55 protein-coding genes (1 of these 55 only partly in view) are annotated in these 57027 nt (G+C 42.4%); 29 read left to right on the top strand and 26 right to left on the bottom strand.

The genetic code is table 11. The features are described 5' to 3' along the window. Both ZOBGAL_RS00275 and ZOBGAL_RS00270 read left to right on the top strand, forming a co-directional pair. Window positions 1-1534: the 3' portion of a TonB-dependent receptor plug domain-containing protein gene (locus tag ZOBGAL_RS00275; RefSeq protein WP_013991442.1), read on the top strand. Its footprint begins 341 nt before the window's first position; the window shows 1534 of its 1875 coding nt (coding positions 342-1875); its start codon lies off the left edge, out of view; its stop codon occupies window positions 1532-1534. 11 nt (window positions 1535-1545) lie between these two features. Then, a complete protein-coding gene (locus tag ZOBGAL_RS00270) occupies window positions 1546-2472 on the top strand; it encodes an ABC transporter substrate-binding protein (protein ID WP_231854783.1) in 927 nt (308 codons plus the stop codon). 75 nt (window positions 2473-2547) lie between these two features. On the opposite strand, the gene ZOBGAL_RS00265 is transcribed toward ZOBGAL_RS00270, so the two are convergent. Together ZOBGAL_RS00265 and ZOBGAL_RS00260 are read right to left on the bottom strand one after the other, a co-directional pair. Further along, window positions 2548-4038, bottom strand: a complete 1491-nt coding sequence (locus tag ZOBGAL_RS00265; protein ID WP_013991440.1) for a S41 family peptidase — start codon at window positions 4036-4038, stop codon at window positions 2548-2550. A gap of 84 nt (window positions 4039-4122) precedes the next feature. Beyond that, a complete protein-coding gene (locus ZOBGAL_RS00260) occupies window positions 4123-5613 on the bottom strand; it encodes a S41 family peptidase (protein ID WP_013991439.1) in 1491 nt (496 codons plus the stop codon). A 239-nt stretch (window positions 5614-5852) separates the two neighbouring features. Between ZOBGAL_RS00260 and ZOBGAL_RS00255 the strand changes: the two genes are divergently transcribed. The 6 genes from ZOBGAL_RS00255 (at window position 5853) to ZOBGAL_RS00230 (ending at window position 9520) form a co-directional block, all read left to right on the top strand. Next, complete coding sequence (locus ZOBGAL_RS00255) at window positions 5853-6362, top strand: RNA polymerase sigma factor (protein ID WP_013991438.1); 510 nt, start codon at window positions 5853-5855, stop codon at window positions 6360-6362. Continuing rightward, window positions 6349-6798: a hypothetical protein gene (locus ZOBGAL_RS00250; protein WP_013991437.1), complete on the top strand. Its 450-nt coding sequence runs from the start codon at window positions 6349-6351 to the stop codon at window positions 6796-6798. The genes ZOBGAL_RS00255 and ZOBGAL_RS00250 overlap by 14 nt, the downstream gene beginning before the upstream one ends. 16 nt (window positions 6799-6814) lie before the next feature. Further along, window positions 6815-7357: a DUF4252 domain-containing protein gene (locus ZOBGAL_RS00245; RefSeq protein ID WP_013991436.1), complete on the top strand. Its 543-nt coding sequence runs from the start codon at window positions 6815-6817 to the stop codon at window positions 7355-7357. A 59-nt stretch (window positions 7358-7416) separates the two neighbouring features. After that, window positions 7417-7962, top strand: a complete 546-nt coding sequence (locus tag ZOBGAL_RS00240; RefSeq protein WP_013991435.1) for a DUF4252 domain-containing protein — start codon at window positions 7417-7419, stop codon at window positions 7960-7962. 60 nt (window positions 7963-8022) lie between these two features. Then, the gene (locus ZOBGAL_RS00235) at window positions 8023-8559 is read left to right on the top strand and encodes a DUF4252 domain-containing protein (protein WP_046287253.1); all 537 of its coding nucleotides are present in this window, start codon (window positions 8023-8025) and stop codon (window positions 8557-8559) included. A gap of 145 nt (window positions 8560-8704) precedes the next feature. Beyond that, window positions 8705-9520 (top strand): mechanosensitive ion channel family protein, encoded by an 816-nt coding sequence (locus tag ZOBGAL_RS00230; RefSeq protein ID WP_013991433.1) that lies wholly within the window; start codon window positions 8705-8707, stop codon window positions 9518-9520. Window positions 9521-9601: 81 nt separating this feature from the next. Here the strand turns inward: ZOBGAL_RS00230 and purB are convergent, their stop codons facing one another. The 3 genes from purB to ZOBGAL_RS00215 all read right to left on the bottom strand — a co-directional run bounded on the left by purB (window position 9602) and on the right by ZOBGAL_RS00215 (window position 12354). Continuing rightward, window positions 9602-10945, bottom strand: coding sequence for an adenylosuccinate lyase (gene purB / locus ZOBGAL_RS00225; RefSeq protein ID WP_013991432.1), 1344 nt, complete (start codon window positions 10943-10945; stop codon window positions 9602-9604). 104 nt (window positions 10946-11049) lie between these two features. After that, window positions 11050-11637 carry a hypothetical protein gene (locus tag ZOBGAL_RS00220; protein WP_013991431.1) on the bottom strand — a complete coding sequence of 196 codons (588 nt, stop codon included), beginning with the start codon at window positions 11635-11637 and terminating at the stop codon, window positions 11050-11052. Between the two features lie 24 nt (window positions 11638-11661). Continuing rightward, window positions 11662-12354, bottom strand: a complete 693-nt coding sequence (locus tag ZOBGAL_RS00215) for an SIR2 family NAD-dependent protein deacylase (protein ID WP_013991430.1) — start codon at window positions 12352-12354, stop codon at window positions 11662-11664. A gap of 35 nt (window positions 12355-12389) precedes the next feature. On the opposite strand from ZOBGAL_RS00215, the gene ZOBGAL_RS00210 reads away from it, so the two are divergent. Further along, on the top strand, window positions 12390-13046 hold the full coding sequence (locus ZOBGAL_RS00210) for a TrmH family RNA methyltransferase (RefSeq protein WP_013991429.1): 657 nt from the start codon (window positions 12390-12392) through the stop codon (window positions 13044-13046). 98 nt (window positions 13047-13144) lie between these two features. Here the strand turns inward: ZOBGAL_RS00210 and ZOBGAL_RS00205 are convergent, their stop codons facing one another. The 4 genes from ZOBGAL_RS00205 to ZOBGAL_RS00190 form a co-directional block, all read right to left on the bottom strand. After that, window positions 13145-14860, bottom strand: coding sequence for an alpha-amylase family glycosyl hydrolase (locus tag ZOBGAL_RS00205; RefSeq protein WP_013991428.1), 1716 nt, complete (start codon window positions 14858-14860; stop codon window positions 13145-13147). Window positions 14861-14910: 50 nt separating this feature from the next. Next, entirely contained in the window at window positions 14911-15687 is a 777-nt protein-coding gene (locus ZOBGAL_RS00200; RefSeq protein ID WP_046287661.1) for a carboxypeptidase-like regulatory domain-containing protein, read from the bottom strand. A 99-nt stretch (window positions 15688-15786) separates the two neighbouring features. After that, entirely contained in the window at window positions 15787-17577 is a 1791-nt protein-coding gene (locus tag ZOBGAL_RS00195; RefSeq protein WP_013991426.1) for a DEAD/DEAH box helicase, read from the bottom strand. A 141-nt stretch (window positions 17578-17718) separates the two neighbouring features. Next, complete coding sequence (locus ZOBGAL_RS00190; protein ID WP_013991425.1) at window positions 17719-18288, bottom strand: non-canonical purine NTP diphosphatase; 570 nt, start codon at window positions 18286-18288, stop codon at window positions 17719-17721. 87 nt (window positions 18289-18375) lie between these two features. Between ZOBGAL_RS00190 and ZOBGAL_RS00185 the strand changes: the two genes are divergently transcribed. From ZOBGAL_RS00185 to serA, 5 genes are all read left to right on the top strand, one after another. Beyond that, window positions 18376-18828, top strand: a complete 453-nt coding sequence (locus ZOBGAL_RS00185; RefSeq protein ID WP_046287660.1) for a methyltransferase family protein — start codon at window positions 18376-18378, stop codon at window positions 18826-18828. Between the two features lie 83 nt (window positions 18829-18911). Next, window positions 18912-19520 (top strand): SatD family protein, encoded by a 609-nt coding sequence (locus ZOBGAL_RS00180; protein ID WP_013991423.1) that lies wholly within the window; start codon window positions 18912-18914, stop codon window positions 19518-19520. Next, entirely contained in the window at window positions 19521-20219 is a 699-nt protein-coding gene (locus tag ZOBGAL_RS00175) for a DUF3307 domain-containing protein (RefSeq protein ID WP_013991422.1), read from the top strand. It abuts the gene before it with no gap. A gap of 43 nt (window positions 20220-20262) precedes the next feature. Then, window positions 20263-21006, top strand: coding sequence for an alpha/beta fold hydrolase (locus tag ZOBGAL_RS00170; protein WP_046287252.1), 744 nt, complete (start codon window positions 20263-20265; stop codon window positions 21004-21006). Window positions 21007-21169: 163 nt separating this feature from the next. Then, window positions 21170-23062: a phosphoglycerate dehydrogenase gene (gene serA / locus ZOBGAL_RS00165; RefSeq protein WP_013991420.1), complete on the top strand. Its 1893-nt coding sequence runs from the start codon at window positions 21170-21172 to the stop codon at window positions 23060-23062. Between the two features lie 65 nt (window positions 23063-23127). Here the strand turns inward: serA and rlmH are convergent, their stop codons facing one another. Then, entirely contained in the window at window positions 23128-23601 is a 474-nt protein-coding gene (gene rlmH, locus ZOBGAL_RS00160) for a 23S rRNA (pseudouridine(1915)-N(3))-methyltransferase RlmH (protein WP_013991419.1), read from the bottom strand. A 129-nt stretch (window positions 23602-23730) separates the two neighbouring features. Here rlmH and nadC point away from each other — a divergent pair, with 129 nt between their 5' ends. From nadC to priA, 4 genes are read left to right on the top strand one after another with little or no spacing between them, the layout of a single operon-like run. Next, window positions 23731-24588, top strand: a complete 858-nt coding sequence (gene nadC / locus ZOBGAL_RS00155; RefSeq protein ID WP_013991418.1) for a carboxylating nicotinate-nucleotide diphosphorylase — start codon at window positions 23731-23733, stop codon at window positions 24586-24588. Beyond that, complete coding sequence (locus tag ZOBGAL_RS00150; RefSeq protein WP_013991417.1) at window positions 24589-25557, top strand: YihY/virulence factor BrkB family protein; 969 nt, start codon at window positions 24589-24591, stop codon at window positions 25555-25557. After that, on the top strand, window positions 25554-25994 hold the full coding sequence (locus ZOBGAL_RS00145) for a DUF2147 domain-containing protein (RefSeq protein ID WP_013991416.1): 441 nt from the start codon (window positions 25554-25556) through the stop codon (window positions 25992-25994). Before ZOBGAL_RS00150 ends, ZOBGAL_RS00145 begins: the two co-directional genes overlap by 4 nt. A gap of 15 nt (window positions 25995-26009) precedes the next feature. Continuing rightward, window positions 26010-28463 (top strand): replication restart helicase PriA, encoded by a 2454-nt coding sequence (priA, locus tag ZOBGAL_RS00140; RefSeq protein ID WP_013991415.1) that lies wholly within the window; start codon window positions 26010-26012, stop codon window positions 28461-28463. A gap of 67 nt (window positions 28464-28530) precedes the next feature. Here the strand turns inward: priA and ZOBGAL_RS00135 are convergent, their stop codons facing one another. After that, on the bottom strand, window positions 28531-29223 hold the full coding sequence (locus tag ZOBGAL_RS00135) for a LytR/AlgR family response regulator transcription factor (RefSeq protein ID WP_013991414.1): 693 nt from the start codon (window positions 29221-29223) through the stop codon (window positions 28531-28533). Between the two features lie 229 nt (window positions 29224-29452). On the opposite strand from ZOBGAL_RS00135, the gene rpsF reads away from it, so the two are divergent. The 6 genes from rpsF to hisS all read left to right on the top strand — a co-directional run bounded on the left by rpsF (window position 29453) and on the right by hisS (window position 35858). Continuing rightward, window positions 29453-29791 (top strand): 30S ribosomal protein S6, encoded by a 339-nt coding sequence (gene rpsF, locus ZOBGAL_RS00130; RefSeq protein ID WP_013991413.1) that lies wholly within the window; start codon window positions 29453-29455, stop codon window positions 29789-29791. A gap of 6 nt (window positions 29792-29797) precedes the next feature. Next, on the top strand, window positions 29798-30094 hold the full coding sequence (rpsR, locus tag ZOBGAL_RS00125) for a 30S ribosomal protein S18 (RefSeq protein ID WP_013991412.1): 297 nt from the start codon (window positions 29798-29800) through the stop codon (window positions 30092-30094). A gap of 12 nt (window positions 30095-30106) precedes the next feature. Next, window positions 30107-30559, top strand: coding sequence for a 50S ribosomal protein L9 (rplI, locus tag ZOBGAL_RS00120; protein ID WP_013991411.1), 453 nt, complete (start codon window positions 30107-30109; stop codon window positions 30557-30559). A gap of 93 nt (window positions 30560-30652) precedes the next feature. After that, complete coding sequence (locus ZOBGAL_RS00115; protein ID WP_046287251.1) at window positions 30653-33832, top strand: TonB-dependent receptor; 3180 nt, start codon at window positions 30653-30655, stop codon at window positions 33830-33832. 62 nt (window positions 33833-33894) lie between these two features. Further along, complete coding sequence (locus ZOBGAL_RS00110; protein WP_013991409.1) at window positions 33895-34368, top strand: DUF6495 family protein; 474 nt, start codon at window positions 33895-33897, stop codon at window positions 34366-34368. 113 nt (window positions 34369-34481) lie between these two features. Further along, window positions 34482-35858: a histidine--tRNA ligase gene (gene hisS / locus ZOBGAL_RS00105; RefSeq protein ID WP_013991408.1), complete on the top strand. Its 1377-nt coding sequence runs from the start codon at window positions 34482-34484 to the stop codon at window positions 35856-35858. Here the strand turns inward: hisS and ZOBGAL_RS00100 are convergent. Together ZOBGAL_RS00100 and ZOBGAL_RS00095 are read right to left on the bottom strand one after the other, a co-directional pair. Next, window positions 35853-36401: an NUDIX hydrolase gene (locus tag ZOBGAL_RS00100; RefSeq protein WP_013991407.1), complete on the bottom strand. Its 549-nt coding sequence runs from the start codon at window positions 36399-36401 to the stop codon at window positions 35853-35855. The genes hisS and ZOBGAL_RS00100 overlap by 6 nt on opposite strands. A gap of 46 nt (window positions 36402-36447) precedes the next feature. After that, entirely contained in the window at window positions 36448-37536 is a 1089-nt protein-coding gene (locus tag ZOBGAL_RS00095) for a M42 family metallopeptidase (protein WP_013991406.1), read from the bottom strand. A 102-nt stretch (window positions 37537-37638) separates the two neighbouring features. On the opposite strand from ZOBGAL_RS00095, the gene ZOBGAL_RS00090 reads away from it, so the two are divergent. Beyond that, window positions 37639-38322, top strand: coding sequence for a DUF4294 domain-containing protein (locus ZOBGAL_RS00090; protein ID WP_013991405.1), 684 nt, complete (start codon window positions 37639-37641; stop codon window positions 38320-38322). Window positions 38323-38326: 4 nt separating this feature from the next. Here the strand turns inward: ZOBGAL_RS00090 and ZOBGAL_RS00085 are convergent, their stop codons facing one another. The 9 genes from ZOBGAL_RS00085 to ZOBGAL_RS00045 all read right to left on the bottom strand — a co-directional run bounded on the left by ZOBGAL_RS00085 (window position 38327) and on the right by ZOBGAL_RS00045 (window position 50087). After that, on the bottom strand, window positions 38327-38569 hold the full coding sequence (locus ZOBGAL_RS00085; protein ID WP_013991404.1) for a DUF6095 family protein: 243 nt from the start codon (window positions 38567-38569) through the stop codon (window positions 38327-38329). Window positions 38570-38604: 35 nt separating this feature from the next. Next, the gene (locus tag ZOBGAL_RS00080) at window positions 38605-39462 is read right to left on the bottom strand and encodes a DUF4249 family protein (RefSeq protein WP_013991403.1); all 858 of its coding nucleotides are present in this window, start codon (window positions 39460-39462) and stop codon (window positions 38605-38607) included. A 3-nt stretch (window positions 39463-39465) separates the two neighbouring features. Then, window positions 39466-41865, bottom strand: coding sequence for a TonB-dependent receptor (locus tag ZOBGAL_RS00075; protein WP_013991402.1), 2400 nt, complete (start codon window positions 41863-41865; stop codon window positions 39466-39468). 123 nt (window positions 41866-41988) lie between these two features. Then, window positions 41989-44208, bottom strand: coding sequence for an NADP-dependent isocitrate dehydrogenase (locus tag ZOBGAL_RS00070; RefSeq protein ID WP_013991401.1), 2220 nt, complete (start codon window positions 44206-44208; stop codon window positions 41989-41991). Between the two features lie 714 nt (window positions 44209-44922). Then, the gene (rplS, locus tag ZOBGAL_RS00065; protein ID WP_013991399.1) at window positions 44923-45273 is read right to left on the bottom strand and encodes a 50S ribosomal protein L19; all 351 of its coding nucleotides are present in this window, start codon (window positions 45271-45273) and stop codon (window positions 44923-44925) included. A 139-nt stretch (window positions 45274-45412) separates the two neighbouring features. After that, window positions 45413-46087 (bottom strand): tRNA (guanosine(37)-N1)-methyltransferase TrmD, encoded by a 675-nt coding sequence (trmD, locus tag ZOBGAL_RS00060; protein ID WP_013991398.1) that lies wholly within the window; start codon window positions 46085-46087, stop codon window positions 45413-45415. A 267-nt stretch (window positions 46088-46354) separates the two neighbouring features. Then, on the bottom strand, window positions 46355-46981 hold the full coding sequence (locus tag ZOBGAL_RS00055; protein WP_013991397.1) for a hypothetical protein: 627 nt from the start codon (window positions 46979-46981) through the stop codon (window positions 46355-46357). A 149-nt stretch (window positions 46982-47130) separates the two neighbouring features. Next, entirely contained in the window at window positions 47131-48579 is a 1449-nt protein-coding gene (locus tag ZOBGAL_RS00050) for a glyceraldehyde-3-phosphate dehydrogenase (RefSeq protein ID WP_013991395.1), read from the bottom strand. Between the two features lie 116 nt (window positions 48580-48695). Further along, window positions 48696-50087 carry a S1C family serine protease gene (locus tag ZOBGAL_RS00045; protein ID WP_013991394.1) on the bottom strand — a complete coding sequence of 464 codons (1392 nt, stop codon included), beginning with the start codon at window positions 50085-50087 and terminating at the stop codon, window positions 48696-48698. 185 nt (window positions 50088-50272) lie between these two features. Between ZOBGAL_RS00045 and dapF the strand changes: the two genes are divergently transcribed. From dapF to ZOBGAL_RS00025, 4 genes are all read left to right on the top strand, one after another. Further along, complete coding sequence (gene dapF, locus ZOBGAL_RS00040) at window positions 50273-51049, top strand: diaminopimelate epimerase (protein ID WP_046287250.1); 777 nt, start codon at window positions 50273-50275, stop codon at window positions 51047-51049. Next, the gene (locus ZOBGAL_RS00035) at window positions 51043-51567 is read left to right on the top strand and encodes a GNAT family N-acetyltransferase (protein ID WP_013991392.1); all 525 of its coding nucleotides are present in this window, start codon (window positions 51043-51045) and stop codon (window positions 51565-51567) included. The genes dapF and ZOBGAL_RS00035 overlap by 7 nt, the downstream gene beginning before the upstream one ends. Beyond that, entirely contained in the window at window positions 51567-52610 is a 1044-nt protein-coding gene (gene mltG / locus ZOBGAL_RS00030; protein ID WP_013991391.1) for an endolytic transglycosylase MltG, read from the top strand. The genes ZOBGAL_RS00035 and mltG overlap by 1 nt, the downstream gene beginning before the upstream one ends. A 146-nt stretch (window positions 52611-52756) precedes the next feature. Then, window positions 52757-53386, top strand: coding sequence for a hypothetical protein (locus tag ZOBGAL_RS00025; protein WP_013991390.1), 630 nt, complete (start codon window positions 52757-52759; stop codon window positions 53384-53386). 179 nt (window positions 53387-53565) lie between these two features. On the opposite strand, the gene ZOBGAL_RS00020 is transcribed toward ZOBGAL_RS00025, so the two are convergent. The 4 genes from ZOBGAL_RS00020 to dnaA all read right to left on the bottom strand — a co-directional run bounded on the left by ZOBGAL_RS00020 (window position 53566) and on the right by dnaA (window position 56889). Continuing rightward, complete coding sequence (locus tag ZOBGAL_RS00020) at window positions 53566-54111, bottom strand: DUF4269 domain-containing protein (RefSeq protein WP_013991389.1); 546 nt, start codon at window positions 54109-54111, stop codon at window positions 53566-53568. A gap of 161 nt (window positions 54112-54272) precedes the next feature. Continuing rightward, entirely contained in the window at window positions 54273-54998 is a 726-nt protein-coding gene (locus tag ZOBGAL_RS00015) for an SAM-dependent methyltransferase (protein ID WP_013991388.1), read from the bottom strand. A gap of 13 nt (window positions 54999-55011) precedes the next feature. Continuing rightward, window positions 55012-55458, bottom strand: a complete 447-nt coding sequence (locus tag ZOBGAL_RS00010; protein ID WP_013991387.1) for a low molecular weight protein-tyrosine-phosphatase — start codon at window positions 55456-55458, stop codon at window positions 55012-55014. A 6-nt stretch (window positions 55459-55464) separates the two neighbouring features. Beyond that, window positions 55465-56889, bottom strand: coding sequence for a chromosomal replication initiator protein DnaA (dnaA, locus tag ZOBGAL_RS00005; protein ID WP_013991386.1), 1425 nt, complete (start codon window positions 56887-56889; stop codon window positions 55465-55467). Between the last annotated feature and the right edge of the window lie 138 nt (window positions 56890-57027).

Genomic DNA, 57027 nt, shown 5'->3' with positions numbered 1-57027 from the left:
TCTAGATCCGTCGTCTTTTTCTGAGGTATACGATTTGCGTTTACTCTCTGCCGCTAGTGTAGAATCTATAGAGATCATTAAAGGTGCCGCTAGTACGCTTTATGGTACCAATGCGGCCACTGCAGTTATAAATATTACTACTAAAAAAGCTTCGGTAAAACCTATTTCCCTGAGTGTACAGTCAAGTGTAGGTACGAATCAAACCCAAGATGACCAAAATTACAATGTATCAAGGTCGTCTAACAGTGCTCAAATAAGCGGTACGTTGAATAAATTCAATTATTCGGGTAGTTTTTCGAACCGATATGCGGAAGGTATTTCGGCAAATATAACGCCTGCGAATGAAGAAGATCCGTTTTCAAACATTTCGACGAATTTGCGTTTGGGCTATGATTTTTCGGATAAACTGAAGGTTTCGGTTTATGGAAACCAAACAAAGGTAAATACAAATTTTGATAACTCTTACGGTCCAACGGATGCGCCCAATCAGTTTATAAGTAAGCAAGAAAGAGCAGGGGTTGCGGCCACCTATGATTATGGTAGGGGTTCTTTACGGGCAAATGCAGGATACAGTAGTTATGATTCTGAAAATATCACGGATTTTCCGTCTACGTTTAAGGGTAACAACTATGTGGTAGATGTATATCATAAATACAATTTTAATGATCAATTTCACAGTGTTGTCGGTTTGAATTATTTAGCCGATGAAACCGATTTTTTAGCCAAGGAAAAATTTGAGATTACCGATCCATATGCGAACGTAGTCTATGTATCTGATTTTGGATTGAACTTGAATGCCGGTGCACGCTTAAACAACCATACGGAGTACGGAACCAACTTTGTTTACAATATAAACCCATCTTTTACTCTTAAAATGGATGGCAGTTATCTTAAGTTCTTGACATCGTATGCAACGTCTTATATAACACCGTCATTAACTCAGTTGTTCGGGAATTATGGGGCTAACCCAGATTTAGAACCAGAAGATGACCGAACTATTGAGGGAGGTTTAGAATTTGCCGGTAAAGGTAACTTTAGAGCTAGTGCCCTTTATTTTAATAGAAAAGAAGAAAACTTTGTGTTTTATGATAATGCAACGAGTAGTTATAAAAATGCACTGAATACAATTGATGCACAAGGAGTGGAGGTAGAGCTTAGTTGGAAAGCTGCCGACAAATTAAATTTCGATGCCAATTATACATTTACGGAGAGAAAGGGAGACGATGCCGTTCGTATTCCCAAACATAAGATAAATGCGAATTTGGGCTATGCGTTTTCAGATAGAGCTTTTGCCTCGTTAAACTATAGCCTTACAGGAAGTAGAACAGATTCTGATTTTAGTACTTTCCCATCTACTATTGTACCTTTGGACAGTTTTTCCTTGGTAGATTTGTACCTCTCGCACGAATGTATAGAAAACCGGTTAAAGGTATTTTTAAATGTCAATAATATTTTAAACCAAGAATATACCGAAGCCCTTGGTTTTACGACCAAAGGAAGGAATGTTATGATCGGTTTTAGTCTCAATCTCTAAAAAACAAAAACGTGCTCAAAGTTTGCTCTTTTATGCCTGCCGTTACCCAAATGCTCTATGATATGGGGTTGCAAGAACACTTGCATGGTATTACGTTTGAATGCCCCCCTATGGCATTGCAAGAGAAAAAACCGATAGTGCGTTGCATTTTGGAAGGGAAGAACTATACAAGCCAAGAAATCGACACCTTTTTCTCGGAAAGCAAAAAGGAAGGGGAGAAGCTTTACTATGTAGACGAAAAGGCCCTTGCCGAAATCGCTCCAGACATCATCTTTACACAAGATATGTGTGATGTTTGTCAAATCGATACGGAATGTACGGCCGCTGCTGTTGCAAACCTTGAGAAACAACCGGAACTTATTTCAATTAGTCCTTCTAGTTTTAATGATGTCTTTGAAAATGCCATTACTATTGCCAAGGCATTGGGTAGGGAAGAGGTGGCTTATGAGTATTTGGGAAAACTGAATGAAAGAATAGATTATGTAGTGGACCAACTAAGAGCAGCTAGAGTTCTTACAAAGAGAGTGCTGTTGTTGGAATGGATAGAGCCTATTTATAATTGCGGACATTGGATTCCCCATCAAATCGGTTTTGCCGGTGGGGTAGACATGCTTTCTAATCCTTCGGGGAATAGTGGTGTGCTTTCATGGGATAAAATAAAGCAGTACGATCCGGAGGTAATTATAGTAGCGCCTTGTGGGTTCAGTATTAAAAGAACCTTAAAGGAGATGCATCTATTGCTTTTAAAAGAGGGCTGGCCCAACTTAAAGGCGGTCAAGGACCAAAAAGTATATGTAGCCGATTTTGATTTGTTTACGCAATCATCCGCTGCCACCTTGGTCGATGGCATAGAGTTGTTGGCCGGGTTGTTTCATCCGGAAGCAATTTCTGTTCCTTCGCGATTAAAACGTAAGTATCAAAGGTTCTACGAGTTCTGAGAAATTATAAATTCAAAAAAAAGCGGTCTGTTTTTAAAACGGGCCGCTTTTTTGTTCGTATTGAATGTTTTTAGACTACCAAACTATAGGCGGGTCGCTAACGTACATGTTATCTTTTAAAGGCGAGAACATTTTTGAATTGGTCATGGTCTCTATAGGAAGTTCGACGGTATGGCTGCCTTTGGCCGGGGATCCCGTTATTTGTTCTATGGCCTTGGCAAGCAGTGGTTCGTTAAGGTCGCCTAATACACCCAAATTTGCTAAATCTTCGGGTAAGACTATGTCGGGTACCAAGCCACTGGTGTAAGCTGAAAACCCTTTCGAGTTTTCATTTCTGCCTAATAAGGGTTGTATGGCCCACTTGTTTTTGGGGTTTATTTTGTTCGTTCGTTCTTGGTTATAGACGTAGTTGTTTCCTCTGTCGTCTACCATAGTTACCGAGAACTCGTTTTTTCCTCGGGTTTTGTCCCCTATTTGAACCACGTCGATATAAGGAGTCAGGCCGTTGATCACTAATTCGCTCGCCGAGGCTGTGCTCGTGGTGGTCAATATATAGACTTTGTTGAGGTTTAGGGAGTTTATGGCAGTGCCCTTACTGGTCTTTTCCGCAAAAAAGCGTCTTAGCTCGGTATCATTGTCGTCAAGTATTTTTTGATACTTCTCGTTATATCGCGCCTTGAGAAAGACTTCCTCGGTGTTGGTGCCATATATCATACTTGACAAGAGAACGGCGGTGTTGACAGAGCCTCCTGGGTTATATCGAAGGTCAAGTATCAGTTCGTTTACCCCATTCGATTTAAACCGACCGAAGACTTGGTTCAATTCTTCGTCATATTCGTTGGTAAACCCGGTATAGACCAAGTAGCCAATTTTTTTGTCCTGTATTTCAATGATTTCGTCTAGGAGTATGGGGTTTTCGCGAAGGCCTACCTCTTTGGTCAATTGTATTTGCGTTCCGTTCGGTTCCGCATTTTCACCTTCAATATCGGCCATGTCCAAAGAATAGGTGTCACTATCCCCAAAGAGAAGGGTTTTGTAGTTTTGGTCGGTCAAGGTGGTGCCGTTTACTCCCGTAAAGATATCTCCGCGTTTGATGTTTTTGGTTGACGCGTTTGAATTAGGAATAATATACTGCACATAGCCATAGATTTCACTGCTGTTCTCCTTTTGTCTTACCAGTCCGAATATGACTCCGTTACTTTTAGAAATACCGGCCAATGATTGTACAAGTTCTACGTAATTATCTGAAAAAAAGCTAAAACGGTCTTCCGAAAACAATAGCTTATCGTCGAAAAATTTTCCGGGGTCCGGTTCAGATGCCAGAAATTGGGTATAGGCTAGGGATCCCTCCTCTGTATTTGGAAATTTCGTATCGGATAGGTTTTCCACATCCGATTGCCAGAAATACCAAAAGTTCATGGCTTTCCACATAAAGTCTTGTACATGTACCCCTGCATCGGGATCGGGATCCACGGTATCGGGTATAGTGAAGTCGTCATCGGTTTTAGAACAGGAAACGATAAGAAATACAGATAGGAGCAGTCCTAAATTCAATTTTTTCATCATAATAAGACAACAAATAGTGTTTTACGGGTGAACGACCGCATCCACCCTTATATCACAACGTAAAATTAGTGAGCTTTATTTGTATTATTTTGATTTTAACGGTTTTATCAAGCCATCCATCAGCATTTTGTTCGCGCCGGGCTTGAACATTTTTGAACTAGAAACGAAATCGACCGATATAAGAGGTTCGAAACTTCGTTTTGCGGTTTCTCCTGAAATCACCGATAGGGCAAGGGCAAGTAGGGGTTCATCGGCATCGCCTAAAACGCCTAGATTGCCAGCGTCCTCATCTAGTTCATAGTCTGGAACCAGGCCACTGGTGTAATCTAAAAAACCATCGGCATTTTCATTGCGGCCCAATAATGGTTGTATGCCCCATTGATTGTCAGGGTTTATTCTATCTTCGTAATCTTCATTGTAGAAATAGTTGTTTTCGGGATCATCGACGAAGGTATTCGAGAATTCGTTTTTTCCAACGGTATTCTCACCAATGTGGACCACGTCAACATAGGGTGCAAGTCCGTTCATTACCAATTCACTGGCCGAAGCCGTGGCTCCTGTTGCTATGACAAATACACGCTTTAGGTTTAAGGTGTTGAGTGGGGTCTTGCTGTCAAAGGTCGTGTCCACAAAATTTTCTTCTCCATCGCCAGGGTCGAATGTTTCCATGATCTTTTCGTTGTAACGGGCCTTAAGAAAAAGTTCATCGGTGTTGGTACCGTACACGGCACTGGCAATTTGTATTGCCGATGTAACTCGTCCACCGGGATTATACCTGAAATCGAGCACAAGTTCATCTATATTCTCGGCTTTAAGGTTTCCGAAGACCTCGTTCAGTTCATCGTCATAACTGGCTATAAAGGAATTGTACATAATGTAGCCGACTTTTACGCCATTATGTTCGATAACGGTAGATAAATAAATAGGGTTCTCCGTTAGGCCCTCTTCTTTGGTCAAGGTGACTTTTTTATTGTTAGGCGTAATGGTCTTGTCGATAATATCGGCCATTCCCAAGGTGTAACTATCTTCGTTGAACAAGTGGAAGTTGTTGTCCGTTGCAGAGTTGTAAAAAAGTTGCTCTCCATCTACGGTAAGAAAAATATCGCCTCTTTTCATGCCTTTTTTATCCGCATCGGAATCTTTTACAACGTATTGTACATATCCGAAAACATCTCTATTGTCACCAAATAAAGAAAGACCGAATTCAAGGCCATTACTTTTTGATATCCCTTGAAAGCTATTTACCAGATCGTGATAGTCTTCCCTTAAGAAACTAAAACGATCATCTTCAAATAATAAGCTATTGAAAAAGGCTTCGGGATCAGATTCGGAAGCCAAAAAAGAAATATAATCCGGGTCATCAAGACTTTTAAATTTGCTATCGGCCAGATTGGGAACATCTTCTTGCCAGAAGTAAAATGAATTCATTACTTGGTACATGAAATTTTGTACGGGGTAATCGTTTGCCGTTTTTTGGGTTTCATCTCCATTGTCATCGGGGAAAATATCGTCATCGTTTTTGCAACTGGTAAAGAATAGCCCTGCGGACAACAATAATAAGAGGTACTTTTTCATAGCTTTTTTGTTGTGAAGTAAAACTACCGAATCAATTACCGTTCCAAAAAAGGCATGATAATATAATGGGGGAGTTTATTTTAAATCGTTTAAGTTAGTATACGTAAACAGTTAGTAAAAAGTTGTAGTAATAGCTTACAAAGCGAAAATTAAAAAATATTTGTAACATAACCAGAAGTGTCTCGTCTTGATTATGAAGACCTCATTATAAAGTGTTCAATAGTAACCCGACCAAAACAATGCAACAGGCAGATTTTTTAAAGATTGTCGGTCCTTTTCAAGACAAGCTCTATCGTTTGGCAAAACGTTTGCTGGTTTCTAGGGAAGAGGCTGAGGATGCCACCCAAGAGATTCTGTTGAAGCTATGGGCGAAGAAAAAGAATATGGGGCAGTACAAGAACGTTGAGGCTTTTGCGATGACCATGACAAAGAATTTCTGTTTAGATCGTCTAAAATCGAAACAGGCCGGAAACTTGAAACTGGTTCATACCAATTATAAGGAGGGCGGTAGTTCGCTACAGAAAAAAGTAGAGGCCAAAGATAGTGTCTCTTGGGTACAGAAAATTATGGAAGATTTACCGGAGCAACAAAAAATGGTCTTGCAGTTGCGCGATGTTGAAGAATATGATTACGATGAAATTGCCGATATGTTAGAGATGAAGCCAACGGCAGTACGGGTGGCCCTATCTCGGGCGAGAAAGACCGTTAGGGAAAAATTAATGCAAAAACACAGTTATGGAATTGGATAACGTAAAAAAATTGCTCGAAAGATACTTTGAAGCCGATACAACGGTGGCCGAAGAAGAGGTGTTGAGAGACTATTTCTCTAAAGAGAACATACCTGACGACCTAAAGCCATACGCTCCTTTGTTCGGTTTTGTCGCCAAGGCCAAAAAAGAAAGGTTTGCAAAACCCCTTGATTTGGGCCCTGAAAAGAAACTAGGAGGAAGTAGCCTGTATAAATGGTTGTCGATAGCGGCGGCGGCAGTGCTGATGCTCGGTGTTTATTTTGGAAAAACCTATTATGATGAAAAGGAACTGGAACAGCAACAGGCCCAATATGCCTATAACGAAACCAAAAAAGCCTTAGACCTATTGGCCCAAAATATGGAGAGGGGCACGGAGAAGATGGCCTATTTAAACGAATTTGTTGAGGCGAAAGATAAAATTTACAATAAGAATTAAAATAAAAATCCGAAAGATGAAAAAAATATTAATAGTACTAATAGTAGCAGTGTTTCCGGTTATGGGCTTTTCACAGTCCCTGTTCGATAAGTATGAAGACCTGGACAAAGTCAGTGCCGTGGTCGTGAACCGCAGTATGTTCAACCTCTTGAGTAAAATAGACGTTGAGGTTGATGATCCCGAGGCAAAAGACTTTATGGATATCGCCAAAAGCCTTAACAACCTAAAAGTGTTCATTACCGAAGACAAGGCGATTTCTGCAGATATGAAACTATCGGTAGAGAAATACCTTAAATCGGCCAAGTTGGAAGAACTTATGCGGGTAAAGGATAAAGATGCCAACGTAAAGTTTTACATCCGTAGCGGTAAAGATGACGACCACGTGAGCGAGCTCTTGATGTTCGTGACCGGTATGAAGAACGATATAGATGTAAACGGAAGAAAATTCGAAACGGTACTGTTATCCCTTACTGGCGATATCGACTTGAACAAGATAGGTTCTTTGACGAAAAAAATGAACCTGCCCGAAGAATTGAACGAAGCGGGCAAAAACAGATAATAAATCAATCATCATCAATCAATAATCAAAAACGATCATTAATCTTAAAACGAACAATCATGAAAAAACTAAGTGTATTTCTAGTACTGGCAGTATTACCGTTTCTCGGCAGCTCTCAATCTATTTTCGATAAGTACGATAATATGAAAGATGTAGGCTCTGTCACCATAAACAAGGGTATGATTCGATTGGCTGGCAATATTGCCGCCTTTGACGAAAGCGACCAAGATGCCCAAGATTTTGCCGATATCGCCCAAGGCTTAGAGGGGATTAAGATATTTATTACGGAAGATGCCCGGATCTCCGAGGATATGGGCAAAACCGTAAAAAAATACTTGAACTCATCTTCATTGGAGGAGTTGATGAAGGTGAGGGACAAAGATGCCACGGTCAAATTTTATATTAAACAAGGTAGGGACGAAGACCATGTAAGTGAGCTTTTGTTGTTCGTATCCGACATCAATAGCGATGAGCTAGGTGTCGATAATAGAAAATTTGAAAGTGTACTGGTATCTATGACAGGCGATATCGACCTGAACAAAATCGGGGCCCTGACCAAAAAGATGGATCTTCCGAAAGAACTAAACGAGGTAGGGGAGAGGTAGTAAGGTAGCACCTGCTAAGGGAATACCTAAATACAATTCAATATTCTAAAAAATATGTACATGAGAAAAATAACATGGGTTATAGCGGTACTGCTCCTAGGTATTACAAGTGCTTGCACTTCCACACCTAGCCTGCAACAGTATTATGTTGCAAATTCGGAAAATCCCAATTTTTTGACCTTGGATCTGCCTGTAGGCTTGTTGAACATTGAGAAAGCCCAATTGACCGAAGAACAAAAGGAGGGATTAGGTTCCTTAAAAAAGTTGAACGTACTGGCCTTTAAAAAAACCGATGCCAATGCGGTCGATTTTCAGAAAGAGAAGGCGGTGATAAAGTCCATTTTGAAAAATGAAGACTTTACCGAGCTTATGAAAATGAACACTGAATTTGGTAAGGCTACCATAAAATACCTCGGTGATGACGATGCCATTGATGAGGTGGTTATTTATGGAGACAATGAAGACAAAGGTTTTGTGGTCGTTCGCGTTTTGGGTAAAAATATGAATCCCGCTAGAATGGTCCAGTTCGTAAAGGTCTTGGAAAAGTCTGATTACCAAGGGGGAGAACTCTCAAAGATAGCCGACTTTATGAAGTAAAAAAAGCAAACAGATTCATCAAAAAAACAAGCCAAAACCCATGGTTTGTTTTTTTTTTGGTCAAAATTTAAAATTTTAAGTGACTTTTAGAAAAATGGAGTGTCTTACAGAATATAGCACTAACCTAAGATAAAGAGAAACTATTATGGAACAAGCGGAAGTATGGATGAACAAAGGCATTGATTTTGCCGTCGAATACGGGCCAAAGGTATTGGGCGCAATATTAATTTACCTTATCGGCTCATGGGTCATTAAGAAGATTATGGGAGTACTGAGAAAAGGTATGGCCCGTAAAAGTTATGACGAGTCGTTGCAACAGTTTTTGTTGAGCTTGGTCAAATGGACCATGACTATTTTCTTGATCATCATGGTAATTTCCAAATTGGGGGTTGAAACAACCAGTTTTGCAGCCATTATAGCCGCTGCCGGTTTGGCCATAGGTCTTGCCTTGCAAGGGTCATTATCGAATTTTGCAGGAGGGGTTTTGCTTATCATATTCAAACCCTATCGTATAGGGGATTTGATCGAGGCGCAAGGTTTATTGGGCGTAGTGAAAGAAATAGAAATTTTCACGACCAAAATTATAACGCCAGACAATAAATTGGCCATTATACCCAACGGGGCAATGGCTAACGGAAATATCATCAACTACACCGCAGAAGGTAAAATGAGGGTTGATACGACCATAGGAGTAGGTTATGGGGAAGATATAAAAACGGCAAAAGAGGTTTTACTCAATGTACTTACCTCAGACCCCAAGGTTCTAAAAGATCCGGCACCATCGGTGAACGTTTCGGAACTGGCCGACAGTTCTGTAAACTTTGCAGTGCGTCCGTTCTGTAAGCCAGAAGATTACTGGGATGTATATTTCGGAACTTTGGAAAACTGTAAGCTTGCTCTTGATAAGGCTGGAATTGAAATTCCTTACCCACATCAGGTTGAAATACAAAGAAAAGGATAATCGCTACTTAAACACTAACCATTATCCCCCCAAAAAGGCCGCAATTTGCGGCCTTTTTTTGTTAAGGGATTTATTGAATTTTTAAATTCCGGTATAGTTGCTCGGGGTAATTACCTTAAGCTCTTGTTTGATTTCTTCAGAAACCTCAAGTGTATCGATAAAATCGGCAATGGAATTCTGGTCTATTTTGGCATTGGTACGGGTGAGTCCCTTTAATGCTTCGTAAGGGTTGGGGTAGCCTTCCCTTCGTAAGATCGTCTGAATGGCTTCGGCTACTACGGCCCAGTTGTTTTCAAGGTCTTGCTCAAATTTCTCTTTGTTCAACAAGAGTTTGTTCAATCCTTTTAATGTTGACTGAAATGCGATTACCGTATGGGCAAAGGGCATTCCGGCGTTTCTAAGAACCGTACTGTCGGTAAGGTCGCGTTGCAAACGGGAAACCGGTAATTTGGCCGATAGGTGCTCAAAGAGGGCATTTGCTATACCTAGGTTACCTTCGGAATTTTCAAAATCTATGGGGTTTACCTTGTGCGGCATGGCCGATGATCCAACTTCACCTTTTTTGATGCGTTGTTTAAAATAATCCATTGAAACATAGGTCCAAAAATCCCGGTCTAAATCAAGAATTATGGTATTGATCCTTTTTAAGGTATCGAACAAGGCGGCCATATGGTCGTAGTGTTCAATTTGTGTCGTAGGGAAGGAGTGATGCAGCCCTAGTTTTTCTTGTACAAATCGGGTTCCAAAAGCTTTCCAGTCAATAGAAGGATAGGCGACCTTGTGTGCGTTATAGTTTCCTGTAGCCCCTCCAAACTTGGCGGCACTGGGGATATCGTTCAAGAGGTTGAACTGCTCTTTTAAACGTACGGCAAAAACTTCTATTTCCTTACCGAGACGGGTTGGCGATGCCGGTTGTCCGTGTGTTCGTGCCAACATGGGGATGTCGGCCCATTCTTTGGCCAACTCCTCGATTTTGTTCAATAAGGCCGTGTATTCGGGTACGTATACTTCATTGGTAGCCTCTTTGATAGAGAGCGGAATGGCCGTGTTATTGATGTCTTGGGAGGTTAGTCCGAAGTGAATGAACTCTTTATGGGCCGATAGGCCTAATTTATCAAAAGCACTCTTGATAAAATATTCCACCGCTTTTACGTCGTGATTGGTGGTTTTCTCTATTTCTTTGATTTCTTGTGCGTCGGCCGTATCAAAATTGATATAGATTTCGCGTAGCGCCTCAAATTTGCCGTGGTCGAACCCTGAAAGTTGGGGTAATGGAATTTCGCACAAGGCTATAAAATATTCGATTTCAACCCGTACTCTGTACTTGATAAGGGCTTCCTCCGAAAAAAATGGTGCCAATGGTTCAGTTTTACTTCTGTAGCGCCCATCTATAGGCGAAATAGCGTTCAAAGCGTTTAGCGACATAATGTTGTATAAGGTTGATTTTCGAAAAAAAGCAAAGATACCTTATGATGGCTAGTTTTAAAAGGTTTTTAGGTGTCTTGTACTAAAAAGTTGTAGTTAAAAAGTTAATAACTCGTTTTTTGGGCCGACAACTTCTTTAACTTGGCCAAAATTTCCCTCGCCCTAGCTTGATAAGCGGCACTTCCCTCTGGATAATTTTGTTCTAAGATCATTTTTAGTTCGGGGTGGACCCATGGATACCTCTGGCCGAGTAGCCATAATGAGGTCATGGAATAGGCTTTGGCCGCTACTTTGTGCTCTCCTATCAACCAATCGAAACATGCCGCGGTTAGGCGTTCAAGTTGCGTTTCGGTCATAATCGCCTGTAGTTCGTTTTTTTGTTTTGAGAAATAGGTCTTGGTCAAAAACTCGCAAATTTTGGCAAGGGGCCGTACGGCGGAGTCAAAATGTACCCTGCCGAGATTGGCGGTAAAAACATCTAAATGGGGGTAAAGAAAGGGAAGGTTTTCCTTAGCCGTAAATTCCAAGACCCAACAGGCCTTATTGGATATGGGGTTGTCTACCTCAAAGGCAATTTTGAGCAAAGGCCTTACCAATTGAGGATTTGTAGTGACCAGGAGTGCCATTTCAGCCCGTTTCTCGCGTGAGTGGTTTACGTAGTCTAACGATTGGTACAGTTCCTTTTCAGTCATTTTCGATGGTAGGCGTTAGTGTAGTTAAATCGATTCGATAAGGTCACGCACCAAATCGGGAACCCCTTCTACCGCGGTTTTGGCTATAACGGTGAGATGGTTGTAGTGGTTTTCGGAAACACTGGGTCTTGGGTCGACAAAATAAATAGGTACATGCCCCTGCGCATAGTCGATAAGGCTTGCTGCGGGATATACTTGCATTGATGTACCGATAATGATAAGGATGTCGGCATTTTGGGTGGCAATGGCCGCTTGTTCCAAAAGGGGAACGGCTTCACCGAACCAAACGATATGCGGACGCAATTGATGGCCTTGTTCACAGCGGTCCCCTAAATTGAGGTCCTTGGTCCAGTCGAGGACGCGATTTTCATTTCCGGTACTTCGTACTTTGAGTAATTCCCCGTGAAGGTGAATTATGTTTGAGCTGCCTGCCCTTTCATGAAGATCATCTACGTTTTGGGTAACGATGGTGACATCGAATAGTTTTTCAAGTTCGATCAAGGCCTTATGGGCCAGGTTGGGCTTTACCTGTTGAAGTTGTCGTCGCCTTTGGTTGTAGAAATTGAGAACGAGTTCCGGATTCTTGGCAAAACCCTCGGGTGAAGCGACTTCCATAACGTCATGCCCTTCCCATAGTCCTCCTGCATCCCTAAAGGTATTTATGCCGCTTTCCGCACTCATTCCGGCACCGGTCAAAATCGTAATTTTTTTCTTCATCGTTATAAAAATAGAGTTTTTATTATATTCGATATATGGTTAAGGAAGAACTTCTCGAATATCTGGAAAATTTTATTTCAGAAGAACGAAAACAACGGTTTTTGGAAATATTGGAAGACCGAACAAAATTACTAACGGTAGCTATTGAAGATGTGTACCAATTACACAATACCAGTGCCGTCATCCGCAGTTGTGAGGTGTTCGGCATTCAAGAGGCGCACGTAATAGAATCTAGGTATGGTAAGCGATTAGATGATAAAATCGCTATGGGGGCCCAGCAGTGGGTAGATGTACATAGATATAAAAGTACGAACGAGTGTATCCAAAGGCTGAAATCGGACGGGTACAAGGTCATTGCGACTACCCCCCACAACGATTCCCGTTTTTTGGAAGATTTTGAAATAGAGGGAAAGACGGCATTTTTGTTCGGTACGGAGCGCACAGGCTTGAGTCAAGAGGCTATGGAGCAGAGTGACGGTTTTTTAAAGATACCGATGTTGGGCTTTACCGAAAGTTTGAATATATCGGTTTCCGCGGCCATTATTTTACAGCATTTGGCCGTAAAACTTAGGGCTACCGACCTGCAATGGCAGCTGAGCGATGCCGAAAAACTGGAAAAACGTCTTGACTGGACGAAAAAATCGATTAAAAGTATTGACGATATTTTAAAGCGGTACGAAGTGGAGGGCTAATAAAATATATAAGCTAAGGGGAGGCTTCTTCCTTTTTCTCGGTAGAAGCGACCTTTTTTATTGTATATAATTTACAACCGATATATTATATGTAAGGCTTATTCTTTGTGTTCTAAAAGTGCGATGTTGTAGTCGTTTTCAAGAATCACTTTTCCGTTTTGTACCACGACTTCGGTATCGGAATAGGTATCGTATAGTTTGGTCCCATCTCCGAAAAAGCCTTTGACCCAAAGTGATTTTTTGCCTTTGGGGAGGTCGAGTCCGATAACCACTTTATCCTTTATATCGCCTTCGGAGTAACTGCGGCTAAAGACATAAGGGCTTTTTCCCAGTCTTTTGTGAATGCCCGCCCCGACGGCCAAATGCTTCCTTCTGAACGTACCCAATTTCTTCCAATGTTCAAAGATTTCTTTGGTTTTGGGCAGACTGTCGAGCTCTTCCCAATTCATGAACGAACGCAATGAGGCATCGCCTTGTACGGGGGTGTCCTCAGTGCCCGTTACGGTGAGGCTACGGGCGGTTTCGTCTCCGTAATAAATTTGGGAAGCCCCAGGTGTAAGCATTAAGATATTCGCGGCCCTGATAGGGTCTTTACGTTCAATGTCGTATGGATGTCCGTCATCATGGGAGGTCAGGTAGTTGACCACACTTTTTCCGTTTAGTTGTGAGCGTAGTATTTTGTCATACTTACGGAAAATCGATTCATAATCTTTCTTGGCATCTTCCTTTAGTTCAAAGTTGATAAGGCTTTTGAAGCCATGGGCAAAGTAATCTACTTTTTTGTCTTTGAAGTCGAATTCCCTTCCGTTGGAAATCCCGTAGTTATACACTTCGCCTACCATATAGAAGGGCTGGTCGTCCAGCACTTTATCGGGGTGCATTTTTTTCCAATTCTCAAAGGCAAAGGAAGCTTCTTTATAGAGCTCCGACCAAGCGTTTTCGTTTACGTGTTTTACGGTGTCTACCCTAAAACCGTCTATACCGAGGTGGTTTACGTAATCGGTGAGCCATTTGATGATGTAGTAACGGGGCGCCCTTGGGTATCCCGTACGTTCAAAGAAAAGTTGAAGTTCGTCTAGTTCTTGGCTAAGTCGGCCTTCTTCCTTCCATTTGGCCAAAAGGGCATCGGGGAGTTCGACCGCTTCGTTCGATTCGGTTCGAACGTCGGGTAGATTTTCTACCAGTGTACACTCGACCGTGGTTTCGTAAGAGGTAAAGTCACATGTGGGCGAGGTTCGTATCCATTCTTCGGGCCACGCCTCATCTTTGTCGGTAACCGGGCCGGTATGGTTGAGCACAACGTCCATCAATACACGAATACCGTGCTTATGGGCCGCTTTTACCATTTTTTCCAGGTCTTTTCGCGTGCCAAAATTGGGGTCAAGGGCTGTCCAATCCTTGGTCCAGTAGCCGTGATAGGCATAGGTGTTGCCGGTGCCTTCATCGGTACTTCCGTGAACTTGTTCTACTACGGGCGTAAACCAAATGGCATTGATGCCGAGGTCGGAAAAATAACCTTCCTCTATTTTTTGGGTGATGCCCTGTATGTCACCTCCCATAAACCCTCTTAAGGGGCCCGTAGGTTCCGTTCTGTCGTAGTTTAGGTCGTTTTCGGTAGTCCCGTTATTGAACCTGTCCGTCAATAAAAAATAGATATTGGCCGCTTCCCAGGAGAATGGAAGGTTTTTTACCGGTTCAACATGGGTGGCTATCGAATCGGTCTTAACGGGTACCTCTTCTATAATTTCTTTTCGCTCTTCCTTACAAGCGATAAAAATCGAAAAAACAACAACCGCGTAGAGCAGTCTTTTCATATGAAATCTATTTTCCCTAAAGCTATAAAATGCTATGGGAAATAGAAAATTTATTTTTTACGATTTAAGACCTTGAATTCTTCGTAGCAGCTGCTTATTGCGTCAAGGATCTGTAGGTCGTTGGCCGTGGTGATAAACGATTTTGAATAGTTGCAGTTGTTGAGGATGTCTTGTATGTCAACCTTCTCTATTTGAAGGAGTTCGGTAAGGATTTCTCGGTCGAATTTCGATGCCAAAAGATCGCGGATTTGGTCATCTTCCTTCATTTTTCTCAGCTTTCGCATTTGATTGGGCTGTTTCCCAAAGAGGTTGCGCAGTAAATCGGCGGGGTTTAAAATGGCGCCCAATACCTTGGTTACGGCACTCGGATTCTTATTTCCGCCCTCGTAACCTACCGAAAGTCCTGAAATACTATACTGGTATGCGTTGTTTATAGGGGCGTTCTTGACATCGATTTCAAGGTAGCCGGTAAGCTGATAGGGCTTGACGATTACTTCTTCAAGGGCGTATGCCAGCTCGGTAAGGGCAATTTTTGTATTCTTGAACTTGTACATGTCATTGGTAACCCTGATTTTTTGCGACTTAAATCCGAGAAATGAAAAATAAAGGGTGTCGTTGACGGAGGCGGTAATGGTAAACTGACCTTCACCATTGGTAATGGTACCCACCACCTTGTTGAGGTTTACAATGTGGACACTCTCCATGGGGGCGTCGGTTTGTGCGTTAACAACGATGGCTGTTATATCTCTTACTTCGGTTTCTTCGTCGTCTTGCGCAAAAATGGAAAGGGTTGAAAACAAGAAGAAAAAGAATACAATTGGTTTCATTACTTTAAGCATAGTTTAAATGTACTAAACAAAACAAAAAAATACGCCGAAGCGTATTTTTTAATATACAATTAACTTTAAATATAAGTTGTTAGGGGCTTAAAAGAAGTCGCTTCTGCTTTTTGAACTTCTTCTTTTTCCCGAATGGCTGGGTTTTCCTTTAGAGGAACTTCTGTCCCTACCTCTAGACCTGCCACCTCGATCGTTATCGCGATCTCTTTTTCTGCCTCGGTCATTTCTTCCTCTGCCGCCGCCGCTTCCGCCGGGGTTTTTAGATACTTCAACGTTTATGAACCTGCCTTCTAATTTGAAGTCGGTAAAAAACTGAAGGATCTGTTCGGTGTGTTCCGCTTCGGTATTGAAGAAAGAAAACGAGTCTTTCGTATCAACTTTGTAAACGTCTTCTTTACCTAGATTCAAGGTGTCTCGAAGGAAGTCTTTTAATGACATCCAGTCGTAACCGTCTTTTTCCCCTACATTGATAAAGTAACGTACCGAACCATTAGATGGGGCGTGCGTATTTCTTTCACCTCTTTCGCCTCTTTCCCTTCCGCGGTCGTCAGAACCGGATGAATTGAGGTCTTTGGTTTTGTTGTAATAGTTAGAGAAACGCGTAAACTCAACCGATACGATTTTTTTGATAAGCTCGTCACGGTCTATTCCTTCAAGAACATCGTTAATGGCGGGAAGGTAATTCTCTACGTCTTTGTTTATCTTGGTTTCCTTTATTTTGTTGGCCAAGTGGTAAAGTTGTATTTCGCAAATCTCTATACCCGTTGGAATTTTCTTAGAGATAAAATCTTGTTGGATCTTTTTCTCTATGGCGTGGATCTTCCGCATTTCACTTCGGGTTACGATAACCATTGAAATACCGGATTTACCGGCTCTACCTGTACGGCCACTACGGTGGGTATAGGTCTCGATTTCATCGGGAAGCTGGTAGTTGATAACATGGGTAATGTCATCGACATCAATACCACGAGCCGCTACATCGGTAGCGACCAACATTTGTATTTGTTTTTTACGGAAGGAGTTCATTACCAAATCTCGTTGGTTCTGGCTTAAATCGCCATGTAATGCTCCTGCGTTGTATCCGTCTTCGATTAACTTTTCGGCAACGCGTTGTGTGTCTCTTTTCGTTCTACAGAAAACTACCGAGAAAATATCGGGGTTGGCATCTGCAAGTCGCTTAAGGGCGGGGTATCTATCTCTTCCGCCAACTACGTAATATTCGTGCTGTACGTTAGAGGTTCCTGCATTTTTTGCTCCTACCGTAATTTCAATAGGGCTATGCATGAATTTTTTGGCGATTGTAGCTACTTCCCTGGGCATAGTAGCTGAAAACAACCAAGTAGATTTGTCTTTAGGGGTATTCGAAAGAATATCCTTTATGTCTTCAAAAAAGCCCATGTTGAGCATTTCATCGGCCTCATCGAGAACACAGTAGTCGATTTTTGTAATATCGACTAGGCCACGGCTGATCATGTCCTTCATTCTACCGGGCGTTGCCACAACGATCTGTGCGCCACGTTTGATTTGTCGGGCCTGATCGGTGATGCTGGCCCCACCATAAATTGCAACGGTGTTCAAACCTTTTACAAACTTGGAGTAAGCCTGAATCTCGTTGGTAATCTGCAAACAAAGTTCGCGGGTAGGGGAGAGTATCAACCCTTGGGTAGTTCTGCTGTTGCTGTCGAGTTTCTGAATTAACGGAAAACCAAAGGCGGCCGTTTTACCGGTTCCTGTTTGTGCAAGCGCCACGAGGTCCGTTTCGCTTTCCAATAAAATTGGGATTGCTTTTTCCTGTACTTCGGAAGGGCTTTCAAAACCCATGTCCTTCACAGCGTCCAATAGGGGCTGACTTAGCCCTAATGCTTCAAATTTTGTCATAAAAAAGGTATACTTAAATCGCTAATAGGTGTGTTGCATAGAGCGATTATCGTATATAACCTTAGTACTCGGAGCAACACCTGCCATACCGGCGGCGTTAAAATTAAGGTGCAAAGGTACGTTTAATTATCGAGATAGCGATTATCGAAGGAAATCTAATAATTTTTGAATGGCTAGGCCCCTGTGGCTGATACGGTTTTTGGTTTCCAAGGGAATTTCGGCAAAGGTCTTTTTGTATCCCTTGGGTTGAAAAATAGGATCATAGCCAAAACCGCCACCCCCTGTTTTTTGCGAGGTTATATGGCCTTCCACTATGCCCTCGAACATGTATTTTTTTTCGTTTAGGTTTAGGGCTATTGCTGTTTTAAAGTGTGCAGAACGATTAGGGTGGTCTTTTAACTTGGTCAAAAGTTTGTTCATGTTGTCGTCGGCATTTTTGCCTTCACCGGCATATCTTGCGGAGAAGACCCCGGGTTCACCGTTTAATGCGTCTACTAAAAGGCCGGTGTCGTCTGCAAAGCACGGTAAGCCGTAATTTTCGGTAACGTAATCGGCTTTTAGTTGGGCGTTTTCCTCTAAGGTGCTTCCAGTTTCGGGTATTTCGTCAAAACAGCCGATATCGGTCAATGAAACCAGTTCGATATGTGAGGGTACGAGTGCCTTTACCTCGTCGAGTTTGTTCTTGTTGTGCGTTGCGAAAACCAGTTTCATATAAGGTTGAAATTTGAGATTGTTTTTAGTAGGATGCTTTTAGTGGTGGCAAAAATAGTAATTTTGAAAAGCTATAAATATGTTATTATGGAGTTGAAGATACCTCCCGCGGTTGTTTTTTTGGTTTTTGCCGGTTTGATGTATTTACTGGCTTCATTTTTGCCTTTCGGGTATTTTGATTTTTTCGGCCGATATTACCTGATGGGGGTATTGTTGTTCTTTGCGGCTATAGTCGCGGCTTGGGCCCTTTTTCAATTCTTCAGGCTGCGCACTACTATTGATCCTACGGCGCCTTCAAAGGCAAGTCGGTTGGTTCGGGGGGGTATTTTTGCCTATTCTAGAAATCCGATGTACTTGGCTTTGTTGATGGTGTTACTGGTTTGGGGTATTTGGTTGGGGAATGCATTCAATACTTTGTTGGCGGCGGGTTTTGTGGCCTATATGAACCGATTTCAGATCATTCCTGAAGAAACGGCGCTTTTAGAGCTTTTTGGTAAGGAGTACAGACAGTATTGTCTCAATGTTCGGAGGTGGTTCTGATGTATAAGCGATATGACTTATAATTAAAAATATTAGCTTTTTGACTTATATTTTAATATATTAGCGTTTTAGCTTATATAGTTATGGTAGCAATAATTACGGGAGACATCATTAATTCAGAAAACCACAACTCGTCGGAGTGGTTGGGCATTCTCAAGGCTTACCTGTCTAGGCTTGGTAGTTCGCCCATCGATTGGGAGGTCTATAGGGGTGATGAGTTTCAGTTGAAAATAGCCAAGGAAGATGCCTTGCGTGCGGCCATACATATAAAGGCCTTGATAAAAACGGTAAAGGGCTTGGATGTTCGTATGGGCATTGGTTTGGGCAGTGAAACCTTTAAGGGGGTCGGAGTGAGTGAGTCCAACGGTCCGGCTTATCATCGGTCGGGTAGAACTTTTGAGTCCCTTAAGGAAGAGAAGCTTAATTTGACCATTGCTACCGGAAACGGTTTTATTGATGAGACCTTAAATCTCATGTTAAAGTTGGCGCTGCACTTTATGGATGACTGGAGTCCTGTATCGGCAGAGATTATTGTGTTGGCTTTAGATTATCCTGATGCTTCGCAACGCGAAATTGCCGAAAGGCTCAATATTCAGCAGTCGGCGGTAAGCCAACGTCAAAAACGGGCTCGTCTGGATTTGGTACAGGAATTACTTGCGTATTATTCAAAAACTTTAAAAGAATTAAGTTAGATGGTTCTGTTCACTAAACTTTTACTGGCCCACTTGATTGGCGATTTTTTGTTGCAACCGAGCCGTTGGGTAATTCATAAGGAAGCAAATAGGGAAAAGTCGAGATACCTTTACCTGCATGTTTTGCTTCACTTTGCGTTGATCATGCTATTGGTGTGGGATTTGCAATATTGGAAAATAGCCTTGATCATTGCGGCTTCACATTATGTTATCGACTTGGCCAAATTGTACGTTACGCCTAGGTTCAGGCTTAAAAGTGTTCCGTTCTTTTTAGATCAGGTGCTTCATATATTGGTGTTGTATTGTTGTGTGTATTACGGAAATCTGACCGAACATACAATGGCTCTTTTTCAAGGGTTGGATTGGCCTTTGGTCACTGCGATCGTATTCGTCAGTTCTCCTGCCGCGATTATCATGGGGAAATTGCTGGAAGCCATGTCGGACAAAATTGAATTGGATCATAAATCATTGCCCAACGCCGGAAAGTATATAGGCATAATAGAGCGGTTGTTCGTTCTTATGTTCATTATTATGGGAAGGTGGGAAGCTATAGGTCTTCTGATAGGGGCCAAATCGGTTTTTAGGTTCAACGATTTAAAGGAAAGCAATAACCGTAAACTTACCGAGTATATTTTAATAGGAACCTTGTTGAGTTTCGGACTTGCCATAATTACAGGAATCATTTATGTCAATGCGTAAATTAAGGATACGGCTGCTTCTGCCGTTCGTTTTTTTGTTGTCAATGGTCACGGCACGGTGCCAGACCAAATTCTTTACTTCTTTCGACGATACAAAAATTGCTTATACCGATGAGGGTGAGGGAAAGGTAGTTTTACTTATTCATGGGTTTATCAATACCAAGGAATCTTGGCAGAAAACCGAACTAAAGAAACAGTTGCTGAAAGAAGGGTTTAGGGTCGTCGCCCTTGATCTTCGGGGTAATGGGGAGTCGGACAAGCCCCAGACCGAGGAAGGCTACGATTTTGATGCCGAGGTAATGGATGTTATGTTTCTTATGCAGCACTTGCGGCAAAAAAAATATATGGCCATTGGGTATTCTCGGGGCAGTATTGTGCTGGCAAAACTTTTGTTGCGCGACAAGCGGGTGAAAAAGGCGGTTTTAGGGGGTATGGGCATCGATTTTACCGACTATATGTGGCCTAGGAAAATTAAATTTATGAAAGCCTTTGCCGGAAGGGTCACCGAAGAAACGAAAGAGGCCGTAGCCTATGCGAAATCGGTAGGTGCCGACTTTAGAAGTCTCTATCTACAACAGCGCTACCAACCTTACACCAGAAAAAGCCATTTGGCCTATGTGAAGGCCAAAGTACTGGTCATTGCGGGGGATGGGGATACCGATAATGGTAGTCCCGAAGAACTGCATAAGGCGATTCCCAAAAGTGAATTTGTCATTGTTGAAGGTGATCATAACGGCACCTACAAAACAAAGGCCTTTTCCGAAGCCGTGGTCTCATTTTTAGATTAAACCGGCTTTCTTGCTTGCTTTCGACCGTGTTTTTTCCTCCTTGGAAACATGAAATTCCCTATCAAAAAAAGCTAGATTAGTTATAGGAGTAACTTTTAGGCATTTTAGTGGACTTCGGACAGAAATAATCTTTATTTTTGTCCCTTAATTTTTTAGCAAAGCCATGGTAGAGACAGGTAGGAAATACATATTCGATTTTGATAGTACCTTAACAAGGGTCGAAGCTTTAGATGTGCTGGCCGAAATGACCTTGGAAGGCAAGTCGGATCGAGACGAAATCGTTCGTCGTATTCAGGAGATTACAAATTTGGGAATTGATGGCGATATATCGTTTACCGAATCCTTGGAGCAACGTATAAAGTTGTTGAACGCCCATAAAGACGATTTAGGCCCCTTAGTAGAGGAGTTGCGTCATAAGATATCGAAGTCTATTGCTGCCAATAAAGATTTTTTCGAGAAATTTTCAGATGATATTTATGTGATTTCTTGTGGATTCAAAGAGTTTATCGATCCTATCGTCAAGGAGTACAATATTCCATCCGAAAGGGTTTATGCCAATACCTTTGAATTTGATGAAGAAGGAAATATTGTCGGGTTTGATTCAAAAAACGTACTTTCACAGCATAACGGAAAAATTGAATGTCTTAAGCAAATGAACCTTGAAGGCGAGGTTCAGGTTATTGGTGATGGTTATAGCGATTACGTTATGCGCGAAGCCGGAATTGCCGATAAATTCTTTGCTTATACCGAAAATGTACATCGCGAAAAAGCAGCCCAGAACGCTGACTATATAACTCCTAATATGGATGAATTTTTATTTGTGAACGATTTGCCACGTAATATATCATACCCAAAGAACAGAATCAAGATATTGCTTCTTGAAAATGTCCACCCAGCCGCTTTTAAGAATTTGTCTGAAGAAGGATTTTCGGTAGAACTTGTAAAACACAGTATACCGGAAGACGAACTGATAGAGAGAATAAAGGGGGTACACGTATTGGGTATTCGCTCTAAAACGCAAGTGACCCAAAAGGTATTGGATGCGGCCGACAAACTTATGGTGGTCGGTGCGTTTTGTATCGGTACTACCCAGATAGATTTGCAGTACGCCAAGAAAAAGGGGGTGGTAGTGTTCAATGCGCCGTATAGCAACACCCGTTCCGTGGTCGAGTTGGCCATTGGTGAGATCATCATGCTGATGCGAAGTGTTTTTGCCAGAAGTAGTGAGATCCACAACGGGCAATGGCAAAAAACGGCCGAAGGGTCAAGGGAAGTGCGTGGTAAGAACCTCGGAATTGTCGGCTATGGTAACATAGGGAAGCAACTTTCCATTTTAGCGGAAGCCGTGGGTATGCGTGTTTATTATTATGATGTTGACGATAAACTGTCAATGGGTAATGCTAAAAAATGCAATACCTTAGAAGATTTATTGAATGTTTCCGATGTAGTTACCTTACATATCGATGATAACAAGGCCAATAAGAATTTTATCGGTGAGCGTGAAATAAGCCAGATGAGAAATGGCGCCATGCTCATTAACTTGTCAAGAGGCTTCGTTGTCGATATCGATGCCTTGGCCAATGCCTTGAAATCAGGTAAACTTGCCGGTGCCGCCATAGATGTATATCCAGAAGAGCCGCGTAGCAACGGTGAGTTTTATACGCCGCTTCAAGGTTTGAAAAATGTAATACTTACGCCCCACGTTGGTGGTAGTACCGAAGAAGCGCAACGCGATATTGCCGATTTCGTTCCGAACAAGATTATGGATTATATCAATTCAGGGAATACTGTTGATGCGGTGAACTTCCCGAATATCCGTTTGCCAAAACAACGGAACGCACACCGTTTCTTGCATATACACAAGAATGTACCGGGCATTATGGCTAAGATCAATGAGGTATTGGCCAAATACGGCTTGAATATCTCCGGACAATATTTGTCTACGGATAGCGAGGTAGGCTATGTGATTACCGATTTAGATAAGGAGTACAATAAAGATGTTATCAAAGCGCTCAAAAAAGTAGAGAACACTATTAAGTTTAGGGTTTTGTACTAGTCGTTGATACTGATACAGATGTTATATAAAAAACGGCTCTCTTTTACGAGGGCCGTTTTTATTTTTTATTGGTGGTGGTAGGGTTCGTTCCGTAAAATGGTGAAGGCTCGATAGATTTGTTCGACCACGAACAAGCGTACCATTTGGTGTGAAAAAGTCATTTTAGATAGGCTTATTTTTCCCTTGGCCTTTGCGTAAACTTCAGGACTGAAGCCATAAGGACCACCGATTACGAATACAAGCTGTTTTAGGCCTGAATTCATTTTCTTCTGTAAATAGGCCGAGAATTCTACCGAAGAATGCTGTCTTCCATTTTCGTCCAACAACACTAGTGCATCGGTCGGGCCGAGCTTTTTTAGGATCAGCTGGCCTTCTTTTTCCTTTTGTTGGGCTTCCGTGAGGTTTTTTGCGTTTTTTATGTCGGGAATAATCTCAAGTTCAAACTTTACATAGTGCTTTAGTCTGTTCTCGTACTCCGATATGAGCTGTAATAGGGACTTACTATCCGTTTTTCCTATTGCTATAAGTTTTATGGTCATGGGGCAAATATAATTTGAAATAATAAACTTCAAGAATAGGACGTATGGCAATACAAATAAATAAGCCTTGGGACAAGGTCAATAAACCCCGAACAATTTACTAATTTAGCTTTAAGTAAAATTCCAAGCATGATTTCCGAAGAACAGTTTCAAAAAGAAATAGATAATATTATAGCCAATGCCATTCGAGAAGATGTGGGCGATGGCGACCATAGCTCCTTGGCCTGTATTCCCGATACGGCTACGGGGAAGGCCAAGTTGTTGGTGAAAGATGAAGGTATTATTGCGGGAGTGGAGTTTGCCAAGCAGGTTTTTAAGTACGTAGATGCCGATATGGAGGTGGAAACACTGATAAACGATGGGTCGCCGGTGAAATATGGGGATATTGTCTTTTATGTTTCCGGAAGGTCCCAAAGTATTTTGAAAGCGGAGCGCTTGGTTTTGAACGCCATGCAGCGCATGAGTGCCATTGCGACCAAAACAAATTCCTTCGTTAAGTTATTGGAAGGAACGGGTACTAAAATTTTGGACACCCGAAAGACCACTCCGGGTATTCGTGCATTGGAGAAATGGGCCGTTAAGATTGGCGGGGGTGAAAACCATAGGTTTGCACTCTACGATATGATTATGCTCAAGGATAACCATATTGATTTTGCCGGGGGAATTGCTAAGGCCATTCAGAAAACGAAAGACTATTTACGGGAAACCGGTCGAGATCTAAAAATAATAGTGGAGGCACGCGATTTGGATGAAATAAAGCAAATTCTAGAGGCCGGAGGTGTATATCGCATTCTTATCGATAACTTTAATTATGAAGATACACGTAAGGCCGTTGCTATGATAGGTGATAGCTGTTTGACCGAGTCTTCTGGAGGTATCAATGAAGATACCCTTCGTAAGTATGCCGAGTGTGGGGTGAACTATATTTCTTCTGGAGCGCTTACCCATTCGGTGTTTAATAAGGATTTAAGCCTAAAAGCGGTATAAATGTCGCAAGAGATAGAAGAGAAAATCGATAAAATTCCGATAATCAATTGGTTGGCGCGCTTTTTTAAAGGGGTTAAGCTGCCTGGGTTTGAAGGGCTATCTCTGTACGACTTGTTGGAAATGTATGTTCATGGCATCATTCAAGGTGCTATTTCAACACGGGCCAGTTCTATTGCGTTTAGCCTATTTTTGGCATTGTTTCCTTTGTTGATATTTCTAATTACCCTAATCCCTTTTATCTTGCCCTATGTGAGTGTGGGCAATGAAAATTTCGATTCCCAGTTCCTGCTCTTTTTGGAGTCTTTTTTGCCCTCGGCCACGAGTGACTATTTTGGGGAGATTTACCAGCAGATCAAAGACCAAAAACAGGGAGGGCTCTTGTCTTCCGCTTTTTTCTTTTCCATTTTTTTAATGGCTAATGGGGTCAATGCCATCTTTGGGGGCTTTGAGAATTCGTACCATGTAGAGTTGACACGAAATTTCTTCCGCCAGTATATCTATGCCCTTATGGTGGGGTTGATTTTGTCAATATTGTTGATCGTTGGGGCTGTGGTCTATGGCTATTTCGAATTGTATATAATTGATTATCTTAGTGTGTGGGCCGCTAAAACTAGGGGGTACGACCTCACCCAGAATGATATTGTCGGTGCGAAAATAGGTAAGGTGCTGTTTTTTGTTCTTTTATCTTATTTTACCACGGCTATATTGTATTATTTTGGGACTACCGAGGGTAGGCACGCCCGATTTTTTTCGGTTGGGGCGCTTATGACCACTTTGTTGTTCATGTTGACCTCGTATTTATTTGGGGTTTATGTTGAAAAATTCGCCAGATACAACGAATTATACGGAGCTTTGGGAGGTTTGTTGATTCTTATGGTATATATCTGGTTAAATTCCAATATATTGCTGTTAGGGTTCGAGCTTAATGCTTCGTTGAACTCGTTAAGAAAAACATATACTAAGAAATGAGTACGAACGCAATTTTAAGTTTTTTTATATTTTTTATCATGCTATGCCCAATGGGGCGCTCACAAGGGGTTTTCGGTAAATGGAAGACCATTGATGACCGTACGGGCAAACCAAAGGCGATCATAGAGATTTATGAAGAGGATGGGAAGATGCACGGAAAGGTGATCGAAATCGTAGAAGAGGGCAAGGAGAATTTCGTGTGTACCAAATGTGAAGGTGAGCTAAAAGATAAGCCTGTATTGGGTATGACCATCATTGAAGGGGCGGAGCACCATGGAAATGGTGTCTATAAGGGAGATAAGCTCTTTGATCCCCAGCAGGCCATGACCTTTAGATGTAAAATTTGGCTCAATCCCGATAATCCTGATGAACTCAAAGTAAGGGGCTACTTGGCCTTTATTTATCGCACCCAGACTTGGATTCGTGTAGACGGGTAGAATTCCAAATAGAGTATGCAGTATTTTATCGATGTAATCTTACCGATTCCTTTAGAGAAACTTTTTACCTATGCCGTTTCCAAAGAAGAGGCGGAATTTTTGTGCCCGGGCATGCGGGTAGGGGTTCCCTTTGGAAAATCTAAAATTTATACAGCTTTGGTGTACCAGGTGCATACCGATGCGCCAAAGCTTTATGAGGCAAAGGAAATCGACCGTATACTTGACGAGCACCCTATCGTAAATACGGTTCAACTTAAACACTGGCAGTGGATTGCGGATTATTATATGTGTACCATTGGGGAGGTGTTCCGAAGTGCGGTGCCCGGTGCATTTTTATTGGAGAGCGAAACCCTTATCCTTCGTAATGATAAGGAGGAGGTAGATGAGTCTACTTTGGAGGATGATGAATTCTTGGTATACGAGGCCTTGCAGCATCAATCGGCGCTAAAGGTCCAAGAGGTAAGCGCCATTGTCGACCGAAAGAATATCTTGCCCGTATTGAATCGACTTATAGAAAAGAATGTCGTTCTTCTAAAAGAGGAAATGTACGAACAGTACAAGCCTAAACTCATACGGTATGTAAAGTTGGGGAAAGTATACCTCGAGGAGGCGAAATTGGAAGCCCTTCTGAACGATCTGTCGCGGGCCCCTAAGCAAAGCCAGGTCGTGTTGTCCCTCTTTCAATTGCAGGCTACCAGTAAAAAACCGATCAAGGTCACTGAACTCGAAAACATAAGTGGGGGCTCAAAATCGGTTATAAAGTCTCTTGTCAACAAAGGTATTTTAGAAGAGTATTTTATAAGGACCGACCGTGTCAACTATGAAGGGGATGAGGGTGGTGAGCTCAAGGCATTGAACGAATATCAGCAAAAGGCCTTTGATGATATTTCCGAAAGTTTTAAAGAGGATAAGGTTACCCTGCTGCACGGGGTTACGTCTTCGGGGAAAACCGAGGTCTATGTACGGTTGATAGAGGAATGTGTGCAAAGGGGGCAACAGGCCCTGTACCTCTTGCCGGAAATAGCGTTGACGACCCAATTGATTTCACGTCTGCAAGAATATTTTGGCGAGCTGGTTTCGGTCTTTCACTCTAAATATAGTGTTCAAGAGCGGGTGGAAGTGTATAATAATGTCCTGCTAAAGGAAAACAAGGCCCAGATTGTGATTGGGGCGCGTTCGGCCTTGTTCTTGCCCTTCTCCGATTTGGGCCTGATCATTGTAGATGAAGAGCACGAGAGTTCGTTCAAGCAGTTTGATCCCGCACCGAGATACCATGCAAGGGATGCGGCCGTAGTTTTGGCCAAACTGCACAAGGCCAATATTTTATTGGGGTCCGCTACGCCCAGTATAGAGAGTTTTTACAATGCGAAAATCGGTAAGTACGGCTATGCCGAGATCAGTCGGCGTTATGGCAATGTACTTATGCCCGATATAGAATTGGTAGATTTAAAGGAGCAGAGCCGAAAACGCCGGATGAAGGGGCATTTTTCGGAACGCTTGTTTCTCGGTATACAAGAAGCCCTTGAGGCCGGGGAGCAGGTTATACTGTTCCAGAATAGAAGAGGGTATGCGCCTATAGTGGAATGTACTACCTGTGGCCATTCCCCACAATGTCCTAACTGTGATGTCAGCTTAACGTATCACCAGTATAAAAAACAATTGAGGTGTCATTATTGCGGCTATCATATGGCATTGCAAAAGAGTTGTCAGGCGTGTGGAAGCCCTACCTTGGATACCAAAGGCTTTGGGACCGAACAGGTGGAGAAAGAGCTGGAGACCTTGTTCCCTGATGCCAAGACTTGGCGTATGGACTTAGATACGACCCGGGGCAAGCATGGCTATGAAAAAATCATTACCGCTTTTGAGCAGCAGGAGATGGATATTCTTGTAGGGACCCAAATGTTGACAAAGGGCTTGGATTTTAGAAATGTGAGCTTGGTGGGTATCATGAATGCCGACTCATTGTTGAACTTCCCGGATTACCGGGCCCACGAACGTTGTTTTCAACTGTTGACCCAAGTGGCCGGTCGCGCGGGCCGGACCAAGAAAAGGGGCAAGGTTTTGATCCAGAGTTATAACCCCTACCATCAGATACTACAGCAAGTGTCTACCCATGACTACGATAGTATGTTCAAAGAACAGCTATACGAGCGTGAGCAATATAAATATCCGCCCAACAATCGGGTCATTCGCATTACTTTTAAGCATAAGGAATACAATAAGCTAAACGAGGCCACCGAGTGGTTTGCCAAAGCGTTGCGAACCACTTTGGGGGGTAATGTACTCGGTCCTGAATATCCACCGGTGGCACGAGTGCGCAATCTGTATTTGAAGAATGTGCTGATAAAGATACCACATGCCCAATCGGCGGTAAAGACCAAGGCGGCTATCAAAAGAATTGAAAAATCTTTCCACTCCGTTGGTCAATACCGCAGTGTACGGGTTATATACAATGTGGACCATATTTAATCGGAAAGCAAAAAAAATCCCGAACATTGAAGAATGTTCGGGACTGATATTTTAAAAAGTAGAAGTGCTAGACATTGCTCAGTGCTTCTGCCAATTCGGTCTTCTTGTTCCTACTAAGAGGAATGGACCTTCCACTAACTTCAACGTTTTTACTGTTGAATTTTTCTATTTTCTCCAAATTCACAATATACGATTTGTGAATACGAAGGAATTTGTCTTCCGGTAATTGTTGCTCAAATGATTTCATGGTAGACAAGATAACGATGTTCGCTTCGTCGGTTACCAGTTTTATGTAGTCGCCAAGGGCTTCTATCCATTTGATATCGTTTAAGATTACCTTGCGTTTCTTAAGGTTGCTTTTGACAAAAATATGTTCTTCGTCTTCCTGTACCTGGTTCATTTGCTCGTATTTGGCAACTGCTCTTTTAACGGAGGCATCAAATCGGGCAAGTGTAATAGGTTTGTGTAAATAATCGGTTACATCGTAATCGAATGCCTTTAGGGCATAATCGGGTTTACCGGTAATCAAAATTACTTGCGGACTATTTTCTAGGGATTCGAGTAGGTCGAATCCACTAATAATAGGCATTTCAACATCAAGAAAAATAAGATCGATCTCGTTGTTCTTAATACCATTTTTGGCTTCGATCGCATTACTGTATTCGGCCACCATAGCAAGGTTGGGATGGCTGTTTACCAGTTTCGCGACCGCCATTCGCTGCATGGACGAATCGTCTACGATAATACTTCTTAATTTCATAAATGGGTCGATTTGTGGGGTTAAATCATCGACAAAATACTAAAAAATCCGTCGAAAATACAACATTGTTGTAAACTTGACCTCCTTTTTTGTGTTATTTGCAATGACATTAGGTTAAGATTTGGTTATGTAAGATGTTAGGTTTATCAATCTATAACGAAGAAATTTCCATTTTCTTGTAAAGTCTGATAAATATTCTTATTTTTGCGATCCTAAAAAATATACATTTATGAACCATTACGAAACTGTTTTCATTTTGAATCCCGTGCTTTCTGATGATCAGATAGCGGAAACAGTTAAGAAATTTGAGGATTTCTTAATTAAGAATGGCGCCAAAATGGTCTCCAAAGAAAACTGGGGGCTTAAAAAATTGGCCTATGCCATACAGCACAAAAAAAGTGGGTTTTACCACTTGTTCGAATTTACCGCTCCTGGTGAAGTCATTACTCCTTACGAGCAAGAGTTCAAAAGGGATGAGCGTATCATGCGCTTCTTGACGGTTAAACTGGACAAGCACGCTATTGAGTGGGCTGAGAAAAGAAGAACAAGGTTAAAAGCTAAAGCTTAAGGAATTATGGCAACATTACAACAACAGGCAAAAGGAAAAAAAGACGGTGAAATCCGTTATTTGACCCCATTGAACATTGAGACCAATACTAAAAAGAAGTATTGCCGTTTCAAGAAATCAGGTATTAAATATATCGATTACAAAGACGCGGACTTTTTAATGAAGTTGGTAAACGAGCAAGGTAAATTGTTACCTAGAAGACTTACCGGTACTTCTTTGAAATACCAACGCAAAGTGGCTCAAGCGGTCAAAAGAGCACGTCATTTGGCTTTGATGCCGTACGTAGGCGATCTATTAAAATAAATTTAAGGCAAGATGGAACTTATACTAAAACAAGACGTAGAGCATTTAGGCTTTAAAGATGATATCGTAGACGTAAAGAATGGCTACGGAAGAAATTACCTTATTCCGAGAGGTTTGGCTACTATGGCTACACCTTCTGCAAAAAAGGTATTGGAAGAGAACTTGAAACAGAGAGCTCACAAAGAGAAGAAAATTGTTGACGCGGCCACTAAAACTGCTGAAGCGCTTAAGGCTCTTGAGATGAAAATTTCTGCCAAGACTGGTGCAGCCGACAAATTGTTCGGTTCTGTTACTACCATCGATCTTGCTGAAGCCCTTGAGAAAGAAGGTCACGCTATCGATAAAAAGTTCATTAGCATTCAAGGTGGTGCCGTAAAACGTACAGGTCCTTACAATGCACAGATCAGATTACATAGGGAAGTGGTTGTAGATTTCCCTTTTGAGGTGGTTGCCGACAAGAAATAACGGTTAATAACACCATGATAACTTCAAAGAGCTATGCCTGCATAGCTCTTTTTTTTTGCCCTATTTTTGTAAGACTAACACAAACAGATGATTATGTCTTACAAACTCCATTTTAGCTTTTTGCTGCTCTTTTCGTTTTTTACGGCAGTATCTCAGGTGACTACTTCGAACATGTCAGGTTCGGTGGTCGATGATCAAAATCAACCCTTGCTGGGGGCCAATGTTGTAGCGGTGCATACACCTACAGGTACCAAATACGGGGCAATTACCAACGAAGACGGCCTTTTTAAAATTTTGAACCTTAGGGTGGGCGGTCCGTATACGGTAACCGTTTCGTACATAGGTTTTAAGGAACAGACCTTGAACGACATATTTTTAAGTCTAGGAAAAACCTTTACTTTAGATGTCAACCTAATGACCGAAAGCCAAGCTTTAGACGAAGTTGTAGTCATTTCAGATCGTGGTGGTACCTTCGGAAGCGACCGTACCGGTTCGGAAACCAGTGTCGGAAGAAGGGAGCTTACCAAATTACCTACCATTTCAAGGTCGGCAGAAGATTTTACTCGATTGGAACCGAGTGCGTCGGGAACTCCGGGTACGGGAGGCTTGTCTTTTGGAGGTCGTAACGACCAGTACAATAACTTTTCCTTAGATGGGTCTTTTTTTGGAAATCCTTTCGGTCTTGATGCTCCCGGGCCAGGTGGACAAACCAGTTCTCAACCTATTTCCTTGGATGCCATCGATCAAATTCAAGTATCATTGGCTCCTTACGACGTTACCCAATCAGGTTTTACCGGAGCTACCGTCAATGCGGTGACCAAGAGCGGAACCAATGAGTTTCACGGATCTGTTTACGGTTTCTTTAGAAACGAGAGTCTAACGGGAGGCAAGATTAGGGGAGAAGAAGTGGTGAAGCCAGACCTAAAACAAAATCAATATGGTGTAAGCATCGGCGGGCCTATTATAAAGAACAAACTCTTTTTCTTTGCCAACTTTGAGCGCGATCAACGCGATGATTTAGGGACTAACGGTTGGGTACCCAATACGGGTTCGGGGGCCATTAACGAATCTAGGGTGCTTGAAAGTGATTTGATATCCGTACAATCTGCACTTGCAGGATTGGGGTATGATACCGGTAGATATGAAGGTTTTACTTATGGAGCCGAATCTACAAAGGGGATATTGAAATTAGATTGGAACATAAGCGACGATCATCGCTTGGCGGTGATTTACAACTTTTTGGATTCTTCCAAAGAGAAACCTGCCCACCCTACTGCCTTGGGTGTTCGCGGACCTAGTGCCCAAGTGTTGCAGTTCGAAAATTCGGGCTATGAAATCAACAACAACCTTCAGTCTTTTCAGTTGGAGCTGAACTCTACTTTTGGGGATAATGCTACAAACAAACTTCAGGTAGGTTATTCGCATTTTGACGATTTTAGAAATCCGTTTTCTGCGCCAATTCCCGCCATTACGATCCAAGATGGGGCGGGAAGCAATTATATTATTGCAGGCCATGAACCCTTTTCTATAAACAATACGTTAGATCAAAAGGTATTTCAGCTTACGAACAACTTCAACTACTTTGTGGGGAACCATACCTTGACCGCAGGGGTTTCGTTCGAGAAATTTCAATTTGACAACTCTTTTAACCTTGGGGCTTACGGATATGATGAAAATGGTGACTTTGTTCAAGAGGTGGGAGCTTTTGCGTCTTACCCTAGTTTAGCGGCCTTTCAAACCGATATAAACGACGGTACTTTGGCTGCGGCTTTGGCCAATGCACAGAATATTTTTACGAATAGCAATGCTGCAGGTGTTGGTAATGCGGGCGGTTGGGCCTTGGCTGAAACCAATGTGGGGCAATTGTCTTTTTATGTACAGGATGATTGGAGTATTACCCCGGATTTTAAACTGACCTATGGTGTACGTTTTGACAAGCCCTTGTATTTTGATACGGATGACAAGATTCAAGAGAATATTGCAAGGAAGCCTTTTACCTTTGATCCTACGATTTCATATTTTAATCCACAGACCGGTCAGGAAACTTTATTGGATTCGGAGACATTACCGAACAATGATTTCCTAATCTCTCCAAGAGTAGGTTTTAACTGGGATGTCAATGGAAGTCAAACTACCCAGATTCGAGGGGGTAGTGGGGTTTTTACCGGTCGTTTCCCATTCGTTTGGTTAGGAAACCAAGTTCAGGGATTGGATTCGTTTTTCTACCAGATTGTTGATCCTGATTTCAAATGGCCACAAGTATGGCGTACCAATATCGGTGCTGACCATAGGTTTGATAGTGGCGTTATTTTGACGGCCGATATTTCGTACACCAAAGACCTTAACGGGGCCCATGTTCAGAACTGGGGATTGCGAAATCCTTCCGCAACTTTAGATGCACCTGGCGATAACAGACCCGTTTATACGGCTGCCGACAAAGGAAACAATGCCTATGTGTTCACCAATTCCGATAAAGGTAGAATCTGGAATGCTTCATTAAAGGCCCAGAAAACATGGGATAACGGACTGTTTGCAAGTGTTGCCTATAACTATCTGAACGCGCAAGATGTGAATTCCATAGAGGCTGAGATTACGGGCGATGCCTTTGATTTCAACCCCAACCTAGGGGATGCCAACCAAGATGTATTGTCTTATTCGAAATATGGAGATACCCATAGGGTTATCGGTGCTGCGGCCAAGCAGTTTAACTATGGTAGCAATAACAAGTGGTCTACTACGATTTCTACTTTCTTTGAATATGCCCAAGGAGGTAGGTTCAATTATACCTATGCGGGTAACATCAATAATGATAGTTCGTTTCAGAACAATGACTTGATTTACATTCCAACGGCTGCAGAAGTTCAACAAATGCAATTTACCGGTGCCGGGCAAGCTGAGGCTTTTGAGAGTTTTATTCATCAAGATGATTACATGAGCGATAATAGGGGGCAGTATTTTGATCGTTATGCCGCTCTTGCTCCATGGCGTGGAAAGTGGGATGTGAAATTCTTGCAAGATTACCGTTTCAATGTGTCTGAAGATAAGGTGCATACCATTCAGTTCAGTATCGATATCTTAAACTTTGGTAATTTATTGAACAGTGATTGGGGCGTAATTCAGCAACCGAACAGTCTCAACCCGCTATCCGTATCGGTAGATGCCGACAATGTGCCTACGTATACGTTCAATGAACAACTTACCGAATCCTTCGGGTATGACTCAAGTTTGTTCTCTAGGTGGCAGATGCAATTCGGTTTACGTTATATTTTCTAAATTAACTTAAGATTTATAAGATTTAGGCCGTACGTTTCGTACGGCCTTTTTATTTTTGCAGCATGAAATACATGAGGCTTACCAAGCAGCAATTAGAAGAGCTGCATCAAGAGTTTATCAACTTTTTGGCAACACAATCGATTACCGCCGATGAATGGCAAGATATTAAAACGAACCGTCCCCAAGTGGCCGAAGATGAAATTGATGTCTTTAGCGATTTGGTCTGGGAAGGCGTATTGACCAAAGTGGAGTATTTAGAGAATATTTCCGAAAAACAGATGCATCTGTTTCATTTGACGGAAAAGGAAATGAAGCTATTGTCGGTAAAGGTCATGAACCCTGAAATCGATTTGACCACGAGTCTCGGTTTTTCTTGGTTCAAGAAAAACTGGCAGTCCGATTTTGTGGAATACCTTGCAGCATCAAAGGCCTATTCCGAAGATAAGAACTTAGATAAATTCAAGCTGATTCAGCAAGGGGCCGTTATTACCAAGGGAGAACTGTACCAATGGTTCGATAAGCTTATAGAGGTTTAAGCTGACCAACATTTTAAGAACACTCCAATTCCGGAAAGAGGCGGGTAGGGAATGTCTAGATAAAACGGCACTGCTCTTTCTAAAATTTTATATTTGCACCACAACTACATCCAATGGCACAAAAACCAAGCATACCTAAGGGAACAAGGGATTTTACCCCTTCCGAAGTCATCAAACGGAATTATATTTTTGACATTGTAAAAAAGCATTTTCAGACCTTTGGTTTTCAGCCAATTGAAACGCCTTCTTTTGAAAATTCAGATACCCTTATGGGAAAATACGGCGATGAAGGGGATCGCTTGATTTTTAAGATTTTGAATTCAGGGGATTATCTTAGCAAGGTCGATGATGTTACCTATAGTTCTAAAAATTCAGGTGCATTGACACCCAAGATTTCGGAAAAGGCCCTTCGATACGATTTGACCGTACCCTTTGCCCGCTATGTGGTCATGCATCAGAATGAAATTGATTTCCCGTTCAAGCGGTACCAAATTCAGCCGGTTTGGCGTGCCGATAGGCCCCAAAAAGGCCGTTTTCGCGAGTTTTACCAGTGCGATGCCGATGTGGTCGGGTCTGATTCCCTATTGCAGGAAATAGAACTGGTGCAGCTGTACGATGCCGTTTTTACCGAATTGAAGTTAGAGGGTGTCAATATCAAATTAAACAACAGAAAAATTCTTTCGGGTATCGCCGAGGTGATCGGGGCACAGCACCTTTTAATCGACTTTACCGTGGCTTTGGACAAGCTTGATAAGATAGGGGAAGAAGGCGTGAAGAAGGAAATGGCGGAAAGGGGACTCACTCCCGAGGCCATAGCCAAGGTAGAGCCACTTTTCTCACTTTCAGGAAGTAACCTCGATCAACTTCAGGCCTTAAAAGAACTCTTGAAAGATTCGGAAACCGGAAGCAAAGGGGTGGAAGAGCTTACTTTCATTGTGAGTACCATTGAAGAAATGGGACTTCAGTCCGCCAATCTTTCTATTGATGTAACCTTGGCGCGCGGACTAAACTATTATACCGGTGCTATTTTTGAGGTAGCGGCGCCAAAGGGTGTTAAAATGGGATCTATAGGTGGCGGTGGCCGCTACGACGACCTTACCGGTATTTTTGGTTTAAAGGATGTGAGCGGCGTCGGTATTTCCTTTGGACTCGACCGTATTTATTTGGTGTTGGAGGAATTGGGACTTTTTCCCGAGAGCATCGACAGGTCGTTACAGGTACTTTGCTTGAATTTTGGGGACAAGGAAGCCTTGGCCGCATTAAAACTGGTGTCCGCCCTGCGAAAAAAAGGAGTGAAAGCCGATGTGTATCCTTCAAAGGCAAAAATCCAGAAACAATTTAAATACGCCAATAACCGCAACGTACCTTATGTGATCTTGATAGGTGAAAAAGAGCTGGAGGAAAATTCCTTTGTCGTCAAGCACATGGAAAGCGGTGACCAGCAAACCTATGCCCTTGATGCCGTAGGTGATTTTGTAGCGGGCCTATAAGCGTTTTTTGATTTCCTTTATAACGGTTTTGTAGTATTCAATGCTGTGGGGAACGTATTTGCCCAAGTTGGCGAGTCCCCATGTCTCCTGGGAAAATTGGATCAAGGATATCAGCTTGAGGTCTTCTACTTCGCTCTCTTGCTTCTTAAGGTGGTGGAGGGGTTCTTTGAGTTCGCATAAAAACGTATGGTGAAACTCATAATCCATGAGCTCGTCGGAAGGTTTTTGCATGGATTTAAAGACGCCTATTTTTTCGAGTGCTTCCGGTGGTACGGTAAGTCCGATTTCTTCTTGAATTTCCCGAATTGCCGAAATCTCAATAGCTTCGCCTGCCCCTATATGGCCCGCGACGGAGACGTCCCAGAGCAAGGGGTGTATGTCCTTGGTTCTGGCCCTTTGCTGCAGGAGAAGGCGTCCGTTGGCGGTGTAGAGCCAAATATGCACGGTGGGGTGAAACCATCCTTTACGATGGGCCTCCGATTTCATTGCTGTTTTGCCCGTAGGCTTTCCTTCGGAATCAAGAATATCTATTAATTCGTCCATAACCAAAAAAATAAACCCTCCTTTTTCAAGGAGGGTTGTAGTTTGTTTAATCGAAATAGCTGAAAGTTTCCCCGTCCTTAATATTCAAGAGGGTTTCATAAATCAACCTGATTACGTTTTCAACATCGTCTTTGTGAACCATTTCTACCGTGGTGTGCATATAGCGCAGGGGTAAAGAGATCAAGGCCGAAGCTACGCCGCCGTTACTGTAGGCAAAAGCATCGGTATCGGTTCCGGTAGCCCTGGAGGCGGCCATACGTTGAAACGGAATCTTGTTGGCTTCCGCGGTTTCCAAGATGCGTTCGCGCAATTTGTTCTGAACGGCCGGGGCGTAAGAAATTACGGGGCCTGCACCGATTTCGGTATGACCTTGGGTCTTTTTGTCGATCATCGGGGTAGTGGTGTCGTGGCAGACATCCGTAATGATAGCAACGTTCGGTTTTATGGTCTGGGTAATCATTTCTGCACCACGAAGGCCTATTTCTTCCTGAACGGCATTGGTAATGTAAAGGCCGAAAGGTAGTTTTTTCTTGTTCTCGTGAAGTAGGCGGGCCACTTCGGCAACCATAAAACCACCGGCCCGGTTGTCGATGGCGCGACAGACAAATTTGTCACCGTTCAGTATCTGGAACTCGTCGGGGTAGGTAATGACGCATCCTACATGAACGCCCATTTTTTCTACTTCCTCTTTATCCTTGGCCCCTATGTCTATAAAGATATTATCTAGTTTCGGAGGGGTTTCCTTTCCTTTGTCGCGTGTGTGAATGGCAGGCCATCCGAAGACACCTTTGACCATTCCGTTCTTGGTGTGGATGTTTACCCATTTTGATGGGGCTATCTGATGATCGCTTCCACCGTTTCTGATAACATAGAGCAAACCATTGTCGGTAATGTAGTTTACATACCAAGAGATTTCATCGGAATGCCCCTCGATGACCACCTTGAATTTGGCATCAGGGTTGATGACGCCGACCGCCGTACCGTAAGTGTCGGTAATAAAAGTGTCGACATAGGGTTTTAGGTAATCCATCCATATTTTCTGACCTTCCCATTCGTAGCCTGTAGGGGCCGCGTTGTTCAGGTATTTTTCAAAAAAATCGAGTGATTTTTTGGTAAGTATTTTCTTTGTAGCCATTAAGTTTATATTTAAATACGAATTTACTAATATTCACTTTTAATTAATAATAAGCGGTCTTAATTATCGTTAATTTTGTAGGGCTTTTGTTTATAGCGTGCCATGAAAAATACGATTCTAACTTTATTTTTGATCAACCTCTTTTTTTTGGGGTATGCCCAAGTGGAAGAACAGCCATTGGACTCGGTTACCGAAAAGATGATTATACTGGAAGGTGACTCTATTTTTCGGAATTCCATCGATCTTGATGAAGTATATCTGTTCGGAAAACTAAAATTCTCTTCTTATCAAGATAAACTACGGTATTATATATTGCGGAGAAAAACCATAAAAGTATATCCGTACGCTAAATTGGCCGCCGAACGTTTGGTTGAACTTACCGATAGTATCACCAAAATCAAAAAAAAGAGACATCAGAAGAGGTACACCAAAGAGGTGCAGAAGTTTATTGAAGAGGAGTTTTCTGAAGAACTAAAAAAACTCACCCGAACCGAAGGTCAAATTTTGGTAAAATTGATATACCGCCAAACCGGGGAAACGGCATTCGATCTGGTCAAGGAGCTGAGAAGCGGTTGGCGCGCATTTTGGTACAACACTACCGCTAGTATGTTCAGTATAAGCCTAAAGGAAAGGTTTCAGCCCGATAAGGTACATGAAGATTACTTGATAGAGGATATCCTGCAGCGTGCCTTTTCCGATTTTAGGCTTGAACGCCAAGAATCGGTACTGGACTATGACTACGCCCAGTTGAGCAATAAATGGGGCAAAGTAGGTAATAAGCATTAGATGCTCATTTTTTTGTTTTCTTCCCGAAAAGCGATTCCATAATAAGTTTGAGGCTGTAAAAAGCCATGACTATAGCGGCAATTGCAAAAATAAACCCTAATATAAGAACAGGCCAGTACAAAGGGTGTCCTTGGTTTTTAAAGGCTTGGTAAATAACACCGGGGGCCAGAAACATCAAAGCAATGGTGTAGGCGATGTGTTTAATACCCTTTACGAGTAATTCTTTGTCCGTTCTCTTTTGAGACATGTGTAGGGGGGCTTCTTTAGGTTCTGTAAACTATTTTATTCAACTGCAATGGTATTGGTAAAGGTCTGGCATACGGCGAAGTATCCCAGTGCAAAATTGTCTTGGTCAACAATTGAGGCAAGGTCGTCTAGTTCCGAAAGGTCTTCAATTCCCGTGACGTTCACGATATTGCCGCGAACCGTGGCCGATGGTGTTTGAAAGGGACCTTGGTCACCGCCCGATTGAACGATCAATTGGTTCATATAATTATAGAACGACTGATCCACACCCATAATACTGACCTCTATATTCATGCCGTCGGTTACATTGTCATCATAAAAATAAGAGAATTCAAAGGTACGGCCAGGGTAAAAAGTGTCTTCGGTGACCAGGTATTCGTTGAAATCAAAGTCGAACAGATAAAAATCGGTACGATCGGGCTGGTCTTTAAAAGCTACGATAATTTCGGTCTCGTCTCCTGAAAAAAGCGTAGCGTCACCTTGTACGAGCTTGTCTATGGGTACTGTTGGGACATAGGTGGTGCGTGCTGCATATTGTTCGCCTTGGTATTCCATATAAAGGATAAGTTCGCCCGAGGTCATAAAATCAATAGTGGTATCACCTTGGTAAATACCGCTACCGTTGTACGTATTAAAAAGATTTATGGTTTCTCGGGTCTCTACATTGGTAAGGCTGATCAGGTCGAGTTCTACGGGTTCTATAGATTCAAAAAAGTTACTGGAGGCACTTACCCTTACTTCGGCCGTATAGGAGGTAGAGGCTTCTGTAGTATTGATACGCATTAGGGCGTCGACACTCAACCGGGGTTTGTCGGTGGGGACATCTATTTCGACCACATCTTCACAGGCCGTGAAAAAAGGAAGCATACAAAGTATATAGATCAGTTTTTTCATGGACTAAAATTTGAAATTATAGGTTACGGCGGGCACTACACCAAAGATAGAGGTACGTACGGCTTCATTGACGCCGGTATCTTGGTTACGGCTAAAGCTTATGGAGGCTGCATTTCTTCGGTTGTACACGTTGTAAATGCTGAACACCCATTCGCCCTGCCACTTTCGATTCTTGTTTTTTCGTGGGGTAAGGGTAGCGGAAACGTCCATACGGTTGTAGGAGGGCAATCGTTCTTCGTTCCTTGGGCCATAGTAAGGTATGGTCAACCCTTGAAAGCTAAATTGGCCGATGGGGTAGTTGGTAGGTTGCCCGGTCTGAAATACAAAATTGGTATTGAAGTTCCATTTGTCATTCAGGTCGTAACTGGCATAGACCGATATGTCGTGGGTTTTGTCATACGGGGTGTTGTACCAGGCCCCGGAATTGATGCCCGATTCGGTAAAGGAAGTGCCGTCGGGCAATTGAACCGTCCTTCCAGGGGTTCTTTGTTCCGATTTCGATAGGGTATAGGCGAGCCAGCCCTGAAACCTGCCTTCGTTCTTTCGGAACAAAAACTCCAAACCATAGGCCCTTGCTTCCCCGTTAAGAATAACTTGCTCAATGGCATCGTTGGCAATTAAATTGGCCCCGTCGATATAATCGATTCGATTTTGTATATCCTTATAAAACAGTTCCGTTTCTACGGAATAGTCACCTTCCTTTAAATTTTTAAAATAGCCTACGGCATATTGATCCAAAAGCTGGGGTTTTATAAATGGTCCGCTAGGTGTCCATACATCCAAGGGAGTAGGGGAGCTGGTATTTGAAAGAAGGTGTAGGTATTGGGCAAGGCGGGTGTAGCTCGCCTTGAAAGAGCTGTTGTTGTTAAGGGTATAGGCTAGTGAAATACGGGGTTCGAAGTTATTGAAGGTAGCTAGGCTGCCACTTTTTTCAACACTGTAACTATCAATAGGCCGAGCTTCTTGGTACACGTTTAAAACCGGGTCAAAATTGACGGGATTATCATTAAAGTATACGTTGACTTCATCTTGGCCCAAACGGACAAAATTACTGAACCGTAAACCGTAGTTTAGGCTTAGGTTTTTGGTAAGGTCATGCTCAATATCGATGTAAGCGGCAAACTCGTTGGCGTATTTTTGGGTAAGCTGTTCTTCTACAATACCCGAATCGGCATTGCTAGGCTGTATTTTTCCGGGGTTAAAGCGGTAATAAATATTGTTGATTCCGTAATTGACTTGAAATTTGTCGTTGACATAATGTTTCAAATCGTATTTAATATTGAAATTTTCTATACCTGAATTCCAATCGAACCCGACAAAATCGAGCTTTAGCCCGTAGTAATAGTTAGAATAGATCAATGAAAGGTTAGAGAATAGTTTGTCGGAAAACAAGTGGTTCCATCTGAAATTCCCCACGGCGTTTCCATAAGTATTTACAAAGCTATCGCTAATGCCGAACACATCGCGACCAAAATAACCCGAAAGGAAGATACTGTTGTTGTCGTTGATGTTGTAACTCAGTTTGGTGTTCAGGTCGTAGAAGTAGGCCGAATTGTCTACGTCAAAAAGCGGGAGGAAAAGGTGGGCGTATGAAGCCCGACCTCCTACGAGAAAGGCGGCCTTGTCCTTTACGATAGGGCCTTCTACCAATAAGCGGCTTGCCACGGCGCCTATGCCTCCGTTGACTTTTATTTTTTTACTGTTGCCTTCTTTTTGGAAAATGTCAAGAACGGAAGAAAGCCTTCCTCCGTAACGCGCGGGGATTCCCCCTTTGTAAAGCTTGATGTCTTTTATGGCATCGGGATTAAAGACGGAGAAGAACCCGAATAAATGCGATGAGTTAAAGATGGTGGCCTCGTCCAACAAAATTAAGTTCTGGTCAACGGCACCGCCACGGACATTAAAGCCTGAGGCCCCTTCACCGGCATTGGTGACGCCCGGAAGCAGTAGAATGGATTTAATGACATCGGCTTCGCCCAAGATGACGGGAATCTTTTTTATGGTACCTACCGATAATGAGTTTACGCTCATCTGGGGTTTGCGAATATCCATTTTTTCGACATCTTCGGTAACGATTACCTCTTGCAGTTGTTCGGCGCTTTCCTCTAAGGAAAAGTTCATTTTGCGGTCACTGTCCAGGGTAATGGTCTCCACTATATCCTGAAAGCCCAGATAGCTTACTTGTAACTTGTATTTACCTTCGGGCAATGTAATGGAATAAAAACCATATTCATTGGTAGTGACACCGGTCTGGAGTTCGGGAAAAACTACGGTAACCCCGATGAGGGTTTCGTTACTGGAAGCTTCCGAAATGGTTCCGCTTAAGGTGTATCGCTGTTGGGCGAAGGTTGAAAAGGAAAAAAGTAATAAAACCGAGAAAACGACTTTGTTGAATGGGAGCATTTAAAGCACAATTTTTGATAAATGTAACCAGAAAAATAGCTGTAAGGAAAATGTTAACAGTATTTTAAAAAGAAAAGGCCCCTATTAACGTAGGGGCCTTTGTTAGTTGTTATGCTATTGAAATTACACTGTTTCCAATATAGCATTAAAAGTTTTACTAGGCCTCATGGCTTCTTCTACAAGAATGTCATCTGGCTTGTAATAGCCCCCGATGTTTTGCGGACTTCCCTGTGCCTGCATCAACTCGTCAACGATCTTGGATTCTTCCGCTTGGATGCTTTCGAACACTTTTTTGAAAGTTGCTTGCAATTCTGGGTCTTCCGATTGGTTTGCCAAGGCTTCGGCCCAGTACATGGCTAGAAAGAAGTGGCTTCCCCTTGTGTCGATTTCCTTGACCTTTCTTGAAGGCGATTTATCGTTGACCAAGAATTTTTCGGTGGCGCTATCTAGTGCGTCCCCTAAAATTCGGGCTTTTTTGTTTTTGTTCTTTTCCCCGTAAAACTCTAGGGAAACCCCTAGTGCAAGAAATTCCCCAAGGGAATCCCATCGTAAATGGCCTTCTTCCAAAAATTGCTCTACGTGTTTTGGGGCAGATCCACCGGCACCGGTCTCAAAAAGTCCGCCACCGTTCATAAGGGGTACAATAGAAAGCATTTTGGCACTGGTACCTACTTCCAATATGGGGAAAAGGTCGGTTAAGTAATCCCTAAGAACGTTTCCGGAAACTGAAATGGTATCCTTGCCTTCCTTCATGCGTGCCAAGGTAAACTCGGTAGCTTCTTTAGGTGAAAGGATACGGATATCCAAACCAGTGGTATCGTGGTCGGGAAGGTAAGCCTTTACTTTTTTGATCAATTCTACATCATGTGCACGATTTTTATCTAACCAGAAAACGGCAGGGTCATTAGTGGCTCGGGCCCTTGATACCGCCAACTTGATCCAATCTTGGATAGGGGCATCTTTCACTTGGCACATACGCCAGATATCACCTTCTTCTACGGTGTGCTGTTCTAGAACTTCACCTGAATGGATGTCTACAACATTAACGACACCTGCGGCGCCAATTTCGAAAGTTTTGTCGTGAGACCCGTATTCTTCGGCTTTTTGTGCCATTAGGCCAACGTTGGGTACCGTACCCATGGTAGTCGGGTCAAAGGCTCCGTGTTTCTTGCAAAAATCTATGGTTGCAGAGTATATTTCGGCATAGCTGCTATCAGGTATAACCGCTTTGGTATCTTGAAGTTTGCCTTCGGCATTCCACATTTTTCCTGAATTACGGATCATGGCCGGCATAGAGGCATCGATGATAATATCGCTGGGAACGTGAAGGTTGGTAATGCCCTTGTCGGAATTTACCATAGCTAGGTCAGGACCCTCGTTTATGGTTTTTTCTATGTCTTTTTCAATGGCTTCCCTTTGGTCTGCAGGTAATTCATTGAGCTTAACGAACAAGTTTTCTAGTCCGTCATTGGCGCTAATACCCAAAGTTTTAAAGGTGTCTTCGTATTTTTTGAACACATCGGCAAAGAAAACCTCTACGGCATGGCCAAAAATAACAGGGTCGGAGACTTTCATCATAGTGGCCTTCATGTGAAGCGAAAACAGAACACCTTTATCTTTGGCATCTTGGATTTGCTCTTTAAGGAAGGCGACCAAGGCTTTTTTGCTCATTATGGTGGCATCGATGATCTCACCTTCCAAAAGGCTTAGTTTGTCTTTAAGAACAACCGTACCGCCATCGTTCTTTACCAATTCGATTCGTATATCGGTGGCTTTGGGAAGGGTCAATGATTTTTCATTGGCCTTAAAGTCCCCATGTTCCATTGTGGCCACATGGGTTTTTGAATCAGGACTCCAAGCTCCCATGGAGTGGGGGTTCTGCTTGGCGTAGTTTTTTACGGCTCTTGGGGCCCTACGGTCAGAGTTTCCTTCGCGGAGTACGGGGTTTACCGCACTACCTTTGATTTTGTCGTATCTCGACTTTATATCTTTTTCAGTGTCATTTGAAGGCTCGTCCGGATAATTTGGCAAGGCGTATCCTTTGTCTTGAAGTTCTTTGATAGCCTCGTTCAATTGAGGAACGGAAGCACTAATGTTCGGAAGTTTGATAATGTTCGCTTCCGGGCTTTTAGCTAGGGCTCCCAACTCTTCCAAGTCGTTCGCTATTCGTTGTTCTTCCTTTAAGAAATCGGGAAATGCCGCTATAATTCTTCCGGCCAAAGAAATGTCTTTGGTCTCTATGCCAATGTCGGCAGTTTTGGTAAAAGCTTTTACAATTGGAAGAAAAGATAGTGTAGCCAAAGCTGGCGCTTCGTCTGTTTTTGTGTAAAATATTTTGGACATGTAAGGAAAGGTTTAATTTAAAGCGGAGCAAATATACGATTTTATGTAATCTTGCGAGCAAAAGATAGGGGCTTGTTGTGGTATGGGCCTCTCTTAATTGTATTTTAACAAAAAGATTAAGAATTATGTAATAAAAGGACAAAACAAAAGCCATATCATTGTACGTGTACATTGACATGGCTTTTTAGAAATTGGTATTGCAAACTTTCTTCCCTGTTCTTTCGACAGATCGGCAACCATTGATTGCGTTCGCTTCACAATTTCAACGTTTGGGGTCTAATTGTACTACGGTTTGCGACCAAGCTACAATTGAAACACCCTTCTTGTTATTTACTCGCATGGCATCCTAAGTTTGGATCAGTGTCTTCCCTTCTGGATTATTACGATCACATTATCCGTGGTCAAAAGGCGACAGCCCTTTGAAGATATGCTCGTTTTGCTTATTGAACGTCTTTCGGTCTACGCCGATCGAATGTTCAAATATTCACAAAACCTAAACAACAATATAAAGAACGCTAACTCTATAACAATTTTAAAACCTCTCATTCGACAGAGCTGTTTTGTTATTGTTCTATAAATTTAGTAAAAAAGATTGCTCTGGCCTAAATATTTAACATATTTAAAATCAACATGTTATGAACCGGGGCTATTAACAATTGTTTATAACAAAAGAATCCCGCTATTGCGGGATTCTTAAAACATATGTTTTTCGGTTTAAGAACGAATCTCTTTGATACGTGCTTTTTTACCGGTAAGGCCTCTAAAGTAGAAGATACGAGCTCTACGTACTTTACCTCTTTTGTTCACTTCGATTTTTTGTAAGGCCGGCATGTTGATAGGGAAGATACGCTCAACACCTATAGTACCTGACATTTTACGGATGGTAAAGGTTTCGGTAGAACCAGAACCTCTTCTTTGGATTACGACGCCTCTAAAAAACTGCGTACGTGTTTTTTCACCTTCCTTGATTTCGTAGTATACCGTAATGGTATCACCAGCTGAAAATTCAGGAAATTCTTTTTTTGGAACAAACTCGTCTTCTACGAATTTTAATAATGCTTCCATGATATGGTTTTAATGATTATGTTATGGTCAACATTCACGATTTTCGTCAGAGGTTGATTTAACAGGGTGCAAAAATAGTCTATAAATTAGAATTTGCAATATATTTTACTGATTTTTTGTGGTATAGGGCAAAATGGCCTTATTTCAGCAAATCGGGGCGTAGTTTCTCCGTTCTTTTCTGGGCTTGGTCTTCGCGCCATTTTTCTATTTTGGGAAAGTTGCCGCTCAGTAGGATATCGGGTACTTTCATTCCTTTGTATTCCGATGGTCTGGTGTAAACCGGTGGCGCTAGAAGGTCGTCTTGAAAGGTGTCGGTTAGGGCAGAGGTTTCGTTGTTGAGTACGCCGGGAATTAACCGAATGACCGCATCACAAAGTATGGCGGCCCCCAATTCGCCTCCTGAAAGAACGTAATCTCCTATCGATATTTCCCGAGTGATAAAAGCATCGCGCACCCTTTGATCAACACCTTTATAATGGCCACATAAAATGATTACGTTGTTCAATAGCGATAATCCGTTGGCCATACGCTGGTTCAAGGTCTCCCCATCAGGAGTCATATAAATGACCTCGTCATAATCTCTTTCCGATTTCAGTTGGGAAATGCACTTGTCTATAGGTTCGATCATGAGTACCATACCTGCTCCACCTCCAAATTGATAATCATCTACCTGATTATAACTCTTGTCGGTATAGTCCCTTAAATTGTGCATATGCACTTCCACTAGGCCTTTTTCAACGGCCCGTTTCATAATAGATGCGCCAAAGGGACTTTCGAGCAATTCTGGTAAAACGGTTATGATGTCTATGCGCATTTTGATTTTTGAAATGAATTAGTGGGCAAAAGTAGTGAAAAGAGGGCGAATTTTTTTATCCAAAACACCCTATGTCATTTTTGTACGGATTGACTTGGGCGATTCCCCAAGCTTAATGCTTGGTGCCTTTTGTAGCGAAAGGAGGGGAGGCTCAATAGGGCTTCCCACGGAAAAAGGGCCTTCTCCTTGATGGGATAGTTGGAAGTGCGCCGGCGAAAATCACTTGGCTTATTCCCCAAAAAAAAAAGCTCCGTGAGGAGCTTTTTTTTATTTCTGTTTTTTGTACTTATTGATTTCGTCTTGCAGTTGCCTGCTTATCTTTTGTTCTCTTTCGAGAGCACGACGTCTGTGATCTTCGTATTCCGTTTCCAGCTCGGCCAGATTGGTCTTGGCTTCTTGGGTTAGGTAGTTGCTGTTCCTGAACTTGTAGATAAAGAAAAGCAACAAGGCCAAAAGTGAAGCGATAACGGTCCAAAGAATACCGTTATAAGTACTTTTTGATACCATAATGCCTAAAAACGACATACTGTCTTTTTCTTCGGTTACCGCTGCAAGGTTATTGGTGGTCTCTTCCAATTTCTTGTTAAGTGAACCGATAGTAGATTCGTGCCCTGCAATGGTAGCTTTTAATTCAGCGGCCCGTTTATTGTAGCCACTAAGGGTATCCAACACGTTTTGACGTAGTTTGTCTAAGGAAATAGTACGAACGACTTCGTATTTTTTTCCGTCGGCCCTATAATTGCCCGATTTTGTGAATATATATTCAAACTGACTGTCTATGGGCCCTTTTTCAAGCGATAGCTCATCTTGCGCCCCAGTTTCTTCTTCTTGGGCGAATTGTAGGTTGAACGCCATTAAAGCGGTAATAAGTAAAAGTATTCTAAAACCTTTCATGTTGAAGTGAATCTTTGAATTAATGATTTAGAGGCGACTAAAGTAATCCAATAATATCAATTAATAAAAAAAATCAAGGATAAGGTTGGTATTCATTGAGAAATACCCCAATAATTGGGTAAAACGATATCCCTGTAACTGTTTAAAAATCAATAATAGGTGTAGCGTCTGACCTTGGCTATATATTTGGCCAAGCGAATCACTTGATGTGAGTATCCGTACTCGTTATCGTACCACACATATAATATGATGTTTTTTCCATTTGCACTGACAATGGTGGCATTGCTGTCGTAGATCGAAGGGGCGTTGGTGCCGACCACATCCGATGAAACCAGCTCTTTGCTCAGGGAGTACTTGATCTGTTCTACCAAATCGCCTTCAAGGGCGTATTTTTTTAGAATGGTGTTGATGCCTTCAACCGAGGTCTTGTTCTTGATCTCAAGGTTCAATATGGCCAAGGAACCATTGGGTACCGGTACACGTATGGCATTTGAGGTTAATTTGCCCTTTAATTGGGGTAGGGCCTTTGCCACGGCTTGGCCGGCGCCTGTTTCGGTAATGACCATATTCAATGCGGCGGCTCTGCCCCGTCGGTGCTTTTTGTGCATATTGTCGACCAAGTTTTGGTCGTTGGTGTAAGCATGTATGGTCTCTAAGTGTCCTTTTACGATGCCCAGGCTGTCTTCTATGATGCTGAGTATGGGGGTGATGGCATTTGTTGTGCACGATGCGGCGGAAAAAATATCTATCGCGTCGGGGTCGTACATTTTATGGTTGACACCGTGTACAATATTGGGGACTTCCTTGCCCGGTGCGGTCAACAATACTTGGGAAACCCCTTCGGCCTTTAAATGGCGTGAAAGTTCTTCCTTGTTCCTGAAGGCTCCCGTATTGTCAATGATTAGGGCGTTGTTGATGCCGTATTTCGTATAGTCTATTGATTCGGGACGGTCGGCCCTAATCATATATACCGTAGTTCCATTGATGATAAGGGCCTTGTTTTTGGCGTCGACTTCGACGGTGCCCGAAAATTTACCATGGATCGAATCGATACGGAGCAAATTCGCCCTTTTTTCCAATAAAGCCTCGTCTTGGGCGTCGCGGGTGACAATGGCCCTAAGTCGTAGTTGGTTGCCTTGGCCTGTTTTGGCCATCAGTTCACGGGCTAAAATTCGGCCTATCCTACCAAAACCATATAGCACGATGTCTTTGGGTTTAAAGGGAATGGCTTCATCGGCATCTTTAAGCTTGTTGTAAACAAAGGCTTTGATGTCGTCAAAATCATTGTTGTCGGAATGGTACTCGTAGGTCAATTTGCCGATATCAAGTTTGGCAGGAGGGAGCTTAATGTCGTTTATGGCCCGTAAGATTTCCGTCGAGTCGAAAATCGAGATCGGTTTTTGTACAAACTCCCCGGCGTATTCGTGCAAATTGATAATGTCGCTCACATTTTTGTCGATGACCTGGTTTTTGAAAAGCACGATTTCTATGGTCTTGTCATACCAAAGGTCGCTGACAAGTTTAATGAATTCCGTAGTAGCCTTTCTTCTGTCCGCTTGAAAGGCCAATTCTTTTTCATAAGAGGCGTTTGATTTCATCTGTTGGGTTGGGTTATATTTTTGGTGTAAAACTAGTTATTTTGTGTCATTTAGAACAGATTAAAACAAAAAAACGCCCTCAAAAAGGGCGTTTGTAAATTGAATATTCTAATGGATTATTGAAATATGAGGCGTTCCCTTTCTCCTTTTTCATTAACCATGGTAATACTTGTTCTTCCGTATCTCGAAATACTTCCAAATAGGGCGCGGGCTTCTTCGATATCGTTGATTTCATTGTCGTTTACCGATAATAGTACCTTGTTTTCAAGACCGTTTCCTCTATAGGTTTCAGGTACGCCGACTACTTTTACTCCTTTTTTGGTTTTGAATTTTTTCATGTCTTCCTTGGTGAGGTTTTTGACTTCAAGGCCCATGACGGGAACAATTACCGTTTGTCTTTTCTTAAGTACCACCGGTACCGTAAATATTTCCCCATCTCTGTCAATCGTAAGTTCTACGGTATCTTCGGGGCGTTTTGCGGATAGGTAACCTGTAAGGTCGGCAAATTTGCGAACTTTGATTTCATCTATTTTTTTGATGATGTCACCTTCTTGAAGTTCGGCTTCCTCGGCGCCGGTTCCTTCTTCCACACCTGATACATAAACCCCTTCTATTTCATTAAGGCCGTTTTCAATGGCGTAAGGCGTATTTACGTTTAAGGCCGAAATACCTAGTATCCCTTTTTGAACGTTACCGTATTCAAGAATATCGTCGACAACCTTTTTTGCAATATTGCTGGGTACCGCAAATGAATATCCAACATAACTTCCGGTTTGTGAGGTGATTGCAGTATTGATTCCAACAAGGTCCCCATTGGTGTTCACTAGGGCGCCGCCACTGTTACCAGGGTTTACTGCGGCATCGGTTTGAATAAACGATTGATTTCTTCCTAAGTCACGGGCCTTGGCGCTAACGATACCTGCGGTAACCGTAGATGTAAGGTTAAAGGGGTTGCCAACGGCCAAAACCCATTCTCCGATCTTTACATGGTCGGAATCCCCAAAAGCCAAGTAAGGCAGGTTCTTTCCGGCATCTATTTTGATCAGGGCAATGTCTGAATTAGGGTCGGTTCCTACTAGCTCGGCATCGTAGGTCTTGTTGTTGTTCAGGGTCACCTGTAACTTGGTAGCTTTGCTAATAACGTGATTGTTGGTCACGATATATCCGTCTTGAGAGATGATTACACCTGATCCCGTGCCTACTTGTGGTCTTTGGTTTCCTCCGCTTCCGTAGAAAAAATCCATAAAACTATGAGGGGTCCTGTCTATGGTTACGTTCTTGACGTGAACTACGGCGTTTACCGTGGTTTCGGCCGCGACCGTAAAATCGACTTCGTTGATTCCGGAGCCCTTCGGCGAGGTAGGGGTTAAACTTGTATTGAAAACCGACTCCCCTTCGTTGTGGGAGATAACGGCGTAATTAGTATTCTCAAAAAATAGTTTGTAGCTGCCCAAGGTAATTGCTCCAGCAATCAGGGCGATAAAAAAGGTACTGGCAATTTTCTTCATTTTATTGTGTTTTAATCTTTTGATATGTTAAAATTAGTCGTTTTTAAAGAGTATTAAATTTGCTTTAACTACTTTTTAACTGCCAAATAAATCTTAATCCAAAGAAATACAGGCCTATAACTACTGCATTGTCCCGTTCATTTCAAAGATGATAAAACCCTATATTTGTGCCTTTAAATATACGTATGACACTCAAATTTTTCAAATATCAGGGCACAGGGAATGATTTTGTAATGATAGACAACCGACAGTTGTTGTTTCCCAAAAATGATACCAAACTCGTAGCGCGTTTGTGTGATCGAAAGTTTGGCATAGGGGCGGACGGTCTTATCCTATTGGAGAATGACGAACTGACAGATTTTCGGATGGTCTACTACAATGCCGATGGAAACGAAGGAAGTCTTTGTGGTAACGGAGGTCGTTGTACGGTGGCTTTTGCGAAGTTTCTAGGGGTTATCGATAAAGAGACCTTGTTCAATGCGGCCGATGGTAAGCATCGGGCAAAAGTTGAAGGCGGTATCGTTAGCTTGCAAATGCAAGATGTTTCAGAAATAAAGGAAAAACCCGATTACGTCTTTTTGGATACCGGCTCACCGCATCACGTGCAGATGGTAGATGATATTAAGGATTTTCAAGTCTTTAAGGAAGGAAAGAAATTAAGGTATGGCCTTTACGGGCAAATCGGTAGCAATATCAATTTTGTAGAGGGGCTAAATGATGCCGGTTTTGCCGTAAGAACTTACGAACGGGGCGTTGAAGACGAGACCTTGTCGTGTGGTACGGGCGTTACCGCGGTGGCCATTGCCATGCATCGTGCGGGAAAGGTTGCTACTGATACCGTCAAGATACAGACACAAGGGGGCGAACTTCAGGTGAAGCTCGAAGAGCGGAATGGAGTGTATCAAAACATTCACTTGATCGGTCCTGCCGAACAGGTGTTCAAAGGAGAGATAGAATGTTGAGTCTTGTAGGGGAACATGTAAGTTTAAGGGCCCTCGAGCCTGAAGACCTTGATTTTCTGTACGAATTGGAGAACAATCCGGAAATATGGGAAATCAGCGGAACGGTTACCCCATACTCAAAACACGTCTTAAAACTTTATTTAGATAATGCCTATCGCGATATATACGATGTAAAACAGTTGCGTCTTTGTATCTGCAACCAAGACGATCTGGCCATCGGTTTTATAGACCTCTTCGATTTTGACCCCAAAAATGGCAGGGCCGGCGTAGGTATCGTTGTTCTTGATAAAGGGGATAGGAATAAGGGGATAGGTTCCGAGGCCTTACAGCTACTTTGTGACTATGCCTTCGGGACGTTGGCTTTGCATCAGTTGTACGCTAATGTGATGGAAGGGAACGATGCTAGTATCCATTTGTTCAAAAAAATGGGATTTAAAGAAGTGGGCTTGAAAAAAGATTGGATTTTTTCCGAAGGAGGATATAAAAATGAAATTTTGTTCCAAAAAATAAACGCTTAATGTATATCAGACGAATTCTTTTGATCATAGTGCTTGCCGGTCTTGTTGGCGGGGGAGTTTTTGCGTATAAGGTCTATAACGCCGTATTTAGCCCGAATACAAGCTTTAATAATGAAAAGGCATATGTGTTCGTTCCGTCGGATGCCAGTTTTGGCGATGTAAAGGAGCTTGTGGAGCCCCTTTTGAAAAATCCCGAATCATTTGAGCAAATCGCTATCCGCAAAGGGTATGCGGCCAATGTAAAAGGGGGGAAGTATGCTATTGTAAAAGGAATGAACAACAATGATATCGTTAATTCCTTACGCAGCAAAAACGTTCCGGTAAGGGTGGCCTTTAACAATCAGGAAACGATTGCCGATTTGGCGGGAAGAATAGCCATGCAGATCGAGCCCGATAGTTTGACCTTGTTGGAAGCTTTTACGGATGAGGCATTTTTAAAAGCGAACGGTTTTGGCGAAGAAACGCGATTGGCCATGTATATCCCCAACAGCTATGAGTTCTTTTGGAATTCTTCCGCTGAAGAATTTCGCGATCGTATGCTTAAGGAATATAGGCGCTTTTGGACGGAAGAACGCTTGGCCAAGGCCAAAAAATTGGGACTTTCGCCTGAAGAAGTGATAACATTGGCTTCGGTAGTGCACAAGGAAACCGCAAAAGTAGACGAGCGACCACGTGTGGCAGGGGTGTACCTGAACCGATTGCAAAGAGGAATTTTATTACAGGCCGATCCTACCGTAATATATGCGTTAAAAAAGCATACGGGTAATTTTAAGGCGGTTATCAAGAGGGTTTTGTACAAAGACCTTGAGTTGGATTCGCCTTACAATACCTATAAATATGCGGGCCTACCTCCCGGCCCCATTGCTATGCCCGACATTTCCGCCATTGATGCCGTACTCAATCCTGAAAAGCACGACTATCTGTATTTTGTGGCTAACGTAGAGAATTTCGGTTACCATAAGTTTGCGAAAACTCTGGCCCAACACAACCGAAATAAGGCACAATATGTCCAGTGGATCAATTCACAAAAGATAAAAAGGTAGGTATTTTGTCCATTGTTTATGACTTGTTAACTAAATATGGTTTTTTTTAACAAAGCCTTCTAGGTTCAAACTTTAATTCAGGCTTATCTTTGCCCTTCGAAATCTAAGCAGGTTATTTTTTTCGTAAGTCTTAGGAAATTTAATGTATGAGAAAGTGGCTAAGTTTTACAAGCCCCCTGATCATTACCTTTATTTTATTGAGTTTCGGTTTTGAACCTAAAGAGGTGAAAGTGCCCGAAACCCTTAAAGTAACTCAACCTACTGAGGTTTTGTTCCCCAAAAACAAAACCGTTAATAGCTCGATATTATTGGCTCCGCCCTTTTTGGGGAGTTCGTATATCGGCTTTAAAGAAGCTCTTGCGTTCAAAGAATCGCAAGGGAATTATTTTACAACGAATACTCTAGGGTATTTGGGAAAATACCAATTTGGTATCGGTACCTTACAGCTTATGGGTGTTTATAACGCAACACGTTTCTTGAACGATCCAGTGTTGCAAGAACGGGCTTTTCACACGAATATAGCCCGTAACAAATGGATTCTGCGAAGAGATATCGCACGTTTCGTTGGAAAACGAATAGGTGGGGTAGAGATAACGGAATCGGGAATGTTGGCCGCGGCGCATTTGGCCGGAGCAGGAAACGTTAAGAAATACTTGCGTTCTTGGGGGGCTTTTGATGTGTCGGACAGTTATGGCACGACCATAGCGGAATACATGAAAAAGTTTTCGGGCTATGATATTTCCCATGTTTCCCCTAAACGTAACCCTAAAGTATAACATCTTATATTTAAGATCTAATGTACATATGAAGATGAGCAGGCCCCAATAGTACTATTGGGGTTTGTTTTTTTTATACCTTTTACGTATTTGTGTGTATTCGCCTTTTTTTTAAAGAAGTCTTTCAGTCGCCTCGCTATACGTTGGTGTTTGATGGAAGTTGAGCCTCTGCGGGAAGCCTATTCTTCTTCTGCTTGTATTGTTGCTTCAAACTTTAGTAGTTCGGTATAGGGGTTTCCGTTTAATCCCAAGAGTTTGGCGAATGCGGGTTCTGTTTTTAATCCCCCCGATTTGAGGCTTCTTATTTCGGCCCTAAATTCAGGGCCTTTCGAGTTTAAGATTTTGTCTTCAATTACCATATGTCGGTAAGCATTCTGTTTTTCGGTGGGTATGTGTTGTCCGAAAATCTCAATTTCAAAAGTATCGGTCTTGAACTTTGCGGTTGTAGATTGAATTTGGTTTTCCTTATATGATTTTAATTCAAAATCGGTTTTCTTACCAAATAGGGATAAAAGTTCTGCGGAAAATTCTCTGTGGTTTTTGCACTCGCAAATAATATCTAAATCACTTTCGGGCACGTCGATATCAATAGGGACCGTTCCTGTTAAGATGGGATTGTACTTTTTAAGTTTTTCAAAAATATTCAGTTCCTTAAGCTCTTTGTAGGCTTGGTTTTGCCTTTTGTTGCCAAGTTTCAGGTATTCGATATTTTTAAAACGGTTCATTTATTAAATGGGTATTGGTTTGTGGGCTACAGTTATATAATAAATGCAATTTAAGGGTATGGCCTTTTATTCAAATCTAAGGAATATTCCTTTTCATTGAAATTGCGGCGTATTGCCTTGGGCTTCCGTAATATTCTTAAAAATGATACAGATAGGAAAGTTTACCCTTGGATAATAAAAATAGCGGGCCGCTTGTGAAGGGGTTCCACTTTGGTCCGTTTCCAGTCGGCAACGGTCTTGGTGAGGATGTATTCCGTAGGAAGGGTGACATCGCAAGCGATACATACCCTCGTGTTGGGGTGTAGTGTTTTGAGCAACTCGGCAAAAAGCTTGTCGTTTCTATAGGGGGTTTCTATAAATAGCTGTGATTGTCCGTAGTCTTTTGAAAGTTTTTCCAATCGTTTGATGGCACTTTTGCGCTCTGGGGCATCTATGGGCAAATAGCCGTTAAAGGCAAAACTCTGCCCGTTCATTCCACTGGCCATAAGGGCTAGTACGATAGAGGAGGGGCCGACTAAAGGCACTACCTGAATGTTTTTTTCGTGAGCGATCTTTACGACTTCCGCTCCTGGGTCGGCAATGCCGGGGCAGCCTGCTTCGGATAAGATTCCGGTATGAAAGCCTTCTAGGCAGGGCTGTAAAAAGCTGGGTATTTCTTCAATCTGGGTGTATTTATTCAATACCGATAAATGAAGGTCCGGCTGTGATTTCCGAGGGCTGATCTTTTTAATGAAGCGTCTGGCCGTTTTTTCGTTTTCAACAATATAATGGTCAATTTGTTCGATCGCCTGTTTTATGGAAATAGGTAAGACCTCTAAGGGTTCGTTATCGCCAAGCGTAGTGGGTATGAGATATAACTTTCCCTGGTTCTCGATTCTGTTGGCCATAATTGTGATTGCATTAGAGTTTTTTGGCGATAGACGTACAAGCTTTGTCAATAAGGTGAAATACCTTGTCAAATCCATTGTCGTCCCAATACGGGTCGGGTACTTCAATAACGGGCAATTCCACTTCCGTAAGCAACAATTTCACTTTTTCGGCTTCCTCTTGGGTATCGGCCAAGTTTAAAATGTTATTGAGGTTGCTACGGTCCATAGCATAAATTACGTCAAATTTTTTAAAGTCCGATTTCTGGAATTGGCGACAGCGCTGATTTTCGATGTTCAGTCCGTATTTTCGGGCAACCGCTATGGATCTAGGGTCGGGGGCGTTACCAATATGGTAACCTCCGGTTCCTGCAGAATCGACAAAGACCTTTTTAGGGTCGACTTTGCTTTGAAGAATACCTTCGGCCAATGGCGACCTGCAAATATTGCCAAGGCAGACCATTAAAACTTTGGTTTCCATAAGGGATTAAGAGAATTTCTTGGTAAGGTCTTCGATGTATTTTCTGAACTGCTTGTCGGTTTCAGCCAAGTTATCGACCGTTTTACAGGCGTGTAGTACGGTGGCGTGGTCTCTTTTTCCGATTTGCGAGCCAATGCTGGCCAATGAGGCTTTGGTGAATTTCTTCGCAAAGAACATGGCAAGCTGTCTTGCTTGTACGATATGTCGCTTTCGCGTTTTCGACTGAAGTGTGGCGACATCCATTTCAAAATAATCGGAAACTACTTTTTGAATGTAGTCTATGGATACTTCGCGCTTGGTGTTCTTTACGAACTTTTCGACTACCTGTTGTGCCAATTCTAGGGTCACCTCCTTTTTGTTGAAAGAAGATTGGGCTATTAACGATATAATGGCGCCTTCCAATTCGCGAATATTGCTCTTGATATGCTTGGCTACATAATCGATAATATCGTCGGGCATTTCAACACCGTCTCTATACAGTTTGTTCTTTAGTATGGAAATTCGTGTTTCGTAATCGGGATTCTGAAGCTCTGCCGATAGGCCCCACTTGAAACGGGACAATAGGCGTTGCTCGATATCCTGCATATCTACGGGGGCCTTGTCAGAGGTTAGGATAACCTGCTTCCCGTTTTGGTGCAAATGATTGAAAATATGGAAGAAGACATCTTGTGTTCCCGATTTTCCGCTCAAGAACTGAACGTCGTCGATGATGAGCACGTCTATCAATTGGTAGAAGTGGATAAAATCGTTTCGGGTGTTCTTCTTTACCGATTCAATATATTGTTGTGTGAACTTTTCGGCTGAAATATACAGCACGGTACGCTCAGGGTATTTGTCCTTGATCTCAACTCCAATGGCATGGGCCAAGTGAGTTTTTCCTAAACCTACTCCGCCAAAGACCAATAAGGGGTTAAACGAGGTTCCTCCAGGTTTGTTGGCGACGGCCATACCGGCAGATCTGGCCAAACGGTTAGAGTCTCCTTCCAAAAAGTTATCAAAGTTATAGTTGGGGTTGAGCTGCGATTCGATCTTAATATTTCGAATGCCTGGAATTACAAAAGGATTCTTTAGCTCTGGGTTTTTTGATTTTATCGGAACGTCCATTTCCTGAGGCGTCATGTTCGCCCTGTTGGAACTGGGTATCTTTTCGGTAAAAGGTTCCTTGTTGCCATAGGTGTTTTCCATTCTAATGATGTACACCAATTTTGCGGTCTCACCTAATTCTTTGGTGAGTGCAACTTTTAACAACTTGACATAGTGTTCTTCTAACCATTCGTAAAAGAATTTACTAGGTACCTGAATGCTCAGTGCATTGTCAGATAACTTAACCGGTTTGATAGGTTCAAACCAAGTTTTGAATGCCTGCGGTTGAATGTTGTCTTTGATAAAGGTCAAACAATTGTTCCATACGGAAATAGCAGTAACACCCATTTTAAAGTTTATCTTATTTTTGTTGGTTAGTGATTTCGTAAGTCGGCGGAAAGTCTAGAGGATAATCCGTACTTTCTCGGTAGGCAAATATGTGAACAAAAAAACTAAAAAAAAAATCTAACCCTATTGAATTTACCC

This window comes from Zobellia galactanivorans, assembly GCF_000973105.1.
In the GTDB taxonomy this organism is placed as follows: Bacteria; Bacteroidota; Bacteroidia; order Flavobacteriales; family Flavobacteriaceae; genus Zobellia; species Zobellia galactanivorans.
Note: the sequence above shows the minus strand (reverse complement) of the source record. Positions and strands in the feature narration are given on the sequence as shown.

Excerpts from the sequence above, each read along its gene's own strand:
- ZOBGAL_RS00235 (WP_046287253.1), top strand. The coding sequence starts at position 8,023 with ATGAGAAAAATAACATGGGTTATAGCGGTACTGCTCCTAGGTATTACA.
- ZOBGAL_RS00220 (WP_013991431.1), bottom strand. The coding sequence starts at position 11,637 with ATGACTGAAAAGGAACTGTACCAATCGTTAGACTACGTAAACCACTCA.
- ZOBGAL_RS00260 (WP_013991439.1), bottom strand. The coding sequence starts at position 5,613 with ATGAAAAAGTACCTCTTATTATTGTTGTCCGCAGGGCTATTCTTTACC.
- ZOBGAL_RS00230 (WP_013991433.1), top strand. The coding sequence starts at position 8,705 with ATGGAACAAGCGGAAGTATGGATGAACAAAGGCATTGATTTTGCCGTC.
- ZOBGAL_RS00075 (WP_013991402.1), bottom strand. The coding sequence starts at position 41,865 with ATGCTCCCATTCAACAAAGTCGTTTTCTCGGTTTTATTACTTTTTTCC.
- ZOBGAL_RS00175 (WP_013991422.1), top strand. The coding sequence starts at position 19,521 with ATGGTTCTGTTCACTAAACTTTTACTGGCCCACTTGATTGGCGATTTT.
- mltG (WP_013991391.1), top strand. The coding sequence starts at position 51,567 with ATGTATATCAGACGAATTCTTTTGATCATAGTGCTTGCCGGTCTTGTT.
- ZOBGAL_RS00115 (WP_046287251.1), top strand. The coding sequence starts at position 30,653 with ATGTCTTACAAACTCCATTTTAGCTTTTTGCTGCTCTTTTCGTTTTTT.
- rlmH (WP_013991419.1), bottom strand. The coding sequence starts at position 23,601 with ATGACCATAAAACTTATAGCAATAGGAAAAACGGATAGTAAGTCCCTA.
- ZOBGAL_RS00050 (WP_013991395.1), bottom strand. The coding sequence starts at position 48,579 with ATGAAATCAAACGCCTCTTATGAAAAAGAATTGGCCTTTCAAGCGGAC.
- ZOBGAL_RS00190 (WP_013991425.1), bottom strand. The coding sequence starts at position 18,288 with ATGAAACTGGTTTTCGCAACGCACAACAAGAACAAACTCGACGAGGTA.
- ZOBGAL_RS00215 (WP_013991430.1), bottom strand. The coding sequence starts at position 12,354 with ATGAAGAAAAAAATTACGATTTTGACCGGTGCCGGAATGAGTGCGGAA.
- ZOBGAL_RS00010 (WP_013991387.1), bottom strand. The coding sequence starts at position 55,458 with ATGGAAACCAAAGTTTTAATGGTCTGCCTTGGCAATATTTGCAGGTCG.
- serA (WP_013991420.1), top strand. The coding sequence starts at position 21,170 with ATGGTAGAGACAGGTAGGAAATACATATTCGATTTTGATAGTACCTTA.
- rplI (WP_013991411.1), top strand. The coding sequence starts at position 30,107 with ATGGAACTTATACTAAAACAAGACGTAGAGCATTTAGGCTTTAAAGAT.
- ZOBGAL_RS00035 (WP_013991392.1), top strand. The coding sequence starts at position 51,043 with ATGTTGAGTCTTGTAGGGGAACATGTAAGTTTAAGGGCCCTCGAGCCT.
- ZOBGAL_RS00170 (WP_046287252.1), top strand. The coding sequence starts at position 20,263 with ATGGTCACGGCACGGTGCCAGACCAAATTCTTTACTTCTTTCGACGAT.
- ZOBGAL_RS00240 (WP_013991435.1), top strand. The coding sequence starts at position 7,417 with ATGAAAAAACTAAGTGTATTTCTAGTACTGGCAGTATTACCGTTTCTC.
- ZOBGAL_RS00135 (WP_013991414.1), bottom strand. The coding sequence starts at position 29,223 with ATGAAATTAAGAAGTATTATCGTAGACGATTCGTCCATGCAGCGAATG.
- trmD (WP_013991398.1), bottom strand. The coding sequence starts at position 46,087 with ATGCGCATAGACATCATAACCGTTTTACCAGAATTGCTCGAAAGTCCC.
- nadC (WP_013991418.1), top strand. The coding sequence starts at position 23,731 with ATGATTTCCGAAGAACAGTTTCAAAAAGAAATAGATAATATTATAGCC.
- ZOBGAL_RS00020 (WP_013991389.1), bottom strand. The coding sequence starts at position 54,111 with ATGAACCGTTTTAAAAATATCGAATACCTGAAACTTGGCAACAAAAGG.
- ZOBGAL_RS00265 (WP_013991440.1), bottom strand. The coding sequence starts at position 4,038 with ATGATGAAAAAATTGAATTTAGGACTGCTCCTATCTGTATTTCTTATC.
- ZOBGAL_RS00200 (WP_046287661.1), bottom strand. The coding sequence starts at position 15,687 with ATGAAACCAATTGTATTCTTTTTCTTCTTGTTTTCAACCCTTTCCATT.
- purB (WP_013991432.1), bottom strand. The coding sequence starts at position 10,945 with ATGTCGCTAAACGCTTTGAACGCTATTTCGCCTATAGATGGGCGCTAC.
- ZOBGAL_RS00250 (WP_013991437.1), top strand. The coding sequence starts at position 6,349 with ATGGAATTGGATAACGTAAAAAAATTGCTCGAAAGATACTTTGAAGCC.
- ZOBGAL_RS00180 (WP_013991423.1), top strand. The coding sequence starts at position 18,912 with ATGGTAGCAATAATTACGGGAGACATCATTAATTCAGAAAACCACAAC.
- ZOBGAL_RS00055 (WP_013991397.1), bottom strand. The coding sequence starts at position 46,981 with ATGAAAGGTTTTAGAATACTTTTACTTATTACCGCTTTAATGGCGTTC.
- ZOBGAL_RS00110 (WP_013991409.1), top strand. The coding sequence starts at position 33,895 with ATGAAATACATGAGGCTTACCAAGCAGCAATTAGAAGAGCTGCATCAA.
- ZOBGAL_RS00210 (WP_013991429.1), top strand. The coding sequence starts at position 12,390 with ATGGTTAAGGAAGAACTTCTCGAATATCTGGAAAATTTTATTTCAGAA.
- ZOBGAL_RS00015 (WP_013991388.1), bottom strand. The coding sequence starts at position 54,998 with ATGGCCAACAGAATCGAGAACCAGGGAAAGTTATATCTCATACCCACT.
- ZOBGAL_RS00195 (WP_013991426.1), bottom strand. The coding sequence starts at position 17,577 with ATGACAAAATTTGAAGCATTAGGGCTAAGTCAGCCCCTATTGGACGCT.
- ZOBGAL_RS00025 (WP_013991390.1), top strand. The coding sequence starts at position 52,757 with ATGAGAAAGTGGCTAAGTTTTACAAGCCCCCTGATCATTACCTTTATT.
- ZOBGAL_RS00245 (WP_013991436.1), top strand. The coding sequence starts at position 6,815 with ATGAAAAAAATATTAATAGTACTAATAGTAGCAGTGTTTCCGGTTATG.
- rpsF (WP_013991413.1), top strand. The coding sequence starts at position 29,453 with ATGAACCATTACGAAACTGTTTTCATTTTGAATCCCGTGCTTTCTGAT.
- ZOBGAL_RS00045 (WP_013991394.1), bottom strand. The coding sequence starts at position 50,087 with ATGAAGAAAATTGCCAGTACCTTTTTTATCGCCCTGATTGCTGGAGCA.
- ZOBGAL_RS00080 (WP_013991403.1), bottom strand. The coding sequence starts at position 39,462 with ATGAAAAAACTGATCTATATACTTTGTATGCTTCCTTTTTTCACGGCC.
- ZOBGAL_RS00090 (WP_013991405.1), top strand. The coding sequence starts at position 37,639 with ATGAAAAATACGATTCTAACTTTATTTTTGATCAACCTCTTTTTTTTG.
- hisS (WP_013991408.1), top strand. The coding sequence starts at position 34,482 with ATGGCACAAAAACCAAGCATACCTAAGGGAACAAGGGATTTTACCCCT.
- ZOBGAL_RS00095 (WP_013991406.1), bottom strand. The coding sequence starts at position 37,536 with ATGGCTACAAAGAAAATACTTACCAAAAAATCACTCGATTTTTTTGAA.
- ZOBGAL_RS00205 (WP_013991428.1), bottom strand. The coding sequence starts at position 14,860 with ATGAAAAGACTGCTCTACGCGGTTGTTGTTTTTTCGATTTTTATCGCT.
- ZOBGAL_RS00185 (WP_046287660.1), top strand. The coding sequence starts at position 18,376 with ATGGAGTTGAAGATACCTCCCGCGGTTGTTTTTTTGGTTTTTGCCGGT.
- ZOBGAL_RS00145 (WP_013991416.1), top strand. The coding sequence starts at position 25,554 with ATGAGTACGAACGCAATTTTAAGTTTTTTTATATTTTTTATCATGCTA.
- dnaA (WP_013991386.1), bottom strand. The coding sequence starts at position 56,889 with ATGGGTGTTACTGCTATTTCCGTATGGAACAATTGTTTGACCTTTATC.
- ZOBGAL_RS00085 (WP_013991404.1), bottom strand. The coding sequence starts at position 38,569 with ATGTCTCAAAAGAGAACGGACAAAGAATTACTCGTAAAGGGTATTAAA.
- ZOBGAL_RS00100 (WP_013991407.1), bottom strand. The coding sequence starts at position 36,401 with ATGGACGAATTAATAGATATTCTTGATTCCGAAGGAAAGCCTACGGGC.
- rpsR (WP_013991412.1), top strand. The coding sequence starts at position 29,798 with ATGGCAACATTACAACAACAGGCAAAAGGAAAAAAAGACGGTGAAATC.
- rplS (WP_013991399.1), bottom strand. The coding sequence starts at position 45,273 with ATGGAAGCATTATTAAAATTCGTAGAAGACGAGTTTGTTCCAAAAAAA.
- ZOBGAL_RS00255 (WP_013991438.1), top strand. The coding sequence starts at position 5,853 with ATGCAACAGGCAGATTTTTTAAAGATTGTCGGTCCTTTTCAAGACAAG.
- dapF (WP_046287250.1), top strand. The coding sequence starts at position 50,273 with ATGACACTCAAATTTTTCAAATATCAGGGCACAGGGAATGATTTTGTA.
- priA (WP_013991415.1), top strand. The coding sequence starts at position 26,010 with ATGCAGTATTTTATCGATGTAATCTTACCGATTCCTTTAGAGAAACTT.
- ZOBGAL_RS00070 (WP_013991401.1), bottom strand. The coding sequence starts at position 44,208 with ATGTCCAAAATATTTTACACAAAAACAGACGAAGCGCCAGCTTTGGCT.
- ZOBGAL_RS00150 (WP_013991417.1), top strand. The coding sequence starts at position 24,589 with ATGTCGCAAGAGATAGAAGAGAAAATCGATAAAATTCCGATAATCAAT.